This window comes from Muribaculum intestinale, from assembly GCF_002201515.1.
GTDB lineage: Bacteria > Bacteroidota > Bacteroidia > Bacteroidales > Muribaculaceae > Muribaculum > Muribaculum intestinale.
In genome coordinates this window covers 2,188,900-2,246,570 of the sequence record NZ_CP021421.1, presented here as the reverse complement: position 1 = coordinate 2,246,570, position 57,671 = coordinate 2,188,900, and the positions used below count along the sequence as shown (strand labels likewise).

At 50.1% G+C, this 57,671-nt stretch carries 59 protein-coding genes and 1 tRNA gene (2 of these 60 only partly in view); 32 read left to right on the top strand and 28 right to left on the bottom strand.

All coding sequences use genetic code 11. From position 1 onward, the window contains the following. Window positions 1–877, bottom strand: the start of a protein-coding gene (gene tamL / locus ADH68_RS09050; RefSeq protein WP_232321357.1) for a translocation and assembly module lipoprotein TamL. Its footprint begins 1,469 nt before the window's first position; 877 of the gene's 2,346 nt are visible here — the first part of the coding sequence; the start codon lies at window positions 875–877; its stop codon lies off the left edge, out of view. Between the two features lie 174 nt (window positions 878–1,051). Between tamL and ADH68_RS09045 the strand changes: the two genes are divergently transcribed. Both ADH68_RS09045 and ADH68_RS09040 read left to right on the top strand, forming a co-directional pair. After that, window positions 1,052–1,885, top strand: a complete 834-nt coding sequence (locus tag ADH68_RS09045; protein WP_107033561.1) for a potassium channel family protein — start codon at window positions 1,052–1,054, stop codon at window positions 1,883–1,885. A gap of 14 nt (window positions 1,886–1,899) precedes the next feature. Beyond that, window positions 1,900–3,756, top strand: coding sequence for a TrkH family potassium uptake protein (locus ADH68_RS09040; RefSeq protein ID WP_068961092.1), 1,857 nt, complete (start codon window positions 1,900–1,902; stop codon window positions 3,754–3,756). 20 nt (window positions 3,757–3,776) lie between these two features. On the opposite strand, the gene ADH68_RS09035 is transcribed toward ADH68_RS09040, so the two are convergent. Genes ADH68_RS09035 through ADH68_RS09025 form a run of 3 tightly spaced genes read right to left on the bottom strand, consistent with a single transcriptional unit; the run spans window position 3,777 to window position 6,075 of the window. Beyond that, entirely contained in the window at window positions 3,777–4,517 is a 741-nt protein-coding gene (locus ADH68_RS09035; protein WP_068961093.1) for an ABC transporter ATP-binding protein, read from the bottom strand. Window positions 4,518–4,521: 4 nt separating this feature from the next. After that, window positions 4,522–5,523 (bottom strand): FecCD family ABC transporter permease, encoded by a 1,002-nt coding sequence (locus ADH68_RS09030; protein WP_068961094.1) that lies wholly within the window; start codon window positions 5,521–5,523, stop codon window positions 4,522–4,524. 3 nt (window positions 5,524–5,526) lie between these two features. Then, the gene (locus tag ADH68_RS09025; protein WP_255201337.1) at window positions 5,527–6,075 is read right to left on the bottom strand and encodes a DKNYY domain-containing protein; all 549 of its coding nucleotides are present in this window, start codon (window positions 6,073–6,075) and stop codon (window positions 5,527–5,529) included. A gap of 188 nt (window positions 6,076–6,263) precedes the next feature. Between ADH68_RS09025 and ADH68_RS09020 the strand changes: the two genes are divergently transcribed. The 5 genes from ADH68_RS09020 (at window position 6,264) to ADH68_RS09000 (ending at window position 11,735) form a co-directional block, all read left to right on the top strand. Continuing rightward, window positions 6,264–6,569 carry a T9SS type A sorting domain-containing protein gene (locus tag ADH68_RS09020; protein ID WP_068961096.1) on the top strand — a complete coding sequence of 102 codons (306 nt, stop codon included), beginning with the start codon at window positions 6,264–6,266 and terminating at the stop codon, window positions 6,567–6,569. A gap of 337 nt (window positions 6,570–6,906) precedes the next feature. After that, on the top strand, window positions 6,907–8,928 hold the full coding sequence (gene pulA, locus ADH68_RS09015) for a type I pullulanase (RefSeq protein ID WP_068961097.1): 2,022 nt from the start codon (window positions 6,907–6,909) through the stop codon (window positions 8,926–8,928). 100 nt (window positions 8,929–9,028) lie between these two features. Continuing rightward, a complete protein-coding gene (locus ADH68_RS09010) occupies window positions 9,029–10,402 on the top strand; it encodes an MFS transporter (protein WP_068961098.1) in 1,374 nt (457 codons plus the stop codon). A 377-nt stretch (window positions 10,403–10,779) separates the two neighbouring features. Next, complete coding sequence (locus ADH68_RS14260) at window positions 10,780–10,986, top strand: transposase (RefSeq protein WP_084274060.1); 207 nt, start codon at window positions 10,780–10,782, stop codon at window positions 10,984–10,986. Next, window positions 10,956–11,735, top strand: a complete 780-nt coding sequence (locus ADH68_RS09000; protein ID WP_255201338.1) for a transposase — start codon at window positions 10,956–10,958, stop codon at window positions 11,733–11,735. The genes ADH68_RS14260 and ADH68_RS09000 overlap by 31 nt, the downstream gene beginning before the upstream one ends. Here ADH68_RS09000 and ADH68_RS08995 read toward each other — a convergent pair. After that, entirely contained in the window at window positions 11,680–12,618 is a 939-nt protein-coding gene (locus ADH68_RS08995; RefSeq protein ID WP_068961099.1) for a hypothetical protein, read from the bottom strand. The two genes, ADH68_RS09000 and ADH68_RS08995, sit on opposite strands and share 56 nt — an antisense overlap. A gap of 163 nt (window positions 12,619–12,781) precedes the next feature. On the opposite strand from ADH68_RS08995, the gene queC reads away from it, so the two are divergent. Beyond that, window positions 12,782–13,438 (top strand): 7-cyano-7-deazaguanine synthase QueC, encoded by a 657-nt coding sequence (queC, locus tag ADH68_RS08990; protein ID WP_068961100.1) that lies wholly within the window; start codon window positions 12,782–12,784, stop codon window positions 13,436–13,438. 191 nt (window positions 13,439–13,629) lie between these two features. Here the strand turns inward: queC and ADH68_RS08985 are convergent, their stop codons facing one another. The 4 genes from ADH68_RS08985 to ADH68_RS08970 all read right to left on the bottom strand — a co-directional run bounded on the left by ADH68_RS08985 (window position 13,630) and on the right by ADH68_RS08970 (window position 18,520). After that, window positions 13,630–14,598, bottom strand: a complete 969-nt coding sequence (locus ADH68_RS08985; RefSeq protein ID WP_068961101.1) for a YncE family protein — start codon at window positions 14,596–14,598, stop codon at window positions 13,630–13,632. A gap of 63 nt (window positions 14,599–14,661) precedes the next feature. Continuing rightward, window positions 14,662–15,864, bottom strand: coding sequence for a porin (locus ADH68_RS08980; RefSeq protein ID WP_084274062.1), 1,203 nt, complete (start codon window positions 15,862–15,864; stop codon window positions 14,662–14,664). Between the two features lie 192 nt (window positions 15,865–16,056). After that, window positions 16,057–16,920: an HAD-IIA family hydrolase gene (locus tag ADH68_RS08975; RefSeq protein WP_088294859.1), complete on the bottom strand. Its 864-nt coding sequence runs from the start codon at window positions 16,918–16,920 to the stop codon at window positions 16,057–16,059. 346 nt (window positions 16,921–17,266) lie between these two features. Next, window positions 17,267–18,520, bottom strand: coding sequence for a D-alanyl-D-alanine carboxypeptidase/D-alanyl-D-alanine-endopeptidase (locus ADH68_RS08970; protein ID WP_068961104.1), 1,254 nt, complete (start codon window positions 18,518–18,520; stop codon window positions 17,267–17,269). A gap of 136 nt (window positions 18,521–18,656) precedes the next feature. Here ADH68_RS08970 and ADH68_RS08965 point away from each other — a divergent pair, with 136 nt between their 5' ends. The 3 genes from ADH68_RS08965 (at window position 18,657) to fabG (ending at window position 21,124) form a co-directional block, all read left to right on the top strand. Beyond that, the gene (locus tag ADH68_RS08965) at window positions 18,657–19,301 is read left to right on the top strand and encodes a TetR/AcrR family transcriptional regulator (RefSeq protein WP_068961105.1); all 645 of its coding nucleotides are present in this window, start codon (window positions 18,657–18,659) and stop codon (window positions 19,299–19,301) included. Between the two features lie 23 nt (window positions 19,302–19,324). Continuing rightward, on the top strand, window positions 19,325–20,269 hold the full coding sequence (locus tag ADH68_RS08960; protein ID WP_068961106.1) for a 3-oxoacyl-ACP synthase III family protein: 945 nt from the start codon (window positions 19,325–19,327) through the stop codon (window positions 20,267–20,269). A 108-nt stretch (window positions 20,270–20,377) separates the two neighbouring features. Further along, window positions 20,378–21,124, top strand: a complete 747-nt coding sequence (gene fabG, locus ADH68_RS08955) for a 3-oxoacyl-[acyl-carrier-protein] reductase (RefSeq protein WP_068961107.1) — start codon at window positions 20,378–20,380, stop codon at window positions 21,122–21,124. Window positions 21,125–21,225: 101 nt separating this feature from the next. Here fabG and ADH68_RS08950 read toward each other — a convergent pair whose 3' ends face one another. The 11 genes from ADH68_RS08950 to ADH68_RS08900 form a co-directional block, all read right to left on the bottom strand. After that, entirely contained in the window at window positions 21,226–21,564 is a 339-nt protein-coding gene (locus tag ADH68_RS08950) for a hypothetical protein (RefSeq protein ID WP_068961108.1), read from the bottom strand. Between the two features lie 17 nt (window positions 21,565–21,581). Then, window positions 21,582–22,112, bottom strand: a complete 531-nt coding sequence (locus ADH68_RS08945) for an RNA polymerase sigma factor (protein WP_068961109.1) — start codon at window positions 22,110–22,112, stop codon at window positions 21,582–21,584. Beyond that, entirely contained in the window at window positions 22,112–22,876 is a 765-nt protein-coding gene (locus tag ADH68_RS08940; protein ID WP_133165698.1) for a DUF6249 domain-containing protein, read from the bottom strand. The genes ADH68_RS08945 and ADH68_RS08940 overlap by 1 nt, the downstream gene beginning before the upstream one ends. Before the next feature lie 153 nt (window positions 22,877–23,029). Then, a complete protein-coding gene (locus ADH68_RS08935) occupies window positions 23,030–23,890 on the bottom strand; it encodes a Cbp1 family collagen-binding glycoprotein adhesin (protein WP_068961111.1) in 861 nt (286 codons plus the stop codon). An 85-nt stretch (window positions 23,891–23,975) separates the two neighbouring features. Further along, window positions 23,976–24,719, bottom strand: a complete 744-nt coding sequence (gene rsmI, locus ADH68_RS08930) for a 16S rRNA (cytidine(1402)-2'-O)-methyltransferase (protein WP_068961112.1) — start codon at window positions 24,717–24,719, stop codon at window positions 23,976–23,978. After that, window positions 24,716–25,471 (bottom strand): hypothetical protein, encoded by a 756-nt coding sequence (locus tag ADH68_RS08925; RefSeq protein WP_068961113.1) that lies wholly within the window; start codon window positions 25,469–25,471, stop codon window positions 24,716–24,718. The genes rsmI and ADH68_RS08925 overlap by 4 nt, the downstream gene beginning before the upstream one ends. Window positions 25,472–25,664: 193 nt before the next feature. Beyond that, a complete protein-coding gene (locus ADH68_RS08920) occupies window positions 25,665–26,522 on the bottom strand; it encodes an energy transducer TonB (RefSeq protein ID WP_068961114.1) in 858 nt (285 codons plus the stop codon). Between the two features lie 39 nt (window positions 26,523–26,561). Next, the gene (locus tag ADH68_RS08915; RefSeq protein ID WP_088294803.1) at window positions 26,562–27,299 is read right to left on the bottom strand and encodes an ExbD/TolR family protein; all 738 of its coding nucleotides are present in this window, start codon (window positions 27,297–27,299) and stop codon (window positions 26,562–26,564) included. Window positions 27,300–27,304: 5 nt separating this feature from the next. Then, complete coding sequence (locus ADH68_RS08910) at window positions 27,305–28,006, bottom strand: ExbD/TolR family protein (protein WP_068961116.1); 702 nt, start codon at window positions 28,004–28,006, stop codon at window positions 27,305–27,307. Window positions 28,007–28,049: 43 nt separating this feature from the next. Next, a complete protein-coding gene (locus ADH68_RS08905; protein ID WP_084274063.1) occupies window positions 28,050–28,886 on the bottom strand; it encodes a MotA/TolQ/ExbB proton channel family protein in 837 nt (278 codons plus the stop codon). Between the two features lie 427 nt (window positions 28,887–29,313). Beyond that, the gene (locus tag ADH68_RS08900) at window positions 29,314–30,783 is read right to left on the bottom strand and encodes a potassium/proton antiporter (protein ID WP_068961117.1); all 1,470 of its coding nucleotides are present in this window, start codon (window positions 30,781–30,783) and stop codon (window positions 29,314–29,316) included. 205 nt (window positions 30,784–30,988) lie between these two features. Between ADH68_RS08900 and ADH68_RS08895 the strand changes: the two genes are divergently transcribed. From ADH68_RS08895 to ADH68_RS08855, 9 genes are all read left to right on the top strand, one after another. After that, entirely contained in the window at window positions 30,989–32,335 is a 1,347-nt protein-coding gene (locus ADH68_RS08895) for a Na(+)-translocating NADH-quinone reductase subunit A (protein ID WP_068962087.1), read from the top strand. Window positions 32,336–32,343: 8 nt separating this feature from the next. Next, complete coding sequence (locus ADH68_RS08890) at window positions 32,344–33,552, top strand: NADH:ubiquinone reductase (Na(+)-transporting) subunit B (protein ID WP_068961118.1); 1,209 nt, start codon at window positions 32,344–32,346, stop codon at window positions 33,550–33,552. Window positions 33,553–33,557: 5 nt separating this feature from the next. Next, window positions 33,558–34,271 carry an NADH:ubiquinone reductase (Na(+)-transporting) subunit C gene (nqrC, locus tag ADH68_RS08885; protein ID WP_068961119.1) on the top strand — a complete coding sequence of 238 codons (714 nt, stop codon included), beginning with the start codon at window positions 33,558–33,560 and terminating at the stop codon, window positions 34,269–34,271. Window positions 34,272–34,274: 3 nt separating this feature from the next. Then, window positions 34,275–34,898, top strand: coding sequence for an NADH:ubiquinone reductase (Na(+)-transporting) subunit D (locus ADH68_RS08880; RefSeq protein ID WP_068961120.1), 624 nt, complete (start codon window positions 34,275–34,277; stop codon window positions 34,896–34,898). Between the two features lie 31 nt (window positions 34,899–34,929). Continuing rightward, complete coding sequence (gene nqrE, locus ADH68_RS08875; protein ID WP_068961121.1) at window positions 34,930–35,547, top strand: NADH:ubiquinone reductase (Na(+)-transporting) subunit E; 618 nt, start codon at window positions 34,930–34,932, stop codon at window positions 35,545–35,547. 22 nt (window positions 35,548–35,569) lie between these two features. After that, window positions 35,570–36,859 carry an NADH:ubiquinone reductase (Na(+)-transporting) subunit F gene (gene nqrF / locus ADH68_RS08870; protein ID WP_370014859.1) on the top strand — a complete coding sequence of 430 codons (1,290 nt, stop codon included), beginning with the start codon at window positions 35,570–35,572 and terminating at the stop codon, window positions 36,857–36,859. A 224-nt stretch (window positions 36,860–37,083) separates the two neighbouring features. Next, entirely contained in the window at window positions 37,084–37,404 is a 321-nt protein-coding gene (locus tag ADH68_RS08865; RefSeq protein ID WP_068961123.1) for a hypothetical protein, read from the top strand. Beyond that, the gene (locus tag ADH68_RS08860; protein WP_068961124.1) at window positions 37,404–38,153 is read left to right on the top strand and encodes an OmpA family protein; all 750 of its coding nucleotides are present in this window, start codon (window positions 37,404–37,406) and stop codon (window positions 38,151–38,153) included. The genes ADH68_RS08865 and ADH68_RS08860 overlap by 1 nt, the downstream gene beginning before the upstream one ends. 133 nt (window positions 38,154–38,286) lie before the next feature. Continuing rightward, on the top strand, window positions 38,287–39,345 hold the full coding sequence (locus ADH68_RS08855) for a TlpA disulfide reductase family protein (protein ID WP_084274065.1): 1,059 nt from the start codon (window positions 38,287–38,289) through the stop codon (window positions 39,343–39,345). On the opposite strand, the gene ADH68_RS08850 is transcribed toward ADH68_RS08855, so the two are convergent. The 6 genes from ADH68_RS08850 to ADH68_RS08825 form a co-directional block, all read right to left on the bottom strand. Further along, the gene (locus ADH68_RS08850; protein ID WP_157755882.1) at window positions 39,308–39,748 is read right to left on the bottom strand and encodes a VanZ family protein; all 441 of its coding nucleotides are present in this window, start codon (window positions 39,746–39,748) and stop codon (window positions 39,308–39,310) included. The two genes, ADH68_RS08855 and ADH68_RS08850, sit on opposite strands and share 38 nt — an antisense overlap. Next, window positions 39,745–40,293: an NAD(+) diphosphatase gene (locus tag ADH68_RS08845; protein WP_068961127.1), complete on the bottom strand. Its 549-nt coding sequence runs from the start codon at window positions 40,291–40,293 to the stop codon at window positions 39,745–39,747. The genes ADH68_RS08850 and ADH68_RS08845 overlap by 4 nt, the downstream gene beginning before the upstream one ends. A 127-nt stretch (window positions 40,294–40,420) precedes the next feature. Then, window positions 40,421–41,353, bottom strand: a complete 933-nt coding sequence (locus ADH68_RS08840; protein ID WP_068961128.1) for a TIGR01212 family radical SAM protein — start codon at window positions 41,351–41,353, stop codon at window positions 40,421–40,423. An 11-nt stretch (window positions 41,354–41,364) separates the two neighbouring features. Next, window positions 41,365–42,453: a chorismate synthase gene (gene aroC / locus ADH68_RS08835; RefSeq protein WP_198161552.1), complete on the bottom strand. Its 1,089-nt coding sequence runs from the start codon at window positions 42,451–42,453 to the stop codon at window positions 41,365–41,367. Window positions 42,454–42,468: 15 nt separating this feature from the next. After that, complete coding sequence (gene ybaK / locus ADH68_RS08830; protein ID WP_068961130.1) at window positions 42,469–42,969, bottom strand: Cys-tRNA(Pro) deacylase; 501 nt, start codon at window positions 42,967–42,969, stop codon at window positions 42,469–42,471. Between the two features lie 78 nt (window positions 42,970–43,047). Next, window positions 43,048–43,121 (bottom strand) — tRNA-Cys (locus tag ADH68_RS08825). A gap of 264 nt (window positions 43,122–43,385) precedes the next feature. Here ADH68_RS08825 and ADH68_RS08820 point away from each other — a divergent pair. From ADH68_RS08820 to ADH68_RS08805, 4 genes are all read left to right on the top strand, one after another. Next, window positions 43,386–44,168, top strand: a complete 783-nt coding sequence (locus ADH68_RS08820; protein WP_084274066.1) for a DUF3575 domain-containing protein — start codon at window positions 43,386–43,388, stop codon at window positions 44,166–44,168. Continuing rightward, on the top strand, window positions 44,165–45,139 hold the full coding sequence (locus ADH68_RS08815; protein WP_068961132.1) for a DUF5119 domain-containing protein: 975 nt from the start codon (window positions 44,165–44,167) through the stop codon (window positions 45,137–45,139). The genes ADH68_RS08820 and ADH68_RS08815 overlap by 4 nt, the downstream gene beginning before the upstream one ends. Window positions 45,140–45,205: 66 nt before the next feature. Further along, the gene (locus ADH68_RS08810) at window positions 45,206–46,585 is read left to right on the top strand and encodes a fimbrillin family protein (protein ID WP_084274067.1); all 1,380 of its coding nucleotides are present in this window, start codon (window positions 45,206–45,208) and stop codon (window positions 46,583–46,585) included. Between the two features lie 125 nt (window positions 46,586–46,710). After that, a complete protein-coding gene (locus tag ADH68_RS08805; RefSeq protein WP_068961134.1) occupies window positions 46,711–49,956 on the top strand; it encodes a fimbrillin family protein in 3,246 nt (1,081 codons plus the stop codon). A gap of 126 nt (window positions 49,957–50,082) precedes the next feature. On the opposite strand, the gene ADH68_RS08800 is transcribed toward ADH68_RS08805, so the two are convergent. Beyond that, complete coding sequence (locus ADH68_RS08800) at window positions 50,083–50,889, bottom strand: M48 family metallopeptidase (protein ID WP_068961135.1); 807 nt, start codon at window positions 50,887–50,889, stop codon at window positions 50,083–50,085. A gap of 48 nt (window positions 50,890–50,937) precedes the next feature. Between ADH68_RS08800 and ADH68_RS08795 the strand changes: the two genes are divergently transcribed. From ADH68_RS08795 to ADH68_RS08760, 8 genes are all read left to right on the top strand, one after another. Beyond that, complete coding sequence (locus ADH68_RS08795) at window positions 50,938–51,546, top strand: hypothetical protein (RefSeq protein ID WP_068961136.1); 609 nt, start codon at window positions 50,938–50,940, stop codon at window positions 51,544–51,546. A gap of 171 nt (window positions 51,547–51,717) precedes the next feature. Next, window positions 51,718–52,362: a 50S ribosomal protein L25 gene (locus ADH68_RS08790; protein WP_068961137.1), complete on the top strand. Its 645-nt coding sequence runs from the start codon at window positions 51,718–51,720 to the stop codon at window positions 52,360–52,362. Window positions 52,363–52,379: 17 nt separating this feature from the next. Continuing rightward, window positions 52,380–53,003 (top strand): aminoacyl-tRNA hydrolase, encoded by a 624-nt coding sequence (pth, locus tag ADH68_RS08785; protein WP_068961138.1) that lies wholly within the window; start codon window positions 52,380–52,382, stop codon window positions 53,001–53,003. Continuing rightward, window positions 52,996–53,421 carry an RNA-binding S4 domain-containing protein gene (locus ADH68_RS08780; RefSeq protein ID WP_068962088.1) on the top strand — a complete coding sequence of 142 codons (426 nt, stop codon included), beginning with the start codon at window positions 52,996–52,998 and terminating at the stop codon, window positions 53,419–53,421. Before pth ends, ADH68_RS08780 begins: the two co-directional genes overlap by 8 nt. Continuing rightward, complete coding sequence (locus ADH68_RS08775; protein WP_068961139.1) at window positions 53,418–54,074, top strand: SprT family zinc-dependent metalloprotease; 657 nt, start codon at window positions 53,418–53,420, stop codon at window positions 54,072–54,074. Before ADH68_RS08780 ends, ADH68_RS08775 begins: the two co-directional genes overlap by 4 nt. Window positions 54,075–54,236: 162 nt before the next feature. Next, on the top strand, window positions 54,237–54,392 hold the full coding sequence (gene rpmH / locus ADH68_RS08770; protein WP_068961140.1) for a 50S ribosomal protein L34: 156 nt from the start codon (window positions 54,237–54,239) through the stop codon (window positions 54,390–54,392). 188 nt (window positions 54,393–54,580) lie between these two features. Continuing rightward, window positions 54,581–56,062: a proline--tRNA ligase gene (gene proS, locus ADH68_RS08765; protein ID WP_068961141.1), complete on the top strand. Its 1,482-nt coding sequence runs from the start codon at window positions 54,581–54,583 to the stop codon at window positions 56,060–56,062. Between the two features lie 77 nt (window positions 56,063–56,139). Then, window positions 56,140–57,093: a glycosyltransferase family 2 protein gene (locus tag ADH68_RS08760; RefSeq protein ID WP_068961142.1), complete on the top strand. Its 954-nt coding sequence runs from the start codon at window positions 56,140–56,142 to the stop codon at window positions 57,091–57,093. Window positions 57,094–57,172: 79 nt separating this feature from the next. On the opposite strand, the gene ADH68_RS08755 is transcribed toward ADH68_RS08760, so the two are convergent. Then, on the bottom strand, window positions 57,173–57,671 hold the 3' portion of the coding sequence (locus tag ADH68_RS08755) for a bifunctional metallophosphatase/5'-nucleotidase (RefSeq protein WP_068962089.1). 1,232 nt of this gene lie beyond the right edge of the window; the window shows 499 of its 1,731 coding nt (coding positions 1,233–1,731); its start codon lies off the right edge, out of view; the stop codon is at window positions 57,173–57,175.

Sequence of the window (57,671 nt, the reverse complement as noted above, 5' to 3'; positions counted from 1 at the left end):
GGTCAGAGCCATATAGCACTGTGATATCGCGATAGCGCACTGTATCCTGCCCCTTGAAATCATAGTTGCCGTAATCGGTACCCGGATTATAGTCAGTGACAAACACCACCTTGTCGACAAGATATGTAAGATGCCGTCTGTCGGGACTCTGTGCTGACGGTTGCCGCAGATTAAGCGTGAGATTTACATCGCGGGCATCCTCGGCGGTATCGGCTACAAATGTTATATAATCTTTTGAAAAAGCGTAGTAGCCATGGTCACGTAACATGTCGGATATGCCTGAGCGTATCTCTTCAAGACGGTTTCTGTCAAGCAGATCGCCTGGAGTCAGACGATTACGCCGAGGTATTTGGGCCACAAGGGCCGCTATGGCCGAATCGGGTATGTTGTAATCTATAGTGGAGACATAATGTGGAAGCCCGGCTTTTATCATGTATTCCACTTCTACCTTCCGGTTTTTGCCCGTATGCACGGTATCGACTGTAACCTCGGAATCAAGGTATCCTTTGTTGATAAGAGCATGGTGAAGCTGATATACCGAGGCATCGGTAAGTTCTTGGTCATAAATTACAGGCGGACGCCCCAGCTTGCGCACCCAGCGGTTATACCATTTGGTTGTATCGCGTCCCGACATATTGTATGTGGCAAGCTGAAGTTTAAGAAAGCCGAGCACCTTATGGTTAGGTGTCTGGCGAAGATAGTTTACCAGCTGCTCCTCACTTATATCCGCATTATCTGTAACGGTAATATCCACCTTGTCCACAAGGTACTGTCCCTGCGGCACATGGCGTGTCGAACTACAGGCTGCAAACATAACAGCCAGAGCCACGACAGCCAGCAGACTTATTACGGATATGCGACGGCCTGATATGCTCACGCATGCAAAGTTAGCCTATTTGCGGAATTTATGCAAGTTGCACCACACCGGTAAAACCATTGACATGTCCGCGGCGTTATCTAACCATAGCCGTAACCACACATACAGTAGCCTCGGCATAAGTAAGTCGTAAAAATTATTACGTATATGTATTCAACTATTTAATGTTAGGAAATGGCAACCACTGAAACGACTCCGGCAGCTAATGCGACAACCGCACCGGATACATCTAAGGCGCCCGTATCTGGCGGGAAAAGCGGTAAAGACCGTCTATCGCCACACAAGATAAGAATTGTGAAGATATTGCATACACTCGTGCTGATAGCTTCAATTGGCCTTATTGTGCTTATTTCCTGGGACTCTTTCCACAACATCTCTTTCCTTGCGAGCCAGCAGTACATGAATATTCAGTTCTGGATATGCATGTTCTTCATATTTGATATAGTAGTGGAATTTTTCATATATCCACGAAAATGGCATTATGTACTCACTCACATATTCTTCCTGCTGGTAAGCATTCCATACATAAATATAATAGCCTATTATGGCATAGAACTCAATCCGGAGATGCAGTATCTGATACGCTTTGTGCCGATGATACGCGCCGGGTATGTGCTTGCTCTGGTACTCGGCGTTCTGTTCTCCAATAAAATATCCGGGCTTTTTGCCACATACCTCGGACTTTTAATAGCCACAGTGTATTTCGCCAGTCTGATGTTCTTTATAGAGGAACACTATATAAATCCCGGTGTCAGCACATATTGGTCGGCCCTGTGGTGGGCGTTTATGGATGTGACCACCGTAGGTTGCAATATCAACTGCATAACCCCTACCGGAAAAGTGCTCGGCGTAATTCTTGCGGCAGAAGGCCTCATTCTATTCCCTGTATTCACGGTATACATTACAAACTCACTGTCGCAGCGCTCTGTACGCGATGCCGCCGAAGATCGGCGAAAAGCAGCCATAAAAGCCAAGAAAGAAGCGGCCCGACAGGACTCGAAGGCATAATATACGTCAGGACGATGAATATAAAGAGCCGGTTATCAGCCATAGCAAAGCTCACACTGTCACACCGGTGGCAGCGAACTCTGCGCCGCAACCGGCCGGCGGTAGATATCGCCGGCAGTATTCTTGGAGTAGCGACCGTATTGGGCTCAATGGCATGTGTGGCTCTTTTCATTGCCTATCTCGGCTACGACCGTTCTCCTGCAGAAGTGAAGTCAATGATGGTATGGTTCAAGGCCATACAGTGGATATATGTGGTGAGGATACTGTTCAGCCTGATATTCGATTACCGTCGTACCATCACCTACACCAAAGTAATAAAATGGATTGTAGACATAGCGGTACTCGTGACTCTGCTTCCAGCCATATATCCCCGTACCGACGCCCCCTGGCTGCCATGGCTGTCGACAATACTATACAGCCGTAAATTCCTGGTAGCCGTACTCTTGGCCTATGCGCTTACAGATATATGCTATACTACCGTACAGGCTATGGGGAAACACACCAACCCGTCTCTCATACTGTCGGTTAGTTTTCTTGTGTTTATATTCCTTGGCTCATTTCTGCTGATGATGCCAAAGTGTACACTCTACCCTATAAGTTATGCCGACTCTTTATTTGTAGCCACCAGCGCAGTATGTATAACCGGTCTGACCACCATTGATGTGGCCACGACATTCACCCCCCTTGGGCTGCTCGTGCTCGGACTGCTGATACAAATCGGCGGACTTGGAGTAATGACATTCACCAGTTTTTTTGCACTGTTCTTCAGCGGCAATACATCGATTTACAACCAGATGATGATTAAAGACATGATATCATCTCAAAACATCAATTCACTGTTGCCGACACTTTTGTATATCCTGGGCTTCACCATTACAATCGAAGCTATAGGAGCCGCAGGAGTATGGCTGTCGGTACACGGGCTACTTGGCATGAGTCCTGAGGAAGAGGTTGTGTTCTCGCTATTTCATTCACTGTCGGCTTTCTGCAACGCCGGATTCTCAAATCTGCCGGGAGGACTGAGCAATCCGCGTCTCATGAATTCCGACCAGTCGGTATATATAGTAATAAGCCTAATAGTAATAGCCGGAGCCATCGGATTTCCGATACTCGTAAACTTCCGCGACATGACAATAGATATATTGCGCCGGATATGGAACCGAATCAGAGGCAGACGATATAGCCAGCGCAATGTGCACATATGCAATCTCAATACAAAAATCGCACTGTACACCACCACAGTAATATTTGTGGCCGGCATATTGCTATTCTGGTTCTTTGAACGGCACAACACTCTTGAGGGCATGAGCCCGTGGGTACAGTGGGTACAAGCGCTGTTCAACTCAACCACTCCGCGAAGCTCCGGGTTTGTATCGGTAAATCCGGCAATGTTTCTTGATGTCACCCTTGTGATTGTGATATTTCAGATGTGGGTAGGAGGAGCCGCACAATCCACTGCCGGAGGTGTAAAAGTAAATACTCTGGCCGCCATATTGCTCAATCTACGGGCCATAGTGACAGGGCGGACACGCGTGACGGCATTCAACCGTAAAATATCAATCGGGTCGATACGCCGCGCCAATGCAGTGGTAACTCTTTCAATAGTGAGTCTGCTGTTTTATGTAGTCGCCATGCTGGTACTTGAACCGGAACTGCCTCCGAAGGCTGTTATATTCGAGAGTATCTCCGGTCTGTTTACTGTAGGCTCATCACTTGGTATCACCGACAGTCTTCACACCTCATCCAAGATACTGCTCTGCACAGCCATGTTTCTCGGACGTGTAGGCATAATATCCCTGCTTGTTGGCGTGGCCGGTGACCGACGCGATCCTCCGGTAGAATATCCCGAAGAGAATCTGATTATAAACTGACACGGCATATCCGAGTACCGTCATACAGGCATTCCGGCTTTCATCCATTCAGGCAGATGGAATATCCTGTCGATATGGCCTTCGGAAATCATATTCTTTACCGGCAGATTGAATAGCGCCGGAGAGTCGACAAGCATTATGGAGTCGGCCATATGAAGCGCAATATCAAGCTCATGAGTTGAAAAAATCACACACTTGCCTCTGTCATGAGCCAGTGAGGCGAGAAGCGAGCACAGTTCAAACCGATTGGGCAAATCGAGAAATGATGTAGGCTCGTCGAGCAGTATGGCCGGAGTGTCCTGTGCCAATGCCCTTGCAATCATCACACGCTGGCATTCACCGTCACTCATGCGATCCATTCTGCGCAGTGCATATTGCTCCATCCCTACGGCAGACAGAGAATCGGCCACAACCGTACGGTCAGATTCCGACAGACGCCCCGACCATCCGGTATATGGAGCGCGTCCGAATGCCACAACATCGCTACACGTAAGCCCCGCCACCCTCACACGCTCTGTGGTAACAAAAGCTATCATCCGGGCCATGTCGCGCGGCTGCAGTGTGCGCAGGTCATGTCCGTCAATCTCAATCCGTCCATTATATCGTGGATTAAGGCCGCCTATCGCACGCAGAAGAGTCGACTTTCCTGCTCCGTTGCGCCCTATAAGTGCCGTAAGGCATGAGGCAGGAATGCTCGTCGAGACGCCTTCTATCAGCATTCTGTCGCCATATCCTATGGAGAAATCGGTCAGCTTTATCATAATGTCAGGCAGTAACAGGTTTATTTTTGACCACTACCCACACCACTATAGGAATCCCGAAGAGCGCGGTAATGGCATTGACAGGCACGGTGAAAAATTTGGATATTATATCACAGGCAAGCATTACATCGGCTCCTACAAGCATGCAGGCCGGAATCAGTACCCTATGGTCGGCATCTGAAAAAAGCATGCGTGCGACATGCGGAAGTGCCATACCGATAAATCCGATAGGGCCACAGAACGCAGTAACAGTGCCCGCAAGGAGTGTTGTCGACATAAACAACAGAGCGCGGCTCCGCAACGGATTAAGCCCCATAGAGCGTGCGTAATCCTCACCAAGAATTAAGAGATTGAGCGGTTTTACGGCAGCCACAGCAAGCACAAGACCAGCAATAACAGCCGGAACTGCAACAATAAGTTGCGATATAGTCACCTCTCCAAGCGATCCCATAGTCCATATTACAAATGACTTAAGTGCATCCTCATGGCTAAGATACTGCAACACCTGAACTATCGCACTGACCCCCGACGAGAACATAATGCCAAGAATCAGTATTACCATTATATCGGTAATTCTTCGGCCAACAAACGCTATCACAGCAAGCACCGCCGACGCCCCTATCCACGCAGCACCCACAATTCCTATCGAATCAACGTATCCTGACAATCCGGCAAGAGGAGCGCCAAGGATGAACAAAGCCACACCCAGAGATGCACCGGAACTTATGCCAAGCACATAAGGTCCGGCAAGCGGATTACGGAAAAGAGTCTGCATCTCAAGACCGCTCACACTGAGCGCTGCTCCGGCAAGAAGAGCCACGACAGCCTTTACAAGACGTATATTGATTACGATACGTGCCGTCATCTCCGGACAGTCGCCGCCGGCAATGGCGGCGACAACCTGACTTAAAGGTATCGGAATCGCCCCCGTAGCCATGTCAATCACAAAAAGAATGACAGCTGCAATTCCGAGAAGTATAAATATTATCGTCTTACGTGTACGCATCGGCTATTCATTTATCTTATGCCCGAAATAATAGGTATTCCACCTATCTTTGGCATAACCCGCCCCAAGGACTTCAAAATCGGTAGGAGAAGCGTCTTCAATTTTTTTGCCATCGAAATATACATTCCACCTGTCTTTGGCATACCAGTCATGGAGTATTTCAAATGATGCAGACGAGGCATCCTTCATTACCTCTCCGGAATAATATACCCTCCATGAGTCAACTGCATAGCCATATCCAAGTACTCTGAACGACTGCGATGCCGCACCATCAATCCTGTTGCCGCAATAATATACATTCCATGAATCAAGCGCATAACCGTCGGGAAGTGACTTGAATCCGGAAGCCGAAGCATCCTTAACCTCACGGCCGTCAAAATACACCCGACCATTACTTATAATATATTGTGGACAGCAGTCACGCAAAGTCCGGCCTCCATGTCCGTAATGACCCGGAACATGACACTCACTCCGGCTATACGGATGGGGATAATTATCCTTGTCATCCGATTCCCGGCCATATATCGCAAAACAATTGCCCGCGGACAGCATGACAGCAAAAAGAATATTATTGACAATCTTCATATTTCAAAGATATGACCATTTATTGTGTCAAAAAGAGCATTTAACAGAGTTTAACCAATGCGAATTATGATATCCACAATAAAATTACTAATTTCGCATCGAAAAGAGAGGATAAATCTCTCATTTCATAAGATTATCAAACCAACAATTGCCGAATGAAAAAAACATTTATGACATTGATGCTCGTTACTGGACTGGCTTTCGGGTCGGTCACAGCCAATGCGCAGTCCAATGCCGATGAACGCATCTCGGCCATTGACAACACCCCGTCTGTAAGGCCGTCAAGCGGCGGCATTGAGATTACGGTGCAGGGAGAATCCACAAGCACTTTCTACATCTATTCAATAACAGGACAGATGGTAAAATCAGTCGACATATCCGGCAGTACATTCATCGACCTCCCGCGCGGATGCTATATAATCAAATGCGCCAGTTGGTCAAAAAAAGTCGTTGTAAGATAATCGGTACTATTGCAGCATCCAATATTATGTTGGATGACTGTTTTGATTTTGATGACTGGCCCGTATATTATCGATGAATAGACGGGCTATATTATAAAATAACGTTCTCCTCCCCTCTCTTGCATGATACTGTTTTTTCAGCCATCATTGCCCTACTATAATAATATACACCAGATTTTATAAGATAGTTTTTCAACAAGTAAGTAGAGTGATTCCCGAGGGCGATGTCATTTAATCAAGGCATCTACCACGGACACACTATGTTATCTCATACAAGTCTCAGAGGAGCCTTGTACGGCCAACCTACCAACTGAGTTCAATAGTCTTATAGCACAACATGAAAATCCATTTCATCCCTATCTGCATGAGCACTCTCATTGCATCCCTGCCTATGGTCTCGGCCACAGATGCGTTAGCGCAGAATCCCGACGCCATATATTCAACCTACGAGACGTACAACGGCTCTGACCTTGAAATGACACTAAACGCCTCCGGAACACACTTCAGGCTATGGTCGCCGTCGGCACAGGCCGTACGGCTGAAAATATATCCTACCGGGCGCAATTCCGCTTCGGAACAGACCATAGAAATGACCCGGGACAAGAACGGCACATGGACTGCCGGTATTCCACAGAAACTATATGGTAAATTTTATACATTCCAGATACTTCACAATGGCAAATGGCTTGACGAAACACCCGGAGTATGGGCTAAGGCAGTTGGCATAAACGGCAACCGCGGTGCAATTATCGATTTCGACGCCACCAATCCCGAAGGCTGGGACAACGATAAAGGTCCGACGATAAAGAATATCAACGACGCAGTGATATACGAGATGCACCATCGTGATTTTTCCATGCATCCATCATCCGGAATAGCCTCAAAAGGTAAATTTCTGGCATTGACCGAACATGGAACAACAAATCCCAAAGGTGATAAAACCGGCATTGACCATCTGAAAGAACTCGGAGTCACACACGTACACATACTCCCCTCATACGACTATAACAGCGTGGACGAAGCCAATCTGCCCGCCAACACCTACAACTGGGGATACGACCCTCAGAACTATAACGCACCCGAAGGCTCATACTCCACCAATCCGGCAAATCCTTCTACCAGGGTGTCGGAAATGAAAGAGATGGTAAAGGCCCTTCATGATGCCGGTATCGGCGTAGTGATGGATGTGGTATACAACCACACAGCTGAAAACGACGGTTCTAATTTCTCTCTTACAGCGCCCGGATACTACTACCGCCATCGCCCGGACGGAAGCTACAGCGATGCATCGGGATGTGGCAACGAAACTGCATCCGAACGCCAACAAATGCGCAACTTCATTGTCAACTCAGTAAAATATTGGGCCAAGGAATATCATATCGACGGATTCCGCTTCGACCTTATGGCGATACACGACACCACGACAATGAACGAGGTGGCGCGCGAACTTAAAAAAATAAATCCTGACATATTTGTATATGGCGAAGGCTGGACTGCCGGAGACTCACCCCTGCCGGTAGCACAACGGGCGCTTAAAGACAATGTAAGCGCAATGCCACAGATAGCGGTATTCTCCGACGATATACGCGACGCTATCAAAGGCCATTATACCGACGAGACCGACCGAGGCTTCGCCACAGGAAAACCAGGACTTGAGGAAACCGTAAAAATAGGCATCGTAGGAGCGACAGCCCATCCTCAGGTCGATTACTCAAAAGGCAACAATTCAAAGGCGCCGTATGCTCTGTCGCCAACACAGGTAATCAACTACGTATCCTGCCACGATGACCTCACCCTTACCGACAAACTCGCCAAGTCACTTCCTGAAGAGTCTGTAGCCGACCGGCAGCGCGCTGCCAAACTTGCCCAGACAATCGTGTTTACATCCCAGGGGACTCCTTTCATCTTTGCCGGCGAAGAGATATTCCGCGACAAGAAAGGTGTACACAACTCATATAAGTCGCCCGACTCAATCAATGCGATAGACTGGAATCTAAAAAACGAGAACGCCGACCTGTTCGATTACTACGTCGAACTCATAAAACTTCGCAAGACCCATCCGGCATTCCGCATGACTACCTCCGAGGAACTCGCAAAAAATATTGTATTTGATGACACAAAAGGCCAAAACAATCTCATCTCATATTCGATAAAAAACAACGCCAACGGCGACTCATGGAAAGAAATCAAAGTGATATTCAATGGCTCTGACCAGCCTCGCACCGTGAAGATACCCAAAGCCCGATGGATTGTAATCGCCGAAGATGGTACTCTCAAAGCCGAAGGATTAGGCAATAGCAATGGCGGCACCCTTACCGTAGCGCCACGCTCGGCGATGATTCTTGCCCGCGAGAAATAAATTATGTATTTTTGCGGTAGGCCTGTCACAGGTATTTGCGACAGAGGCCCGTCGCAAGACAAGTGTTTCTAAAGATATAGTTAATTTTAAACCCGTCGACATGAAAACTATGGCCAAGCCCGATCTGGGATTTTGGAAACTATGGAATCTGAGCTTTGGATTCTTCGGAGTGCAGATAGCCTATGCGCTACAGAGCGCCAACATCTCCCGCATCTTCCAGACATTGGGAGCCGACCCCCACAATCTGAGTTATTTCTGGATTCTGCCACCGCTTGCAGGGTTAATCATACAGCCCATCATCGGAACTATGAGCGACCGCACATGGAACCGCTTCGGACGCCGCCTCCCCTACCTGCTGTTCGGCTCCATTCTGGCCGTCATCGTAATGTGCCTCCTCCCCAATGCCGGAAGTTTCCACTTTGCGGTAGCCGGAGCGCTCATATTCGGTGCTTTCTCCCTGATGATGCTCGACGTATCAATCAACATATCAATGCAGCCCTTTAAAATGCTTGTCGGCGACATGGTCAATGAAAAGCAGAAAGGCCTCGCATACTCCATCCAGAGCTTCCTGTGCAATGCAGGGTCGGTAGTCGGATTAATATTCCCGTTCATGCTGGCATGGGTAGGAATCAGTAATGACGCTCCGGGCAATCAGGTGCCCGACTCCGTCACTTTCTCATTCTACGGAGGAGCAGCTATCCTCATAGCTTGTGTGGCCTATACATTCTTTAAGGTGAAGGAAATGCCACCCGCTGAATATGCCGCCTACCACGGCATAACCGATGAGCAGGAAGAGGAGAAAGCCAACTGCATACATCTGTTGGTAAAAGCCCCCAAAGTATTCTGGACTGTCGGTCTCGTACAATTCTTCTGCTGGTGTGCGTTCATGTACATGTGGACCTACAATGCCGGCGGAATAGCCGAACAGGCATTCGGATGGAATCCCGACCCTCAGCTTGCCAATGACCCCATCAACAAGGCCCTCTATCAGGAGGCCGGCAACTGGAACGGCATACTTTTCGCAGTCCAGGCTATCGGATCGGTAATATGGGCGGCTGTGCTTCCTCGCTTCAGCAACCGCCGCATGGCCTACTTTGCCTCGCTAATAATCGGAGGAATCGGATTCATATCTACCCTGGCATTCTCCGACAAATGGCTGCTGTTTATCAGCTATTTCCTCGTCGGCACCGCATGGGCCGCAATGCTCGCCATGCCATTCACCATACTCACCAACTCAATCAGCGGAAAGCACATGGGTGCGTACCTCGGGTTGTTCAACGGTACGATAACCATACCTCAGATTGTCGCAGCCGTATTGGGTGGCGTAATTTTCAAGCTATTCGGTGGCCTCCACCAGCTTAATATGATAGTATTTGCAGGCGCACTCCTCATCATAGGCGCATTCTGTGTATTCACTATCAAAGAAACATATGCAGAGAAACACAATATAGCAGCCGACAATGCTGCCGAATAAATCGACACCTCTGTCGACGGATAAAACGACAGAGGTGCCCCGCCTGCTCAAGAGGTGCATCCACTTATTGCGATGCACCTCTTGATTGTTTCATATAAGACCCCGTTCCCCAATATTTGTTAACGCTGGGGTCGCATATCTCTGAGTGATTTTTGTCTTGTGATGAAGGAGCGTAGCCGTAGCTACGTGACTGAAGAACAAGGCAAAAAGCGCCGGAGAGATGCGATGATAAGGTAATTTTATACATCAGCACACAATTAATTCCACCCCAATTCAGTTATGTGATTTTAAGCATTTATAACTTGTTGGATTAGACTGGGATATACTACAGCTTTGACACTTAGACAGCGCAACTTTATTTTAGAAAATTTCCGGAAATTTTCAATACGAAATCAAAGGCTGATATATTTGAGATTATTAATGCCTTGTTTTTCTTGATCAAAACAGGGTGTCAATGGAAACTTCTGCCAAATGATTTTCCAAAATGGCGTACAGTGTATGAATTTTACCGCAAGTGGATTTCTATAGGATTTTTTGACCGTATGACCCAAGAATTGAATGCCATGGCACAAGGGATTCGCTAAGGAAATCGGCTCAACCGACTGTTGCCGTCATAGACAGCCAAAGCATGCGTACCGGACTGGCCAAATCAGTAAAGGGAATAGACGGAGGAAAGAAAATCAAGGGTATAAAAAGACATCTTGCCGTAGATTCAAATGGATTCCCGCTGACTATAGTTATATCACGCGCAAATGTCCACGATAGCAAGGGTGCGATTGGATTGGCAATTGACACGGTCTGCAAATATCCGACGATCAGATTATTAAAGGCAGACAACGGCTATCGCGGACCTTTAGTAAAAAACTTGAAAGAAGGATTGCTTGTGGAATTGGAGTGTGTGAAATCGAATTTCGGCACATCGGAATTCAAGCCGATTAGCGGCAGGTGGGTTGTGGAACGCACCCTCTCGTGGCTTGAATCTTTCAGACGATTAAACAGGAATTACGAACAGTTTCTTCACACCGCCAAAGCGATTGCGATGGCAGCGTGTGCAATGTTTATGTTGCGGTTCGTTCAATTCAGCTTCATCCCGAGTTCATCACAGTCATATTTATTCTCAGCTGTCCGTGGCAGAAATTACCTTCGCCTCGGCCAATCCTCATGCATCTGCGTACGCTTGTTTCGGTCACAATGCAACCGCATTGCTCCCTCACTGCGCGAACACATCTGCACGACGCTTGACCGCCCCAGCGTTAACAAATATTGGGGAACGGGGTCTAAGAGCCTGTATAAAATTTTCTCCATATCTCCAGACGCCAGCTATCTTCCTTGACAGGAATAGCATTTCGCTCGTCGATTTCCTTCACATATTTATTGGGCTTAAGCCCCAATCTCGACATATCATACCCGGAAACAAATCGGTTGAGTTCCGATGCATCCACAAGAAACACTCTCTTCGTACGATAATTAGTGCCTTTACTATTAGACGGAGGCATCAACGGAGGAATAAGCCGCATAGAGTAAGCCACATTACCTTTCATCTTAGTAAACGACCATGGCATTACAGTATCGGTAATCGAATATGCATTATAAAAATGCTCACCCGGAATTGCATATGACACCACCACCCTGTAAAGGGTATCGGAGGTATCATTTTCGACATAACTGCCATTGACCTGCAACCCCTTCCCGGCCCGGTAATCATGTAGGACTATGAAATCTGATTTTCCCGACTCGTCAATCCTAACTACCGTGACATCCGGAACAATCCATTTCAACAAGGATTCAACACCCATATAAAGCAACGGTGAAATATAAACCATCATCATTACAATCTGCACTATATACTTCCTCCTATCTGCCAATACGGGGCTCAGACTGTCAACTACACCATCGCAATTCGTCATGCACGACAATCTATCCATGCGTTTATCTCCGCATATCCACAATGCCGCCGCTGCTATAATAGTCAGAGCCACATTAATCCACCAGCATAATGACCAGTCATAAAGATACATTCCAAACACAAAATATATTATGACACCAAACACCGACATTATAGCCACGCCGACATTACGAGGCTGCTTTGGAGTCCAATATACAGCCGTCTGACTTATCATCCATCGGGAAAATCCGATCTTATACATCAACATGCCATTCAATGCTACAGCTACTGCCGATGCTATAATTCCAAGTACTGATTCGGTAAATAACATAACTTATAAGAGTTTGTGTTGCAGAAAGTGATAATCATCTATGCAATGACATAAACATCACAAATATATATATATTTTTTACAATAGAATAGAGAATGCCACGTTTTAATACTGACAGGCAGTTTAACACGTACTGCATACGTAAAACACCAAGCATCAGAATATGGAAAAAGAATGCATAATAGTATTGTCGGGTGGCATGGACAGCACGACCCTTCTCTACGACTACAAGGATGAAATAGCCATTGCCCTCACCTTTGACTACGGCAGCAATCATAACGCACGTGAAATAGAATGTGCACGCATCCATTGCGAACGTCTTGGCATTGAGCATATCGTAATACCTCTTGACTTCATGCATAAGTATTTCCACTCCTCGCTGCTTGACGGTGCCGATGCAATCCCTGAAGGACATTATGCCGACGACAACATGCGCTCAACAGTAGTGCCGTTCCGCAACGGCATAATGCTTGCCGTCGCTTGCGGTATGGCCGAGAGCCGCGGACTCAAGAAGGTGCTTATCGCCAATCATTCGGGTGACCATGCAGTATATCCCGACTGCAGGGCCGCATTCATAGATGCCATGTCCGAAGCCATGCAGGCCGGTACCTACGACAGAATATCCATACTCGCTCCATACACCGGCAAGGACAAAACATTCATAGCCGCACGCGGAGCAGAACTCGGTGTGGATTTCTCGCTGACATACTCCTGCTACAAGGGACGCGAGCGCCATTGCGGACGATGCGGCACATGTGTGGAGCGGCGTGAGGCATTCCGCATTGCCGGCATTCCCGACCATACTCTCTACGAAGAATAGCCGGAAGAATAACCGGACTACATATACAGCAATGGAACTTATTGGGGAATAAGTTCCATTGCTGTATATGTGAGTTATTATCTAAAGCAAGACCCCGTCGGCATCCGACGGGGTCTGTCATTGATTATAAGAAGCGGTCAGGAATTCTATATCATTTTACCAATATTGCTTACCTAAATTCTTAACAGTCCTTATTTTACCTTTTCGTAGATATAGAGTTCGTGAATTTCGCCTGTATAACCTTCGTTTTCGTACGGACCCTGGCTCATGCCAAGCACAATCTGAGTGCCACGGTTGTTGAGCACAACCAGGTCGTCGTTTACAGGATCAATGGAAAGTCCTTCAATCTCACCGGCACGCTTGAAGTCGCTCATCTCGCGGAAAAGTTCCACACGGCCTTTCTTTGCACCACCTGCAATCTTTCCTTTGCGCATTACAGGTTTGCCTTTCTTGTCGAGCTGTACACTGAAAGGAGTATCTTTCACAACCTCCTCGCCATCAACGAGACCGGTAAATGGCACCTCGGTAATGTCGGCGATATAGATATTGTCGGGAATCTGATACAGCGACTCACCGTCGTCCGAAGTGAAAAGCATCTTTCCGTCGGCGATGAAAATACCCTGACACCAGTAAGGAGTCGGCAAACACTGCATCTTGGTGTAATACTTGCCGGTAGCAAGATCGTAGCAGTATACATAACGGCTGTCGACCCAGTCAGACATCCACACCATGTTTTTATCACGGTCCACTGCAAGACCGGATACCTCTACCTGGCCTGACTCAGGTGTCCAAGGCAGGTCGCGCTTCCACTTAAGAGTTTCTGCGTCATAGATAGAAACAGCGATATTATAGCCGCGGCCATACTCGAATTTCTCGATACCGCAATAGATTTCTCCATTGTGGATATCAATGTCACCGAAGTGGTTGGCGATTTCTGGATGTTGGAAGGGCTGGTCGTTCTTTGCTACAAGATTACCATCCTTGTCATACTTATAGAGAACCTTTGTATCAGATACATAGTAATAAGTACTGTCGATAGCGATACCTTGACGTCCGGCTACAGGGATTACTTTTTTCAGACGGTATTCGCTGCCTACATGCTGTGCGCTTACGGAGATGCCTGCGATGAGCATTGACATCATCAATAAAATCTTTTTCATAAAATTTTAGTTTTCGTAGATTATTTAGATTTACAGTCAGAGTTAATCAGATAGGAAATCATATCAGAACTTGAACAGACCCATCAGCTGAAGCTGGCTTGATGTGCTCTTTCCATTGTTTGAAGCCTCGCGAACATCCTTGCCATACATAGAGAGCATATAGTTGAGCTGAACCTTCAGATTTCCAAACGGTTCCCATGTGCAACCCAAAAGCACTCGGTCATAATTATTGAGAGAGAGCTTGTTAAGGCTGTCATGATACATATCATAGCGCACTACGGGAAGGAACTTACCGAAATGATAGCCGGCAAGAGCGTAGAAACCAGTCTCGTGAGCAAGAGAAATGCCTTCTTTCTTGCCTCTGAGATAGCCATATTCGGCGCGAACGTCAAGACCGGTCGGATTGTTATACCAGAAGCCGCCTACAAAACGGTGCATCGGGCAATACTTGCCGGGGATTTCTTCGCCCTCCTCATTTTCGAGATCCTTATTAGTCTGGTACTCACCATAATTATATGCAGCCTTTACATTGAAATACTTAAGCGGGCGCACTGTGAGAGCTGCGATAATGTCTTTAGACTTGTTGTTGTCATCCTTACAAGGCAGCTGGCCGTTTGTTACAGCGAAATTATATGACAGGTAATTGAATCCCTCGGCGCTGGGCAGAAGGTCACCCATCAACATGATGCCTAAATCTCGTCCGTAATCAACGAAATCATAACCGATTGCATTGCGGCATGCCATACGATAACAGATATTGGAGAAGTCGACAGTCTCGAGAGTTGCAGGAGAAATATCGTAGTTCTCATAGCCTAACGGAGTATAGAACTGACCTACACGTACCTGAAATGCCGGATTAAACTTATATGTGAAGAATGCGTCCATTACCTGGATATTCTTCTGGCCGTTGCCGTTGGTCGAACCGGCAATACCATTGAATGCCTCAATCTGCACACGTACCGAACCGTTTTTGCACACTTGTCCGTCAAGGATAAGACGCAGACGCTTGGCCTGGAATGACGAAGAGCCTGAGCCAAGGCTATTGTAGTTATAACCGGCTTGTAGATAGCCTGATACTTTTACCATTTTTGCAAGTTGAGATTTCCAGTCCTCAGTGGCGCCTGCGGCAGAAGATGCCGGCACTGATGCCGAAGAGGGAGTCTCCATGGGTGCATTGAGTACATCATAAGACGATTCTGTCACATCTGAGGCATACATGGTAGTCGCAGCTGCGCAACATGCCATAATCGCAAAGATTTTTTTCATAACTCAAATTGGTTTTAAGTTGTAACGTTATTGGATTAATATAGAATAAATGATTTATTATCAGAAAATTACAGTAAAGTAATAACAAATACCATCCTTGCAACAGAACAAGGATATGGCACAACTGAATCAAATAAGAATGTACTTGAACTTATGTCAGGGAGTGAGGAAACAGCAGCAACTATATGGCAATCAAGTTCTGGCATCTACGAGAATGCGCCCGAACTCCATCACATTAAGTGCTGTAATAGGAGGTTGAGGATTGGAATTGATAGCAGTGTCAAGTGTGGTTTCTCCGGAAAGGACAAGCACACCTAACGCACCGGCATTTCTAGCCATGGCCACATCGGTATAAATACGGTCGCCACACATGGCAATCTCATCGGCCTCCAAGCCATACCGATGGCGTATACCTGCAAGCATATCCGGATTGGGTTTTCCGATTACGATATCCGGTTCGCGCCCCGTAGCATGCTCGATGCAACGGCAGATGGAGCCACAGTCGACAAGTATTGTAGGCAAATCGGTCGGGCACACACGGTCGGGATTTGTGGCTATATAGGGTATACCCTCCGAGGCAAGCCATGCGGCATGACACAGACGGTCATACTGGAGAGTAGTATCAAACGCCACTACGAGAGCATCCGGGCGGTCAGCAGAGTCAGCTTTCGTCAACTCGAATCCGGCAGCCCCAAACTCAGCGAGCATGCTTGGTGTGCCAAGCGCAAAAATTCGCTTCACCTCAGGCATATTGGACTTGAGATATTCAATAGTAGCCACTGCAGTAGTATACATATTCTCCTCGGAAGCCTCAATACCAAGTTTTTCCAGCTTCTTAAGATAATCCTTGATACTACGGGTGGGATTGTTTGTGAGAAAAGAATACCCTATGCCGTTCTCATCAAGCATTTTTAAGAAATCCTTTGTAAACGGGAATAATTTTGAGCCGAGGTATATTGTGCCATCCATGTCAAGAGCGACATGTTTTATACGTCGGCATGCCTGCATAAGTTCGTCATGCGACATCGGAGTAATGTATTTCTCAAAATTTTTCATAACAATCAGATTTTGATTATTCTGCATACATTATACTTTCGGTACGAAACAAGCCGTTTGCCGGAAAGTATACAGGATTGCTTTGTCAGGATGGTAAAAATAGGGTTGTATAGTGGGTTATCTTCAGAATATATACTCACCGGATATAATCTTATAGAGTCAAATGAGAACATCCGGGTGAAAACCTTGCAAATCAATATCATTGGTATTTTAAGACACGATTGTCAAATGCTTTCGTTGCGAAAGTAATATATTTTTTAAATAAAAACAAATAAAATTAGTGCTTTTTTCACAAAATATTTTACCACGCTCATTAACACCTTTTATGTCAAAATATTACAAAAACCTAACGGGACACTAAGACCCCGTTCAGATAAGTAGATACCGCACTTCTGACTTTTGTCGATGTACATGTAAAGTTATTAACCATTATTACTACAGAATGAGTCGGCCGGCCATCCTTGTCGAGCATATATCCGGCGTAACACAATACACCCGTCATACTCCCTGACTTCAAGGCCATACGCCCCTCCAAGGGCGTGCGTCTTAAAAAATTCCTTACAGTGCCATCTCGGCCGGCAATCGGAAAAAGCTCCGCATAACTACGGCTACGGGCCATAGAGTGAAGTATATCGGAAATCATGCGGGCTGACATCCGGTTGACCGGTGCAAGTCCGGAACCGTCGACAATACGCCCGCGGGAAAGATCGATACCTCGAGCCTTCCAAAGGTCGCGTTGAACGACAATAGCTGAATCGGCACGCACAAGCGCCACTTCCGTATCCCGTACGTCGCATGCAGGCAGCAGAAGTGCACGAAGCATAGCCTCGGCGTAGAGATTATCGCTGCGGTGCATCATCACTTTTAATATATCATCCCTATCCGGCGAAAAATATCGCCAAACTTTTATCGGTGATAAATCTTCCGGCAATACAACCTCAGTGTAATTCATCTCAGCATCCATCGCCATGGCAATTCCTTCCTTAGCCAGACGGTCTGTCACTACATCACACAACACGGCCGCCGGATCAGAATCTGCCATACGCCCCTCCTTGCTGTCAAATGAATTATCGCGATAATTTATTGGATAACATCCTGCTCCATACTCCCATTCGAGGTCCTCAAGAAGCCAGTAAGGGGAAAGTGCATCTTCCGGAATGTCGGAAGGTATAGCAGATACATCACCGTTCATGCATTTTACACCCAATCTGTCCAACTCTGTTGCCACCCATATATCAAATGCTTCCCGCTTGTTGAAAAACCTAGAGCCGAGCGTGGGATCATAACCGCCCACTATGGCCAGATAGCCATTGAGCACACCGTCCGCCGACAATGCTCCATACGCTGCCAGCCTCGTAACAAAGCGAAAATCAACAGGTAGCGACAGCTGGGCTGTAGCAGCGGTAAGGCACTTCTGCACCGACGCAGGCACAAGCAGTCGCTCACTATCATAATCCGCAATCACTTTCCCATCGGAGATACGCACAATACGTATCCCTACAGAAGCCCCCTCGGCAGAGGGGAAATCCAGAGGCTGCGAACCATAAGCCTGCAACACGGCACATACATATATTATAAAAGTCAGAATTATATTCCTCATAATTGTAAAAGCATGTTTAGAGCTTCAAAATTAATTCAAATTACCCGGAATATACCTCAAAAACTCCCGTTCTTTTGCTCTTATTCCGAAGAAAATGATTAATTTCGCACATTAAAAGCAAATTTGTGCAATATAAATGGCCAGCAAGACCCGCGAAAAATTAATTGAAGTAGCCCGCCAGCTCTTTGCCCACAAAGGGATAGAGAATACGACGATGAGCGACATTGCAACCGCCTCGGAAAAGGGACGGCGCACAATTTATACCTACTTCAAAAACAAACGCGAGATCTACAATGCCGTAATAGAAAAAGAGAGCGAACAGGTGGTAGGCCGCCTGCGGGAAATATTCGCAATCGATATGAACCCGCTCGAAAAGCTGATGAGATTTATCGACGTACGCATAGACATCGTCGAAGAAACAATACGCCACGAACGCGAAAGCCCGGTATTGCGCACGCTTATGGTACGCGATGTGCGACGCATGGAGCGTATCCGCAATCTCGCTGTAGAAAAAGAGATTGAAATGCTCCGGCAGATTATGGACGACGGTGTAAACATGGGACTCTTCTCAAGAGAACGAATCAATGATGCTTTCATGGCAATGATAATGATGTTTCAGGGAATCGAGTTGTCTATAATGCGCAATAATTTTGCATTTTACGGAATTGAACGTGATGAAGTGCGTGTTAGGGCAAAGAATTTTATTCTTGCCGCCTTGACACGCGATGACACGCAAGCCACCAATAATCCGCCACTGCAACCAACCGACAATAAACATTAAGAAACAAAGATAAAAATTTCAGTATGTATATCAACGCCACAGGATATTACGTGCCGGAAGCACGTGTCGACAACGACTACTTCCTCAATGTCAACGGTCTCACAAGCGAATGGATCGAGAAACGCACAGGCATCCGCACCCGCTCCAAAGCCGGAGAGGGAGAAGGACACAACTCGATGGGTCTTAATGCGATAGAGGACGCACTGAAATCGCTTCCCTATCCTATAAAAGATATCGATCTCATCGTAAGCGCCTCATATTCACCCTACGACACAGTAGCCACTCTCGCTCATATCGCACAACAGAAATACGATATCGACGGCGCCAAGGCTGTATATTGCAGTGCAGCATGTTCATCGTTTGTCAACGGCCTTGAAATTGTCGACGCCTACTTCAAGTCAGGCAAAGCCCGCAAAGCCCTGCTCATATGCTCGGAGCACAACACATATTATTCTAATGAATCCGACCCCAAGGCAGGCCACCTGTGGGGCGACGCAGCGGTAGCATATTTCCTCTCAGCCGACAAAGTAGCAGAGACCGACCTTAAGATTTCCGACATATTTACCTGCGGTCTCGGAAATGTTGGCAAAGGTCCCGACGGTGTGGTTCTGCGCCCCAAAGAAGGTGGCATAGAAATGCCTGACGGCCGCGATGTATTTGTTAACGCCTGCCAGCAGATGATACGCGCGCTTGATGAAGTGACCAAGCCTATCGGCATCACTCCCGCACAGCTCGACTATATAATAACCCACCAGGCCAACAAACGAATTGTAGCACAAGTGGCACACCAGCTTGACCTTACCGACGACCACTTCCTCAATAATATCGAGGAACTCGGCAACACCGGCTCGGCATCATGTGCTCTTGTCTTTGCCCAGAACCGCGATACATTCCGTAAAGGACAGCGCGTAGGCCTTACCGTATTCGGCGGAGGCTATTCCTGCGGAGCTTTCTTGGTCGAGATATAATAAATTACTAATTTTGCATGTCCCTCTTTCGAAAGGCTCTGCCATGGGCCTGACAGTGCAATACAATTGCATCAACCACAAAACTAATTATATATATTCCTAATAAACATGAAACAGTTAGAAGGCAAGACCGCACTCATAACCGGTGCCGCACGCGGTATCGGCAAAGCTCTCGCACTGCGTTTCGCCGCTGAAGGCGCAAACATCGCATTTACCGACCTCGTAATCGACGAAAACGGCAAGGCCACAGAAAAAGAAATAGAAGCTCTCGGAGTAAAGGTGAAGGGATATGCTTCCAATGCCGCCGACTTCAACCAGACTAAAGAAGTAGTAGCCGAAGTGCACAAGGATTTCGGGTCAATCGATATTCTCGTAAATAACGCCGGCATTACTAAAGACGGCCTGATGATGCGAATGACCGAGGCCCAGTGGGACGCAGTTATCGCTGTAAACCTCAAGAGCGCATTCAACTTCATCAACGCCGTACTTCCCATCATGCTCCGCCAGCGTAGCGGTTCTATCATCAACATGGCATCGGTAGTAGGTGTACACGGCAACGCCGGACAGTCCAACTACGCTGCATCAAAGGCCGGCCTTATCGCTCTGGCTAAATCTATCGCCCAGGAAGTAGGCTCACGCGGCATCCGTGCCAACGCTATTGCTCCCGGATTTATCGAGACTGCCATGACTGCGGCTCTTCCCGATGACGTACGTGCCGAATGGGTTAAGAAAATCCCTCTGCGCCGTGGAGGCCAGGTTGAGGATATTGCAAACGTTGCCGTATTCCTCGCTTCCGACATGTCATCGTATGTTACCGGCCAGGTAATCCAAGTCGACGGCGGCATGAATATGTAATAATACATTCACATATAGCAATCATGCAGACAGCGGGCGGCACAATATGCCGCCCGCTTGTCATATCTACCTATAATAGTACCTATTGCATGATTTGCCTCTTATTCCCTTATCCATGCCACGACTTTAGGAGCCAATATGGCCACCACCGGCAGCAGTGTAAATCCAAGGAGTACAGCCATGTCGCCTATGTCGCCTACTGTCACCGTCCCCTTGCTCATTATGTGTGAAATCCAGCCTATCCAGTATAAGGCAAGCACCAATATGGCGACTCCATACGCTCCCCACTCCATACCATTGAGCATTCGGCGTCGCCGGGGTGGAAGACGGTTCATCACCTTACGCGTAAACCACGCTGTCACCGGAGCATCGGGCAATCCCTTTTGAAATGCGCGACGAAGCGCGTCATCATTGCTGAAAATATCGTTCTGTTGTTTCATAACATTCTTTCTTTAAATTATCTTACCTGAGCCATCTTTACCTTGGCACGCGACAAATGGCTCTTCACAGTACCCTCAGGCATGTCCAATATACGGCTAATCTCCTTGAGAGGTTTATCCTCCAGATAGAACAGGAGCACAGCCGCACGCTCATTTGCAGAAAGCACACTCAGACATCGCTCAACATCCAGACGAGCTTCGGTGGCGCCGGCCGTATCAACACGCTCATCGACCGGAATGCTATCGGGAGGGTCATCGGGGAGTATCTCTCGGTTACGTCTGAGATAACCGTAATACTCGTTCATGGCTATACGAAACAGCCATGTCTTGAAGCGCGCCACTCCCTGCCATGATCTGAGCCCGAGATACGCTTTCAGAAACGTATCCTGGGCAAGATCATCGGTAAGCGAGGCATTGCCCATCGTGAGATTGAGCAAGAAGCGCCGCAAGGGTTGTTGATACTCCTCGACAAGCCGCTCAAATGCGCGCCGGTCATCACCGGCCACGCATCTGGCTACAAGCCGTAATTCTTCCCACTTGGTAAGCATTAGCGTCTGGGCGGTATGGGAGGAAAGTTAGTAGTATCATCATCATTGTCGCGCGCAACAGTGCCACAGTTGCTCTCTACAATGGATGAGGATTTCTGTTTCTGCTCGTTACGGTAGGCGATAAGTTTGCCGGCTCCTATGGCAATCGGCACAATCATAAGCACAGCCCACTCTATCTGTAATCTTACCAAAAAGAAGAGCATCAAAGCACATCCCCACGCCACATACTTGATACCGCTATTCCATTTGGCCCGCGAATCTGTCTGCGGGAACATTCCCTCCGGTATATCTTTCCCTGACGCCACAATCTGAGCGACCGCCTGATAGCGAGCACGCTTTGTACGATATATGAAGTAACATATCAGGAATACCGCAAGTACCGGAGCACCGAAAATCAAGACAGTGCCTACAATTGCCACAGGTGGTACGAATGAAGGTATGTCATTGTCTATATCCGGGCCATAATTGGAATCCGGCAATACGATATTTATTGTAGTGACACCTCCTCCTCTGCGTCCGGAGTCGGCTGTGGTCATCGAGATGGTGCTTGCCACCATCTCGGCGTCGGCTGCCGACGCCAGGGTGTCGTTGATTGTAACCACAACCGTACTGTCGTAGAAGCCGTCGCGCAATCCGTTCACGACATCAGTGATACTCTCTCTGATTTCATCGGCGTGATTACGGGTGTAACCTGTATTGCACGATGTGGTCAGTAGCGACAGAAGAAGTATCGCGATAACAGCTATTCTGTTGTATATTATCATATTCATGTATCGTTTTATTATTTTATCTTTTGATGCGCGACAGTGGAAAAAGGTTGCACACATATCCGCAAAAATACAAAAAACATACCGTATCGCCCTGCAAAAAAGGCGATACGGCATGTTTTATCGTAACTATGTTAACTTGCTATCGAATCAGTCGACCTGAATTACAAGATAGTTGCTTCGGCTCCAGAACTCACGCGCATTAGTGACACGTATAATCTTGATGCCGTCGACATCCTCGATGACATAGCTGTCCTGAGGCATGTTTGTAAGCACCTTGGCCTTTTTGGCATGTGTGTTGATTGTGGTGAGAGTGCGCTTGTCGGCGGTAGTGAAATAGCTCTGCTGGAAATCAGCCTGCATAAGTTTTGTCTTGCGGAGGAAACCGGTCTCGATAATCTTCGCTTCCTTAAGCTCTTTCTTGGTGCCAATAGCATAGAAGCATGTGTTAAGTTCGTTTTCAGCGGCAATAGCCTGCTCCTGAGCAAGAGTGCGTTCTTCAGTCACAGCAGCTACTGTGGTATTAAGCGAGTCGACGCGCGTAGTAAGATCCGCTACCTGAATTTTGGCTGCTGCGAGGTCATTGCGCAGAGTCGAGATAGTGGCCTCCTGATTGGCAATCTCGGCTTTCAGGTTTTCAACAGTGCGCTGCAATGTACCGCTATAGCTCTGACTTTTCTTGAGTTTTTCCTCAAGTTGGGCCAGACGTTCGCGACGTTCCTGAAGGGCCTTCTGTATGGCCGACATATCATTGCGCAACTGTGCCTTGCGCGATGCCGATTCAGCATTAAGATCCGAAGTGTTGGAGAGTATTTTCTCCATGTCCTTAATCTGGTTCATGCCGTCGGTGATATCATTGAGAAGGACAAGGAGACTGTCCTGGTTGGCCAAAGCAACGTGCAACGAATCATTGAGTTCACCATTGAGCGATTCAGCCTGCTTCAGCTTATCGCCGTTGCAGCCCGACAATACCATAAGGGCAGCGGCTGCGATTGATAGAATCTTTTTCATAATCAGATGTTGAGTGAATTGTTAAACGTCAGAGAATGTGTGAGGTAGAGAAGTTGTGCAATTAGGTTGATTGAATAATGAAGATTTATAGATTGTCAGACGATGCTTCGGAGGAATCTCGATATTTGTTTCGGTGCACCTTCTTTGGTGCACTTCCTGCCATTCCTTCAATAATTATAACGATTTCTCCGCGCGGTTGGTTCGCGGAAAAGTATTCGACAAGTTCACAAAGTGTACCGGTATGTGTGGAATCATGCATTTTTGATATTTCACGACACACCGCGGCACGACGCGTAGGGCCACAAGTCTCAGCGAGTTCTTTCAGAGTAGTGCATAGGCGTAACGGCGACTCATATATAACAAACGTACGCGGCTCAACCGACAACTCCTCAAGACGAGTGCGTCGACCTTTTTTCGGTGGCAGAAATCCCTCAAATGTAAACCTGTCGCACGGAAGACCGGAATTCACAAGAGCCGGAATAAGCGCAGTCGGTCCGGGGAGAGTCTCCACATCGATGCCTGCCACCCGGGCCTCTCTTACAAGCATAAAGCCCGGATCGGATATGCCGGGGGTGCCTGCATCGCTTACGAGAGCTATGTTCTCTCCTCCGCTCAGACGCGCCACGACACGCGAAGTAGTATCATGCTCATTATATTTATGGTGGCTCGACGTAGGAGTGGTTATGCCGAAATGCTTCAGCAACACGCCGCTCGTGCGGGTGTCCTCACACAGTATCATATCAACGTTGCGCAACGTTTCCACCGCTCGGGGAGTCATATCACCGAGGTTGCCTACCGGAGTAGGTACAATATAGAGTTTACCGCTCATCGTGTGGCGAAATGCTTTTCTATAATTTCCATGAAATCTTTTACTTCCTGATTATCGGCATCCCACTGAAGGTCGGTCATAAAGTAGTCGACAGCCTCGGAATAGCTCGACATAGCCTCTACAAGATTGAGAGTATCACTCATTTCTATGTCAGAGTTACCGAAAAGTTCGCGACGAAAACGGAAACGGTCGTTAAGCGAGAATGCCTTGCGGAGATTTCTCGACCCCTCGCGGGCAAGTTTCTCATCAAGGCGCAATGGCTCGTCAGCAGTCGCCACCTCTTCTTCAGGAGAATATTCAGCCTCCTCCGACACATCACTGTCAACATCTGTCTGCGATAAAGTATCATCCTCGCTTACCTCTACGGAACAATAATCATCAGAAACAATCTCATCGGCAGAATCAACCGTCTCGACAGTAAGTGGATTTGAACATATTATATCACAGTCTGCATCATAGGGGTCAGGCACGTATCCTGCGGAGACATCAACTGAATCTTCATCCTGCGACACGACCATAGCGGACGAAGACAACACATCAGTGATATCGGTCACAGCACATGTGGCTCCTTTCTTTACGATATTCGACAAATTGACGGCGGCCGCATGGATTTCATCGGCTTTTTCCGAAATCAGATTCCATATGGCTACAGGAGTGGCGTCGCCGCGCTTCCCGGCCGAAAGAAGAAGTCCCTCCAACTCATATCCGAGCGAGAGCATTTTTTCAATACTAATATTCAATACGTTATCCATATCTGGAACAATAAAAGTCATTTTAATGATGACAAAGATAAGAAATTACATATATAATAACGCATAAGTGCATGATATTTAGAGCATGCTTAAAAATAAAAGGTGAAAATGATGGTGACGACAGTATATATACAGAAAGACGTTGCCAATAATGGCAACGTCTTTCTATAAAGTCTGTAGTAATTATACTAGTTTATACTCCCTGGAGCTTGAAGGTGATAGGCAGTGTATACCACACGTTCACCGACTGACCGTTCATCTTGCCGGGGATAAAGTCGGGAAGCGACTTAACCACGCGTACGGCTTCTTTGTCGAGATCGGGGTCCCTGCCACGGGCCACCTTAACTTCGCCGATTTTACCTGTCTTGGTAACGACGAACTGTACTACCACACGGCCCTGGATATTGTTCTCCATAGCCACGGGAGGATACTTGAGGTTCTTCTGGATGTACTTCATGAGCTCGGCCTCGCCACCGGGGAACTGGGGCATCTGCTCTACGGCAGTAAACACCTTGTTCTCTTCAACCGGCTTCTTTTCCTCGACGATAATCTCGTCTTTGTGCTCACGTACTACGTTGCGGTCGTCGGTACCCTTGTCGAAGTCGCTCTGACCGAATGCGGTAGTAGTTTCCTTAAGTTCATCCTGAGTCTTGATTTCGTCCTCAGCATTTACCTTCTCGTCCTCAACGATGGCGAGCTCGGTCACCTTCACAGTGTTAAGGATTTCTTCGGGGAGTGCTTCGGGGATTTCTACCTCTACACGCTGCTGCTCTTCTTCAGGCTGATCCTGCTCTTCATCCACAGTGTTGTCAAGATTTACCAGTGCCTGCTCGGTAAGGTCCTCGGGTTTTTCCTCGGCCTTGGGAAGCACTGTGTTGACAAGAAGTGGAAGTATAAAGGCGATTGCAATTACGATTACAACTACAATCATCGCCTTATTGTGGCGGGCATCAGAGTTCTTACGCATCTCATATGCGCCAAACTGCTGGTTCTTGCCTTCAAAGACTATGTCGCGCCATTCCTTTGATGAAAGATCTACATCTTTTGCCATTGTTCTTGCTGATTTAATAGTTAAACATATAGACCGTCATCATTTCTTCGGATTCTTGGCGATATAGTCGAAGATCATCGCAGAGTCGACACCATTGATGTTGTCGATCTGGTAGCGGGAAATCTGGTTAATCTGCATCTCGTCGAGAGCGCCGATGAGGCTCTCCCAAGAGGCGTTGGGACCGGCCTTGATGATGACTACCGGACGATCCTGAATCAGAGAGTCGTTGCGAATCTCCTTAGCACGGGCCTGATACTCGTCATCGTTAATCTTCTTATCCTTCCAGTCCTTTTTGAGGACAGCGATTTTCTCAAGTACAGTCTTGTTCTTGTCGTGAAGGATTTTGCGGATACCCTGCTCCTGACCATTTACATTGCCTACAAATTTCTCAGCCTTGAGAATAGAATTGTCAAGAAGACCATCCTTATTCTCGTCGGCGATATCGGGCTTGCCGAAGTAGTAGTAGATGACGTGGGCGGGTTTGCCGGTTTCGGGGTCAGTTTTCACGTTTCCGTCAGCGTCGCGCTCGGTATCGAGAATGAGCGTTACGGCCTGGGACTCCTTTGCTTTGTTCTGCTGTTCCTGCTCAACCTTTTCGTTGGAGGGGAGCGAGATATTCAGAGTCTGCGACTTAATCATCGTAGTACAAAGCATGAAGAACGTGATCAGAAGCATGTTCATATCCACCATGGGCGTAAAGTCCACGTGAATCGACATCTTCTTTTGGGCGCCTTTTTTCTTTTTGCCGCCCTTATCGGATTGTTCTATTTGTGCCATGATGTTTAGTCGTTCTCAGTTTTTAATGCAGTCAGGAGGCTGAACTTATTCATCTTGAGGGTCTGGAGGTTGTCAAGGACAGTGTGGACAATATCGTAGGGAGTGTCCGCGTCGGCCTTCACAGCGATACCTTCACCGCTCTTGATGGTCTTCTCCATGTTATCGTTCGAGTTATAGATGGCGCGCATCCATATCTGGAACTCATTGGGGTTAGCGAGATCCTGATTACCGTCGACAGGAATACCGATTTTCCATTCGGGGCGTTTGCCCTGCATGATTTCATCCTGATGTACCTGCGACTCGTCGAGGAATGCCGGGAGCTGGGCGATGGGCATGCCGAACATGTTCATTTTGGCGAACTTGTTGACCTGCTCCTGCGTGAGCTGTACCTTTTTGCTATGGGTCTTGTTGTACTCGGTTACGGCATTCTGGAGGATATCGGCTCTAACCTTCTCTGAAGAGTAGGTTGAGTCGGCGTCGCCCAGCACTCCAAGGAATATCTCACCCTTGGGTGACACCAGTACGGTAGTCACATTATTGATGGGCACCTTCAGTTCCGACACAGAGGCCGGAGTAATAACCGTAACAGGTTCCTTCTGAAGGAAGGTCGAGGTCAACATGAAGAAAGTAAGCAAAAGAACAGTCACGTCACTCATCGCGGTCATGTCGATGAGGGTGCTCTTTCTTTTAATTTTTACTTTTCCCATTGTACTTCGTTTACTGTATTATAATGTAGGAAAGACAATGGAATTAGTGAGTAGCGGCGAAAGTGGATACGATAGAGAAACCGATTTCGTCGATAGCGTAGGTGAGGTTGTCGATCTTGTTGGTGTAGAAGTTGTAAGAGATTACAGCGAATGCACCGGTTGCGATACCGAAAGCGGTGTTAATAAGAGCCTCAGAAATACCGGTCGAAAGTTCGGTAGAGTCAGGAGCACCGGATGCGGCAAGAGCCTGGAACGACTTGATCATACCCATTACAGTACCGAGAAGACCAACGAGAGTACCAAGAGTGGTAAGGGTAGCAACGATGGGGAGGTTCTGCTGGAGGGCAGGCATTTCGAGAGCTGTTGCTTCCTCAACTTCCTTCTGGAGGTTGGCAATCTTCTGCTCCTTGGTAAGAACGGTGTTCTTGTCCATCTCCTCGTAGCGTACGAGAGCGGCGCTTACTACAGCGGCTACAGAACCCTTCTGGTTGGCGCAAAGTTTCTGAGCACCGGCGATGTCACCTTTCTTGAGGCAAGCCTTAACACCGGCAACAAACTTGGTGATAGAGCCTTTACCCTTAGCTGAAGAGAGGGCAATCCAACGCTCTACAGAGAGAACGATTACAGTAAGGAAGAGGGTCTGAAGGATAGGCACGATGAAACCGCCTTTGTATACTGTACCCCAAAGGTCCTGAGGATGACCGGCTTCGTCAAAGTGGCTGGCGTGACCGAACCAGAAGATAAAGAGGCAGATTGCCACGATAAAGCAGGCAACAATCACGAGGAAAGCGTTCTTGATACCGCGAACGTTAGAACCGCTGTCGTGGAGATTCTGAGTTTTGGCAGGGGCTGCACCTGCATTAGGCTTTTGAGCTTCCATAATTTTTGTAAGAAAGTTTTTTTGTGATTAGTTAAACTATTATAGGTTATTGTTGGTTATTTATTTTGGTTAGTAATAGTGGTTTAAGCCACCTTAACTGTTTCATCAAGAGGGGCAACCTTGAAACATTGGCGCCACACAGGCCTGTACTACACTCACGGTTTAGCCAAGGTCGAGATGGACAGAAACACAGCTTACACTGTCAACGTTCCTCCGGTATAGACTCTTCAAATATCACTTCCGGCGTCATTCCCAAAGGGGTGCAACCGGATTAGGATATGCAAATTTATCATTAGTTTTCTTATCCCGCAAATTTTATCTGTCTATTTTTTAATCCTAAAAGCCTTTTGGGCCATTCTTAGCATTAATATATGTTTCATAGCATATTTTTAGGAAACAAATATAATAAATGCTTCCGTTCATTTGTTTATATACATTTATCATTGCTCACCAGTAGCAACACATCGCCCATATAAAGACGCGTGTCACCCTTCGGCACGATGTACCTGTCGTCGCGACGCACCATTACAGCCAGGGTATCTGACGGAAGTCCGATTTCTTTCAACGTACTGCCGTCGGCAAGCATATCCGACGTAATCTCAAGCTCACTTGTTGTCGCCGCGATATCGTCGGAAATATCAATCCCTTGAAATGCACTCTCCTTTACCGGCTCGCTGAGCCCGAGCCAGCGAGCCATTGAATTGACGGTGGTACCCTGAAGAAGCAACGACAGAATAGTTATGAAAAACACAATATTGAATATGAATGATGACTCCTCCACTCCCGGAGACACAACGGCATATGTGGCAAATATAATAGGTACAGCTCCGCGCAATCCCACCCATGATATATACACACGACCTTTGAATGTATATTGGCGGAAAGGGAGCAGCGACAGAAACACAGCGACCGGACGTGCCACAAGCATTATGAAAATACCGAGAGCAATACCGGGAACTACGACATGGAGCAATTCGTGGGGATTGACGAGCAGACCAAGAGTGAGAAACATGATAATCTGCACAAGCCATGTAAATCCTCCGAAAAATGTCACAATCGTACGCCTTACCGCCAGACGTTTGTTACCAACCACCAGACCGGCAATATACACTGCCAGATAACTGTTTCCTCCGATAATTTCAGTGAGAGTAAAAGTAAAGAATACACATGATATCACCATTACCGGATAAAGAAACTCATTGTCCACACGCAGCCGGTTGACAATCCATACCGTTGCATAACCCAGACAAAGGCCTCCTGCAGCTCCAAACAACAGCTGGACTGCCAGTGTCGCCGACGAGCCAAGCAACAGTTGTGCTCCTGTATCGTGGTGACCGTTGCCCTCTATTATACCTATAAGAATAATAACAAGAAGATAGGCCATAGGGTCGTTGGAGCCACTTTCGAGCTCCAGTGTGGGACGCAACTTCTGCTTCAGGCCGAGTTTTGCCGAGTCGAATATAGAGAACACCGACGCAGAATCGGTCGATGACATGATTGCAGCTATCAGCATCGATTCGGCCCACCCGAACGAGTATTCCGGAACAAGCCAGTGGAACACATAATATATAAATGTACCTGTAAGTCCGGTAGTAAGAAGCACCCCTACAGTAGCCAAAGTAATGCCGGGGAACAATACCGGCCGAATATCCGAGAACCGAGTCTCAAGTCCACCGGTAAAAAGTATGATTGATAAGGCAATCATACCAACAAACTGAGCCGATGCCGCCGAATCGAAATGCAATCCGAAGCCATCCACCCCGGCCACCATCCCAACGCCGAGAAACAGCAACAGGGCAGGCATGCCGAAACGGCTTCCGGCCTTTCCCACAAACACACTCATCATCAGCATCACGGCTACCACGAGCATTATATTGCTGCTTGTAATCTCAATCATATCTGCAAAGTTAAACAAATATTGGCATGCCCCAATAACACATGCACTATCATGCTGACACCGTCTCTGACGAAAATATCAAAAATAGCATTTTCAATAACGGAGCACATTGCAATAGAATGGATAAAATTTTACGATATATTAAGGGAAGTCGCAATAAATTAACTACCTTTGCACAAAATTTCCCGTCAACATAATTATGGTTATGGCAATATCTATCAACTTAAGGAAAGGACTCGACATAAATATACGTGGTGCAGCCACAGTGTCGCAGCCCCTTACCCGTATGCCTGCCAGATGCGCTGTCATTCCCGACGACTATCCCGGCATCACGCCGAAAGTCGATGTAAAAGAAGGCGACCACGTACTCGCAGGCACTCCATTGATTCACGACAAGCAATTCCCCGACATCCGAATTGTTTCGCCGGTAGCCGGAACCGTCGAGGCCGTTGTGCGCGGCGAACGCCGCAAGCTCGAGCGTATCGTAATCGTGCCCGATTCGAAAAATCCCGAAGAGGCCGCCGCATTACCGTCAGCTCCATCCGACCGCACTACGGCGCAACGTCTGTTGCTCGACTCCGGCCTATGGGCACAGATGCGCCAGCGTCCCTACGGTATTGTGCCACCTCCTGGCACTGCTCCGCGCGACATCTTTGTCACGACATTCGACTCAGCACCGCTCGCTCCCGACTGGAGCGCATTCGCAGCCGACAAGATAGCGGAACTCAACGCAGGCGTTTCACTTTTAAGACACCTTACCGATGGCGACGTCTATGTCGGAGTGCGGCCCGGAAGCCCCCTTGCAGCAATCGAGGGCGCGAAAATCGTGACTGTAAACGGTCCACACCCGGCAGGCAACGCTGGCATACAGATAGCCAATGTAAAACCGGTCAACAAAGGTGACATAGTCTGGACACTCGACCTACCTACCCTATTGCGTATAGGCATGCTCGTGAGCCATGGAAAACTCTGCTCCGATGTAGTGGTGCCACTTACCGGTTGTGAAGTGACCGAACCCAAATACGTGCTCACTAAAATCGGTGCCGATATGGCCACACTGGTGAAAGGGGAGATTAACGATGACACAATCCACCATCGTGTCATATCCGGCAACGTGCTTACCGGAATACCGGTATCGTCTGCCGATGGATTCCTGCACTACCCCTACACCCAGGTGACTGTTATTGCCGAAGGCGACGATGTGGCCGACTTCCTCGGCTGGGCATCGCTGTCGCCACAGAAAATGAGTGTAAGCCGGTCATTCCCCGGTCATTTCCTGAAGAAAGCATTCTGTCCCGACGCACGCATTCTCGGCGGTCGACGCGCGATGATAATGTCGGGCGTATACGACAAGGTGCTCCCTATGGACATAATGCCGGAATATCTCATAAAAGCCTGTATCGCGCGCGACCTCGACCGCATGGAGCAACTCGGCATATATGAGATTGTACCCGAGGATATAGCCCTGTGCGAGTACGTCGACCCCTCGAAACTTGAGCTACAGAAGATACTATCTGACGCGCTCGAATATATGTTTAAGGAACTCAATTGATTACAACAGTGAAAGCACTTAGAAAATATCTCGATCGTATCAAGCCTCAATTCCAGCCCGGAGGCCGTTTTCACGCCTTTGAGTCGGTATTCGACGGCTTTGAGACGTTCCTGTTCACCCCCGCCACCACCTCGCGCTCAGGCTGCAATATCCACGACAGCCTCGATTCGAAGCGAGTGATGATTATTGTGGTGCTCGCGCTCATGCCATGTCTGCTATTCGGCATGTTCAACATCGGCTACCAGCACTGGGTCGCAATAGGCGACATGAGCTTCCCGTTCTGGGAAATGTTTGCCTATGGATTTCTCGCCCTGCTACCAAAACTGGTAGTATCCTACGCCGTAGGTCTCGGCATCGAATTTGCCGTAGCTCAATGGCGCAAAGAAGAGATTCAGGAAGGATTTCTCGTATCCGGAATATTGATTCCGCTCATATGCCCTATTGAAACTCCGCTGTGGATGATGGCCGTAGCTACAGCATTCTCCGTAATATTCGTGAAAGAGATATTCGGAGGCACCGGCTACAATATATTCAATGTCGCCCTCGTGACACGCGCATTCCTCTTCTTCGCATATCCATCAAAGATGAGCGGCGACGGGGTGTTTGTATCTACAGGCAGCATCTGCGGCCTTGGTCAGGGCACTGTTGTCGACGGATTCTCCGGCGCCACACCCCTCGGACAGGTCGCTACCAATGTAGGCGACAAAATCATACTCACCGACATCACTGGCCGGGCCTTGAGCTACTGGGACATGTTCCTTGGGCTCATACCCGGATCCGTTGGCGAGACATCAACACTGTGCATACTCATCGGAGCCGCCATATTGCTTGCAACCGGCATCGCAAGCTGGCGGATAATCCTGTCGGTATTCGCCGGAGGATTCCTGATGGGATTTATCGCCAACTGCTTCCCGACTGAGCTTTATCCCGCATCAATGCTCTCTCCGCTCGAACAGATTACTCTCGGTGGATTTGCATTCGCCGCTGTATTCATGGCCACAGACCCTGTGACCGCGGCGCGAACCAACACGGGCAAATACATCTACGGATTTCTCGTAGGAGTAATCGCGGTGATTATACGCACATACAACAACGGCTACCCCGAAGGCGCCATGTTGGCCGTGCTCCTGATGAACGCGCTCGCTCCGCTTATCGACTACTGCGTAGTAGAGGGCAATATACGCCGTCGAATGCGTCGTCTTAACTCTAAAGCGTGAATGGTATGAACAAGCAAAGCAACGTATACACCATTATCTATATAATAGTGATGGTAGTAGTAGTGGGTGCGGCTCTCGCATTCACCTCCCTTGGGCTCAAGTCCCGACAGCAGGAGAATATCAATGCCGACAAAATGAAGCAGATTCTCGCATCGGTACACATAACCCCGGCAAAAGATTCGGTTACAACCGATTTCGACCGATACATCACCCGCTCGTTTATCGTCAACTCGCTCGGCGATGAACTTCCCGGCAATGCATTCGACGTAAACACTGCAGAAGAAGCAAAAAAGCCGGTAGCCGAACGCCAGCTACCCGTATATGAGTGCACAGTAGCTCCCGGCGATGTAAAATACATCGTCCCGGTAAACGGCGCCGGACTGTGGGGGCCGATTTGGGGCTACGTGTCAATAAATGCCGACGGGTCCACCGTATATGGAGCATACTTCGCCCACCAGGGTGAGACTCCCGGCCTCGGCGCAGAAATCGAAAAGCCGGCCTTCTCCGGCCAGTTTGAAGGCAAACACATGTTCAAGAACGGACAGTTTATGCCTGTCGCCGTTGTAAAAGCCGGACAGGCTCCGGCCAACGGAGAAGACTACGTCGACGGAATATCCGGAGGCACAATCACTTCAAAGGGCGTAGGCTCGATGATCGACAACTGTATCGGAGCCTACTCCAAGTTTCTTGAAAACCTTACAGAAAACCCAACACGGTAAGTCATGGCCACAGAAAACAAAAACCTGAGCGCACTGCTCAATCCGCTGTCGAAAGACAATCCCGTGATTGTCCAGATTCTGGGTATATGCTCATGTCTGGCTGTCACCGCAAAGCTCGAGCCCGCATGTGTCATGGGTATTTCCGTGATTGCCGTGCTCGCATTTGCCAACGTTATCATATCTCTGATACGCAACACCATCCCGACCAATATCCGCATTATCGTCCAGCTCGTAGTGGTGGCGGGGCTTGTGGTAATAGTCAACCAGCTCCTTATAGCATACCAATACGATGTCAGCAAACAGCTGTCGGTATTCGTAAGCCTTATCGTTACCAACTGTATCCTTATGGGACGCCTTGAGGCATTCGCCATGGGCAACAAACCCTGGCCTTCGTTTCTCGACGGTATCGGCAACGGCGCAGGATATGCCATAATATTGATTATTGTGGCTTTCTTCCGCGAACTGCTCGGCAGTGGTACGCTCTGGGGCGTACAGGTAATACCTCAGAGCTGGTATGAACTTGGATATGCCAACAACGGACTCATGATTCTCCCACCGATGGCGCTTATTGTCACAGGATGTATCATCTGGGTACACCGTTCAGTCAACAAAGACCTTCAGGAATAAACCAACCACACATATCTAAAAGTAGTATCACATGGAAAATTTCAACATTTTCATACGGTCGATTTTTGTCGACAACATGATTTTTGCCTACTTCCTCGGTATGTGCTCGTTTCTGGCCGTATCAAAGAAGGTAAAGACTGCCCTCGGACTCGGAGCCGCCGTGACATTCATGCTCGTGGTGTCGCTACCGATCAACTATCTGCTCGAAAACTACGTATTACGTGCAGGAGCCCTCAGCTGGCTCGGTGCCGAATTCGCCGATGTCGACCTCAGCTTCCTGTCGCTGATTATGTTCATCGCCGTGATAGCGTCGCTGACCCAGCTCGTCGAAATGGCTGTAGAGAAATTCAGCCCCTCTCTCTACGCTTCGCTCGGAATATTCCTGCCGCTCATCGCCGTAAACTGCGCCATACTCGGAGGCTCGCTGTTCATGCAGCAGCGCGACTTCCCCAACGTGTGGACCGCAACATGTGCCGGAGCCGGATGGGGTCTCGGATGGCTTCTCGCAATCGTGGCTATTGCCGCTATACGCGAACGCCTGGAGGAATACAGCAACATCCCCCGTCCTCTCAGAGGCGTAGGCATCACATTTATAATCACCGGCCTTATGGGCATTGCGTTCATGAGCTTCCTCGGCATTAAACTTTGATGAATCAATGAATACACTATCACTGACCATCCTTGCCTCAACCGGTTCGCTCACTGTGATAGCCGGAGTGGCAATATTCCTGATAATCACCTTGCTCCTGGTGGCTATGCTTCTCGTAGCCAAGAAATTCCTCGTAAAGACCGGACAGGTGCGTATCAATATCAACAACGATAAAGACGTGTTTGCACAGTCAGGCAAGACCCTTTTGTCGACCCTTGCCGACCAGAATGTATTTCTCTCGTCGGCATGCGGCGGAAAGGGCAGCTGCGGACAGTGTAAGGTACAGGTATTCGAAGGCGGAGGCAACATACTTCCCACCGAGACCGTGCACTTCACTCGCAAAGAGATGAAAGACAACTGGCGCCTCGGCTGCCAGGTAAAGGTAAAGGACGACATGAAGATTGGCGTACCGGCCTCTGTGCTCGACGTCAAAGAATGGGAATGCGAGGTCATCTCCAACAAAAACGTCGCCACCTTCATCAAGGAATTCATCGTGGCTCTTCCTCCCGGCGAGCATATGAACTTCCTGCCCGGCTCATACGCACAAATCAAGATTCCCACATATGAGATGGACTACGACAAAGACATCGACAAGTCGCTCATTGGCGAGGAATACCTCCCCGCATGGGAGAAATTCGGTCTGTTTGGTCTGAAATGCCGCAATACGTCGGCTACAGTCCGTGCCTACTCAATGGCCAACTATCCCGAAGAGGGCGACCGCATAATGCTGACCGTGCGCATCGCGACACCCCCGTTCAAGCCGAAACCCGAGGTAGGATTCCAAGACGTGATGCCGGGTATCGCATCAAGCTACATATTCACCCTCAAGCCCGGTGATAAGGTAGTGATGAGCGGCCCCTACGGCGACTTCCACCCCATATTCGACTCCAAAAACGAGATGATGTGGGTAGGCGGAGGTGCAGGTATGGCCCCGTTGCGTGCACAGATTATGTACCTGACACGTACACTCAACACCACCGACCGCGTAATGAACTACTTCTATGGCGCCCGCGCGCTCAATGAAGTGTTCTACCTCGAAGACTTCCTCCAACTTGAAAAAGACTTCCCCAACTTCAAGTTCCACCTCGCCCTTGACCGTCCCGACCCTGCGGCCGATGCAGCAGGTGTGAAGTACACTCCCGGATTCGTACATCAGGTCATCTACGAGACATATCTCAAGAACCATCCGGCCCCGGAGGACATCGAATACTACATGTGCGGTCCCGGCCCCATGAGCAAGGCTGTCGAGAAAATGCTCTGGGACCTTGGCGTTCCATCCGAAAATCTCATGTACGACAACTTCGGCGGATAATAATCGCGCATGAATATAATTTCCTACAGCGGCGTCATCATATGGCGCCGCTGCTTTTTTTCTGATTAGAAAATAAGGAAGAGCACTCAACCAAAAGTATCCGCCCGGTGATGAAATGCACACCTAAATTTCCTATAATTCTTGTGAAATAATGTAACTACAGCTCTACATTTCATCACTTTTCATTAACTTAGCGGAGATGTAAACCCTCAAAGCCAATAAAAATGTCTGATAACAACATGTTTGACGAAAACGACGCCATAAAATTCATCCGGGCCTACATGCCCGAGAATATCGCCGCAAAATACAGCGACGACGAGATACTTAACATAATCGACATGATATGGGACTTTTATGAGGACAACGGATTTCTTGAAATCCCCGCCGACGACTCTGCAGATGCCGAGCCCGAACTCCCCCAGATAATGGCCTATGTCAGCAAGATGCTTGCCAAAGACAAACTTGCCGTTGTCGACACCGCCGACGTTCACTATATCGTCGAGGGTGAACTCGCTTATGAAAAATCGCTTGATGTCGACGCCTGATGTTCCGCATTGCAACACTCATATTATCCATCACGCTGTTGCTTGCGGGAAGCGGCCAGTCGTTGCATGCCGAGAACATCTTCCAGAAAATAGCGCGTATCGGCGCAAGTCCGGCCAAACTGAAAGCCGACAGCATCAGTGCCGCCAATGAATCAGGCAAAAAAGCGAAGAAACATAAAAAAAATAAAGCTGACATCACCACCGATCCGTTTGAACTGTCGCTCGACGAGAATCTTGTCGTCCCCCCGGTCAACGATAAACTCAAGCCGGTAATTGTAGGCTATATGAACGAGGTGGCAAAAAAGCTGGCACAGCGTAAAGTAGCACGTATCGAGACAATGCGTTCGGGCGAGGTAATCGTGGCAACAATCAATACCAACCTCCTCTTCGCCCCCAACGACACCGTGCTCCGCTCTACCGCACAGGAGATTCTATCACCCTATCGTTCGCTATTGAGCCGCGGCATGTACAAATTCATTCTCACATGCCATACCGACGACACAGGGTCAGTACCATATACCGACCGACTGAGCGAAGCTCGCGTAAATGCTGTTGACGCATGGCTCTCGCGAAATATACCGGCCGATGTCGTGCTTGTGCCGTATGCTCTCGGTGCCTCGGAGCCTCTTTATCCCAACGACTCCCAGTCGCATCGCGCCGCCAACCGGCGTATCGAGATTTTCATAGTCCCCACCGAGACTCTGGTCGATTTTGCAAAATCAGGAAAACTCAACAGCGATTTCCACTGATTCAGCGCTCACCGTCGGCCGCAACTCACTTTATCCCATCGCAGACACTACAGTGACACTCCACACAGATGGCTGACAGGCATCTCCACACCACCTGCATATATTGATAATATTTCTTGAAGCCAATCACATAATGAAATCCACCATTTCCACTGCCGCTGTCATAGCTCTTGCGCTCTCTGCGGCATGTTCTACCTCCCATGCATCGACGCCCGGGTTTACCATTACAACCCCCGTTCCGGCCGAAAGCAAAAACAAGATGGCATATCTTATAAATCGCGAGACCGGAGATAAAGTCGACAGCATGCTTATTACAGGCAATGAATTAAAGTTCTATGGCACAGTGGCCGACCCATACTATGCCCGCATACTCATAGGCGACAAAAGAGGCCCGTCGTTCATCGTCGAGCCGGGCGAAATCACTATCGCCCAGGACGGAAAATGCACCTCCACTGCCCTCAACAAAGAGATGAACGCCTTTACCGAACGCTACATAGCCGTGGCTCGCTCGCTCGATTCGCTCCCTTCCGACTCTCTGAAACAGGCTGCCGTCGACCGGTTCAACGCCACAGCCGACAGCACTATGAAAGCCCATCTCTCCGATCCCCTCGGGCGCATAATATTCATAGACAAAGCCTCGGAGTGCCGCTCCACATCCGCCCTCGAGGACTTGCTTAAGACATATCCGCAGTTCCGCACCCTGAAGAGCATAACCGACCTGGCCACAAGCCTCCACAACGCCGAGGCCACCGCTCCCGGAAAGAAGTTCACCGACTTCACCGTAAGCTACAACGGCACCGACCAAAAGCTGAGTGATTATGCAGGAAAAGGCAAATGGCTGCTCGTCGACTTCTGGGCAAGCTGGTGCGGACCATGCCGCCGCGCAATGCCGTTGCTCAAAGAGTTATACGGCCAGTATAAGGACAAGGGCCTTGAAGTACTTGGTGTAGCCGTGTGGGACGAACCCGCCGACTCCGAACGCGCGGCCCGACAGATGCAACTCCCCTGGCCTCAGATTATCAACGCTCAGAAAATACCTACCGATCTCTACGGCATATACGGCATACCACATCTGATGCTTATCGCCCCCGACGGCACTATCGCCACACGCGGCATCGAAGGCGACGAAATGCGCAAAGCCATAGCCGACGCATTCACTCCTGCTGCTCCCGAAACAGCCACCGAACAGTAACGCTCCAGGCCGACAGGCATATAATCCAGCCTATGACGGCACCGGCGGCATCAGCCATAAAATCGGCCCAGTCCTCGCCGCGTCCCATGGCCATAGCTCCCTGAAGAAGCTCGATGGCACCTCCGAAAAGCACCACTATTATCATATACACAGTAAGCAACCCCTTAGGCGCGCGCACCGAATCATCCAATCGGTGCGCCGCCTTTTTTCTAAGCGCATCGATAGCCATACACAGCATCATCCCCATCATCATTATAGCGTGTACCACCTTGTCGGCGCCCTCGAAAAGCGACACATGATTGCCGTTCAGAGGGTCGGGCAACAGAGTCAGATAAAGTATTATAAGGCAGCACACTATGCTGAGCGTCCAGGCCGGAAGTCCGCGTACAAGAAGCCTGATCATACACTGTCCTCCCATTTTACCGCTACACCCGGAACTCCGCGACGCAGACGCTCACAGAATATCGACGTCAGCGCATTGCTCGTACTGCCATTGCCGGCCGGATGCACCATCGTCAGCGCCTTTTCAGCAGGCTGCCACTCGGCCGAGTCAACCTCTACCGACAGTTTCAGATCCTGACCGGCCGACGCACGCGCCAGAAATCCTATCATAAGCAGACCCTTGCGCGCAAACCACCAAGTGCCGGCAAGTTCCAGAGCCTCGATATCCAGTCCGGTCTCCTCCTTAATCTCACGGCGCGCGGCCTCCTCGGCTGTCTCGCCGGGAGCCATATAGCCCGACACAAGATTGCAGTACCGTGTGCTGATATATGCCTGACGCTGCAACAGCACCTCATCGCGCTCATTGGCAACAAGCGCTATCACACATGTCGAAAACATGTCAAACCAGGGCTTACCGCACTTATCGCACCAAGGCACCATACCCTCGTCGCCAAGCTCTCTTTCACCGAGCTTGCTCCCACAATCAGGACAATACGTAAATCTCATTTCGCGTATATTTTCTCAAAAACAAATAGTCAGGACACACCGCGCGGCGCGACACTGTTAAAAAGAATACTATCAAATAATTCCGAACAGTATACTAATAACGCACAAATCCACTATTTTAGTTTACTCAATGCCGGTACTTACACATCATTCCCTGGCGTATCCCACTCTCGGCGAGACGCCTGTCGAGTCTATGTACAAACTCATAGTTTTTCAGGCCCCAGCGCGGACTTATAAGCATATCACCCGGCGACTGGCTTGTAAACCGCTCGATGGCAATCGACGGATGCAGCCGCCCTACAGCCTCGCAGCAGAAATCGAGATACCCCTCGACAGTCCATTGCTCCACACTCTCCTCACCCGCGGCCACAGCACGTGCAAGCGGAGTATCAGCCACAATCTGCAGCTGATGCAACTTTACCGTATCTGGTAGCAACAGATTTACCGCATCGACGGTCTGCAGCATCATTTCAGGAGTCTCCCCGGGCAGACCCATTATCAGGTGAAGTCCCGTACACAACCCTGCCCCACAGGCAATCTCCACCGCTTCCACCGTATCGGCCCACCTGTGACACCGGTTCACGCGGCGCAAAGTTGCATCATGTGCGCTCTCGGCGCCAAACTCCATCATCACAAACTTGCCGGCATCGCGGATATCCCCCAGAAAGCTCGCTACCCTGCGGTCGAAACAGTCGGGACGTGTGCCAACCACCATACCATCTATGCCATCTACGCCAAGAGCCTCCAGACAAGCGCTCCTGAAACTGTCAAATCCGCCATGAGTCGACGTATACGACTGAAAATAGGCAAGATACCGCATCTGCGGATACTTGCGCCCGAAAAAACGCATCCCCTTCTCAAGCTGCACGGCCACACTGTCGCTCGCCAGGCAATAGCCCGGTGTAAACGCCATATTGTTGCAGTACGTGCAGCCGCCGCGCCCTATCGTGCCGTCGCGGTTGGGACAACTGCGCCCCGTATTTACCGACAGTTTCTGCATCTTCGTGTCAAACCGGTCGCCGAGAAAGTCGGCATAGTCGCGATAACGCTTGTCAGCCATAACCGAATGATTCAGATTATACGCGCGCTACGGTTGAGCAGAGCGGCATCGAGCAGGGTCATGGCGGCCATCGCCTCCACCACAGGCACCGCACGAGGCAGCACACACGGGTCGTGGCGACCACGAGCATGGAGCGTAGTATCGGCTCCGCTGTCGTCGACAGTAGCCACCTCTCTGAGCAGCGTTGCCACCGGCTTGAAGGCCACTCGCATCACTATATCCTCGCCGTTGGATATACCGCCCTGTATCCCGCCCGAATGGTTGCTGATGAAACGTGGAGCCTCACCCGCCCCACGGCTCTCCATCACATCGATCATCTCCGAGCCGCGCCGACAACATCCGTCAAACCCCATTCCGTATTCAAACCCCTTGGCGGCATTGATGCTGAGCATCGCCGCGCCGAGCATGGCGTGGAGCTTACCGGCAACGGGCTCGCCAAGTCCCGCCGGCACACCGCGCACTACAGCGGTGACCACTCCGCCGATAGTGTCGCCGGCCCCCTTCACATCGAGTATCAGGCTACGCATCGCATCGGCGGCGGCACGGTCGGGACAGCGCACGTCGTTGGAGTCAATCAGCGATGGTGCATACCAGATTCCGTCGCCGCGCATGCATATGTCGCCCACACGCGACGTATAGACCGAGATGCACATATCCGGATAAAGCGCACGCAGAGCCTGCATGGCCACGGCGCCACCCACCACACGCGCTATCGTCTCACGTGCCGACGAGCGCCCTCCTCCGCGGTGGTCGCGCACACCATACTTGCCCGCATAGGTATAGTCGGCGTGCGACGGACGGAACACATGCCGCATGTTGTCGTAGTCGCGCGAATGCTGGTCGGAGTTGCGCACGATAAATCCTATCGGAGTGCCCGTAGTCACACCGTCCATAACTCCACTCAGCAGCTCTACCCGGTCGGACTCGGAGCGTGCCGTGGTTATTGCCGACTGACCCGGCCGGCGGCGGTCGAGCTGATGCTGTATCGACTCCAGATCGAGTTTTACTCCGGCTGGCATGCCGTCAATTACCCCACCGATTGCCGCGCCATGCGACTCTCCGAAGGTTGTCACGCGATAAAGTGTGCCAAATGTGTTCATACTCATTCTATTATGTCAGGACTGTAAGGTTGCTATGTCGGCCACCGTGCCGCCGGTATAGGCGATAAGGTCGGCGGGAGCTATGCAAAACTGCAATCCTCTCACGCCAGCGCTTACATATACTCGGTCAAAATTATTAATCGTGCTGTGGAAAAAGGTCGGAAAAGGCTTCTTCATGCCTATCGGAGAGCATCCACCACGTATATAACCCGTTAGCGGAAGCAGCTCCTTCATCGGTATAAGATCGGCTTTCTTCGCTCCGGCCACACGGGCCGCAGCCTTGAGGTCGACCTCCATATTGCCGGGAATCACACACACGAAATGACCGCTGCGCTCGCCGTTGAGCACAAGGGTCTTGAACACACAATTGATATCCTCGCCAAGTTCCTCGGCCACATGGTCGGCGGCAAGATTGCTCTCATCCACCTCGTAGGGGACAAGCCTGTAATCTATCCCGGCCTTGTCGAGAAGACGGGCCGCATTGGTCTTGGCCGGACCCTTTTCGTTCTTTCCCATAAGACAAGTGTATTAATAGTAATATAACAAAAAATGAGAGTGTGCGTCGGTCGACGGATACTCTCATTCCTGTTATTTTGGAGGTCCCAAGCAGATTCGAACTGCTGTACACGGTTTTGCAGACCGTTGCCTAACCACTCGGCCATGGAACCATCGGGTTGTTTCGTTTAACGAGTGCAAAGGTAAACCCAATTTATGGAATATGCAAATTTTCATCGACTTATTTTTCACAGCAAACAACACGACCGCTCTAACTGACTAAATAACATGATATTACCCAATAATAACATTTTTTATCAAAATTCACTTGTGTTAAAAATGTTAATGTTTATATTTTAAAAACAAAAATTATATAAATTTGCCGCAATTTTAATAAAGAGTATTGAAAGTACATTAAATCTGTAGATGTTTTTGTGATGAAACATCGTGTTGATATATTTAGGCTTATTTTACTTTTACTCTATGCATGCCTGACCTCAGTGTCGCATTGCGCGCATGCCTCCGGTGTCCCTGAAGTTCGGGGAGACACTGTCTTCGTACACTATCAGACCACCGCCGATAGCCCCAGAATTCATACATACATAATAGGGGGGGTGAATTCATTCACCCGGAATCAAACGCAACCATGTGATTGTGAAAACTTTATAAACAACCTTCCCACCACTGCCATATATACCAACATGCTCTACGACGCACTGTTGGTACCCAATATCGGTATAAAATTCGCCATCGCCGACCGACTGACGGTAGGAGCCGACTGGATGTATGCTTGGTGGAACGACAGCCGCCACCACTACTACCGCATCTATGGAGGCGACTTCGATGTGAAATGGCGCATAGGCGCGCTTCGCCCCAACGACCCATTTGCCGGACATCACATCGGCCTTTACGCATCGCTCACATATTTCGACCTGCAGCGGGGAATAGACTACAAAGGCGTGATGTCGGCCAAATACAACTACGCCGCCGGAATATCCTACACCTACTCCCTGCCCATAGCGCGCCACTTCAACATCGACTTCTCTATAGGCCTTGGCTACATGTGGGGCAAAATAAAGCGCCACACCCCGATCGACGACCACGACGTGTGGCTCTCCACAGAGCGCCGATCATGGCTCGGCCCCACACGCGCCGGCATATCGCTCGTATGGGTATTCGGCAAGGACATATATAATATAAAGAAAGGAGGCAGCCGATGATACGCCGAGCCACTGCTATCCTGATTGCGCGCATCGCGCTGATTGCCGTAGTAATGGGCGTCACATGTGGCTGCGAGGAGCGCCCGCTGTGCTACGACCACTCCCACAAATCGCCCGTATACATCGAGTTTGACTGGTCGCTCGCTCCCGAGGCCGAACCAAGCACGATGGTGGTATGGTTCTTCCCCGTCGACGGCTCCACCGGCCACCGCTACGAAATCATCGGCGACGGGCGCTCGTCAAGAGCCGGATTCAACACATCGCTCAATGTACCAGAAGGCACATACCGTATGGTATGCCACAACGGAAACACCGACAACAACATCGAGCGCGGACTCACCCTCTCCGACTACGAAATCACCACATATGAGGACAACGTGCTGTCGGGCCTCAGCAACCGTGCCGACAACGCACCGCGTCCCGACGACACCGAGTCGCAGCCCGTACGCGCACAGGCAAGCACCCTCTACGCCCACACCCACGAGCAGACAATCACCATCATGGCCAACGCCACAAAGCCCTACTACGTATGCTTCACACCACGCGAGGTGACCTACAAATGCCACGTAAGAATCACAGGTGTAGAAAATCTACAGCCCGGACTCGAAGCAAGCGCCATCATCACAGGCGCCGCCGAGTGCTGGAACGCCGAGTCGCAAGGCCCGGGAGGCATGCAGGTGACTGTACCCTTCCCGCTGTCGCACTGCGGCTCCGACTGCCTGCAGGGCAACGTGATATTATTCGGCTACCGCGAGCCGCTCGTGTTCCATCATCGCCTGCGCGTATACACCTCACATAAATATTACTACGACTTCGATATCACCGACCAGATTCACAATGCCCCCGACCCCTACGATATCGAAGTGAAGGTGAGCGGCATAAAGCTCCCCGACAATCCCGCAGGAGGCACCGGCATGTCGCCCGGCGTAAGCGCTTGGGAAGACGCAGAGGAAGAGGAAATACCGATGTAACAATCACTACAAACAATCATAATCATCAATATAATATTAATCGAAAAACCAACTAATCAAGTCGTTATGAATCTGAAATTAGTCCCATTTGCAGCAATGGCCGCTATCATGGCCACTTCTTGCTCCAAGGAGGAAGTAATGGACATCAACTATGACCCCGATGGCAAGGCCATCACATTCACTGCAGGTGTAGGCCACTCCCGCGCTGTCGAAACCACAATCAACAACCTCGGCGACTTTGCCGTATATTCTAAAGTCGTTCATCCAGAAGGTGTTCTTTATGACTCTTTCCTTATTGGTGCCGACGGTGAAAATGGAGCTGAGATAGCACATAAGAATACATCTTCCTCAAATTCATGGGAACTTGACCGAAAAGTATACCTACCATTAAGCGGTGCAGATGTTGTATTTTGGGCATACACCGACAATACACCTGTGACAGGAGATGTAAAGACACCTCTTTCATCCGGAAAAGTAACATTCGACAATAACAAAGGTCCACAGATAAACGGATACAAAATCAACAAATGCGACCTTACTGCTACAGATCGCACCATATGGGCTGATGGTAATTCTCAGAAAGACCTTGTATGCGCCTTTGCACAGACTACAAAAAAAAATGTAATCGACCTGAATTTCAACCACGTTCTTTCTCAGATATCCATTAATGCCATCCAAAAAGACAAAGCAGGCAATGACTCCCGCATCGTAAAAGTAAAAGGTGCATGGATTGTAAATGCCAATGGCACAGGTAATCTATCTGCCGGATATGCCTATGATAAAGACACAAACACAGCCAAAGAAAACAATGAGTGGACACTTTCCGGCACTGAGTCCTTTGGCTCCTATTTCTCCAGTGCCATAGAATTAAGTTCCGACAATGCATCCGATTTGCTCAGCAGTTCACTTATGCTTATGCCGCAACAACTTAACGAATGGAATGGAAAGGATATTACCACAAACAATGCCTATATACTTCTTCTATGCCGCGTAGAACTAAAGCACCCTGGCGCTACCCATGATGGAGCAGATCTATCAGACATAGGCGTTGATGGCACAAACCACTATCATCAGCAATTCCCTGTATCAACAGATGGGAAATATCATGCAGAGGAGTATGGATTCTCATGCGTTCCATTAAAATCCACATGGTCAATGGGCAAAAAATATAGCTATAATCTTGATATCTGTGGAGCCAGCTCAGGAGCCGGTGTTTATCCTCCCAATATCCCGACAACCACAGATGCGGTAAAAGCCTATATAAATAAACTCATTCCCAGTTCAGAAACCGAGGGCGACAATACTAAAATCAAAGTAGTAACCAATAGACCTGATGGAAAGAAGGTCGGTGATCCAGTACTTGAAGAGCCTATCAAGTTCAACGTCACTGTTTCTGACTGGGCGAATGCCGGCAGCGAATGGACAGACGGCAACGTCAACCTCTAATCACACGATTTCACTTGCAACCATCATTATAAAGAGGGGAGGCATCTCATTATGCCTCCCCCTTTCAAATCACTCTGCCGCATAGCGGCACTGCTATCCCTCCACACAACCCAAATCATTACACAATGAACCGCATATATAAAGGAATCATCATGCTGTCGGCTGTCGCAATATCCGCAGCCACCACCGGCTGCTCCGACGATTTCGAAAACGACCTGCGCACATCGGGCAACGTGATTTTCAATATCGACGCGCCCACACAATGGACCGGCGGCAACGATGACACCGATAACTCTGCCTCGCGCTGCATATCGATTGAAGCCACCGACACCTCCGACGGCGACACCCCTTTATATCTGCACACATTCGAAGCCGACAACCAAGCCACAGTCCCCGCCGCTCAGTCGAGAGGCGCGCTCGCCAAGTCGGTGTCATCATTCTCCCTAAGCGCCATATGCTACCCCGGAGAATACCCCTCCGACGAAGCCGACATAACATGGACTCCCGACTTCGCCTACAACCTCACCTACACCGTCAACGGCTCCACAGCCGCCGGCACCACCCTGCAATGGCCCGCAGGCGGCAAAGTCCGCTTCTTCGCCTTTGCCCCTATCGCCGACAATTCACATTCTGACGCAGCCGGTGTATTCACCCTCTCACCCTCCACACAGCCCGGCTCACCGAAGATAACATATACCGTACCCACCGACGTCAAAAAGCAGACCGACATAATGGCCGCATGCACCGACGCCACATCTCCCGACGTGACGCTCAACTTCCGCCACGCCCTCACCGCCGTAAAGATTGTGGCCGCATCCGACATGCTCCCCGGCAAAATCACCGACGTGGAAATAAGCGGAGTGTACGGCTCCGGAACATTCACCCCCACTCCCGCAGGAGGAACGTGGGTGCCTGCCGCCGCCAAGGCCACCTACAAGGTGACACGCGACCTCACCCTGTCGCCCGAAGAGAGCAACTCGGGCTATAAGCCAGCAGGCGACACCGGCAACAAAAAGGGCGAGATAATCGGCGACATACCCGACAAGACCGAAGTCACCGGCGAGACCGGCGACCTCACCATGCTGCTCATACCCCAGACCCTGCCCGAGGGAGCACGACTGACCATAAAATTCACCGACGACCTTACAGGCACCGCCCGCACTCTCTCGGCCTCCTTGGCCGGAAAGACATGGCCCGCAGGCAAGATTGTCACCTACTCGCTGTCGCCGTCGAGCATCCACATCACCCCGACTGTGCTATTCAGCAAAGACCCCGCCACCGATGTGCTCCCCTACTCAGGCGCATGGCACGACTCTGAAATCAAGGCATATGTGGCTGTGACACAGAACGGAGTCAATGGCATACAGTATATCGAGCTGCCGCGTCCCGACATCGAATACTCTCTCGACGGAGGCACATCGTGGGAATCAACCCCGGCAGTCTACGACCCCGACCCCGCATCCGACGCCACAGCTTCGGCCTCGGAAACCGCACAGCGCATGGTGGAATGGCACGAATCGCCCGACGGATTTACCCTCTACAAGGGCACATTCGCCCTGGCCCCGCAGTCCGACTTCACCACCCTGAGCGGCACACTGACCAAGAGAGCCACATGCAAGGGCACCCGCGAGAATCCCCACAATCTGCTCGACGATACCAAGGGGGAGACCGCCAACTGCTACCTCGTGGACCAACCCGGCTACTACTGCTTCCCGATAGTCTACGGCAACGCCTACAACAACCCCGCGGCCTACACCGTCAACCAAAACACCACATCCCCGGGTATGACCTATTTTGTCGACTACAAATGCCGCCAGATATCATCGCATGCACCCGCAGAGTCCGATATAAAGGATGCAGTGCTTGCCTGGCAGGACGCGCCCGACCTCATCGACGAAGTAGAGATACTCGACAAAAATCAACCAATAGCCGGACTGAAATGGATACGATTCCGCGTGCGCAAACACTCAATCACCCAGGGCAACGCGTTGCTCGTGGCACGCGATCCTGCAGGCGAGATAGTGTGGAGCTGGCACATATGGGTCACACAGCACCGCGACGAATGGATGGTACAGGGCAAAGCGGCGTGCCACAAACTGGAATCGCGAACCGGAAGCAGCACATCCTCTACCCCAACCGGCAATACATATTATCTGACCGCCTGCAATCTCGGGTACTGCGACCCACACAACGGCAACGACTCTCGCAAGATAAGAATACGCTTCAGGCTCGACTGCAGCAAAATCACAGGTAGCAGCACGCCCGTGGCATGCAACTCATTTTATATCTACAAGGATGGCAAAGCCTCCGGCAAGAAAATCGACTGCACCACAACGCCATTCACACAGGCCGAGTTCAAAGGATCGCTCGGCGGCGACAACACCTACTACCAGTGGGGCCGCAAAGACCCGATGCTCGGCGGCATATACAACGACAAGACCGACATATACAATATCGATACCAGTAGCCCGAACTACACAGAGATGAGCATGGAGAACAAGCCGACATTCAACGCCTACAACAAGGATGGGGTGTCGTACGACTTCTCTCGCAACAAACCCGGCACAAGCATATCGGACCTTGGAGAAGAAAGAGGCGTCACCATCGACTATACAATAAAGTATCCCTACCGCTTCGTGATGAGCAAATATGATGACAAAATCAAAGACAGCAACGGAAAAAATTTCAGCAGATACAGAAACCATTGGCACACCTTATACAAAGTGGATAAGGATGTCAACATACCCTCGTATATATCAGGCAATAATGGTGACATGTTCCAGATGTGGAATCCGGCTGCAACAGATAAAAAAGCAAACGAACAGACTGTTACCAAATCAATCTACGACCCCTGTCCTGCGGGCTACCATGTGCCTCAGGCCAATGTGTTCTCGGCTCTTGCAGCGTCGGCCGACAAAGCCTCAGAAAATAAAGCATATCAACTGGCTGACTACAAGACCTCGGCAAAATTCAGCGACCATGCCTGGACGGTAACATATCCGGGAGGGTCAATCCGCTTCCCGGCCACCGGCATGCGCAACATGAGCCTGCGGTATACAGTATTCGGCACAATGACAAAATACACAGCCTCACGAGCCGATGATTTCACCGACAAGTATTCTCTGAAAGATCAGACATATCCTGCATTTCGTATGATTACGTATGTGAGTACATCCTCATTAAACGGCGAACAGACTATGGTATATCTTATTGACAACCGATTTGAATACTACTACAACGGCGCGTTACAGACCACTTGTCAAAGTCATTACAAGGCAGAAGACATCAACAGGAACACGCTGGTTCCGGCTACCGCATGTACCACTTCAAACAACAGCTACGGCCTTACCGTGCGTCCTGTCCACGACTGACGTCCACTCTGCCCCTCTGCTAAGGCACAATCCCCTACGATAAGTCCCAATCGACCATAATAATAGGGCCACCCGACCGGGTGGCCCTATTATTATGGTATCTGTCTGTCGCAACAGCCGATGCGATTACTTACTCTTCTCGGCGGCGGGACGCTGGAAGCCGTCGGCCTGACAACGCTTTGTCATCTTGTCAATACGGGCCTGAGTCTCGGGGTGCGAAGAGAACATCTTAGACACATACGACGACTTGCCGCCATTCTCACCCTCCATCTTGAGGAACTTCTCGAAAGCCATCACCATGCCCCAGGGATTCTTGCCCTTCGACACGAGAAAATCATAGCCGCAGTTGTCGGCCTCATTCTCCTGCTTCTGCGAGAACTTGGCGTTGATAAGTCCCGAGCCGAGAGTGCCGAGCTGCGATTCGGTAAGAGCGGCAGCCTTGCCGCCTGTCGAGGCGATACCGTCCTTCAGTGCGTCGGTAAGCAGCTGAGTGCGGAAAGCGTTCTTCGAGTGATGCTTCATCACATGACCGATTTCATGACCGATGATGCCGAGCAGTTCGTCGTCGCTCATAATGTCCATCAGCGATGAGAACACACGCACACTGCCGTCGGGGCATGCGAAAGCGTTCACGTCGATTACATCGTATACCTTGAAATTCAATGGTATACCGTCGGCTTCAGTGATACCCTCGGTAAGTTTCTTCAGGCGGATGGTGTATGGATTGTCGTCGGGAGTGACGGGATTGTTCTTGTCCATCCAGTCGACCGATTCCTTTACATACTCAGCCATCTGGGCATCGGTAAGTGTAGCGGCCTGTACGGCTTTGGTAGCACCGCCGATAGCCTTTTTAAGATTGAACTGAGCCGACGCGGGCACTGCTGCAGCCACGCACATGAACGATAATAAAAATTTAATTGCCGTTTTTTTCATCTCAAAAAAGTTTTAAATTTGTGAACAAAGATATAAATAACTACTGTCATGTGCAAAACGAAAATGCGTTCTTTCGGACGCTATATTTTAATCGGTCTGATAATACTGCTGACGATGGCTGCCTACGGGGCCTCGATGGGGATATACGGCGAGACTGTGGTCAACGCCTGGGTGCCATTCGGTGGCGCTCTGATAATAGCCCTGCTGTCGGGAAGCCGCATGTGGAGGCTCTGGAACCGGCTCTCGCAGAGCGACTCGATGTGGTTTAACCTCGCATGCCACACCGTAACGGCCACAGGGGTGGTGATGGCCGCATTCTATGTATGCAACTACGCTTTCGCCGACAGTACCACTCTCCACAAGGAGACTGTGGTGGTGGAGCGACGCTACTCCGAGACGCGCCACCGCACGAAGCGCATATCGCGCCGTGTGTATGGCCGTGGAGAGCCCTACAAGGTATACTACATCGATGTGCGGTTTGTCGGCTCAGGCAAGACCAAAGCCATATCGCTGAAAAACGACCTCTTTCGCCGCATACACACCGGCGACACACTCAGCCTTGACACCGAGGCCGGGCTGCTGGGATTTCCGGTGATAATACGCCACGGAGCGCCGATGGACATCCCTCAGTCGAGCTATCGGATACCGCGCCGATAGCCTCACAGACAATCCATTAGACAATCGCCATGCGGAATTATACAGAATTTCGCGTCTGCATTTTGATAATTCGCCCGAAATCACTACCTTTGCACCGCTTTTTAGCATCCCCGTGTGATGGGAAATTAGAAAGCTCTAATTTTGAGTAACACAATTTTTTATTCCAACAAAATGAAGACTTACAATCTTGCGGCACAGCCCCGTACCGACCTCGGCAAGAAGGCTGCCAAGACCCTCCGCGCCGAGGGCCTCATCCCCGCTGTCCTCAATGGCGGCGAAATCGTTACCCTCCCCTACACCACAGCTCTCAAGCCCGGTGAAAAGCTCGTGGAGATCGGCAACGGCAAAGGCATCATCACTACCGATATCGTAGTAAATAACGACGACGTGCGCAAGCTCCTCTATACTCCCGACGTATTCGCTATTGAGCTCGAAGTAAACGGTGAGAAGCGCAATGCAGTGCTCCGCGAAGTACAGTTCCACCCCGTAAAGGACACCGTGCTCCACATCGACCTCCTCGAGGTTAACGAAAACAAGCCTGTGGTAGTTGAAGTACCCGTGAAGCTCGAAGGCCACGCCGAAGGTGTGAAAGCCGGTGGTAAGCTCCAGCTCTCTATGAAGAAGCTCAAAGTAAAGGCTCCCTACACCCAGATACCCGAACGCGTGGTAATCAACATCGACAACCTCGGCCTCGGCAAGACCCTCCAGGTAGGCGAACTCCACTTCGAAGGCCTCGAGCTCGTCAACGCCAAGAACGCCGTTGTCTGCGCCGTACAGCTCACACGTGCCGCACGTGGTGCCGCTGCCAAGGCATAATCATCCGGTTACTGCCAATGAAATACCTGATTGTAGGGCTGGGCAACATCGGCGACGAATACCGTGGAACCCGCCACAACATAGGATTTATGATATTGGATGCCTTTGCCGAGGCATCCAATATTTCTTTTACCACCGACCGCTATGGCGACGTGGCCCACATGCGTCTGAAAAACAAACTGCTGACGCTCGTGAAGCCGTCGACCTACATGAACCTCTCGGGCAATGCCGTGCGCTACTGGAAGGAGAAGGAAGGTATCGACAACAACCACATACTCGTGCTCGTCGACGACATAGCCCTCCCCTTCGGAGCTATACGCCTTAAGCCGTCGGGCTCCGATGCGGGCCACAACGGCCTGAAGAACATCGCCCAGATGCTTGGGTCGGCCGCCTACCCGCGTCTGCGCTTCGGCATAGGCAACGACTTTCCCCGCGGATGCCAGATAGACTACGTGCTCGGCCGCTTCACCCCCGCACAGCGCGAGGAGTTGCCACAGCGCATCGAGATAGCGTGCGATGCCATCAAGGCGTTCTGTCTGAGCGGCATACAGTTTGCCATGTGCAACTTCAACAATAACGGCCCGGCCCCGGCCAAGGGGACGGCCACCTCAAAAAACACTGACAACAATGCCACTGACTGAAGAACGGATTGACAAATGGATGTGGGCGACCCGAATATTCAAGACCCGCACCATCGCCACCGATGCCTGCAAGAAGGGCCGGGTGCTGATGGGTGGAGTTGCCGTAAAACCGTCGAGGACAGTGAAGGAGGGCGACGTGATAAGCGTGCGAAAGCCGCCCGTCACCTACTCTTTCCGAGTGAAAGCACTCACCGCCAACCGACTCGGCGCCCGGCTCGTGCCCGACTATCTTGAAAACATCACCCCTCAGTCGGAACTCGACCTGCTCGAGGTAGTGAAGATAAGCGGATTCATCGACCGCCGCAAGGGCCTCGGTCGACCTACCAAACGCGAAGGCCGCGAGCTGTCGCGATTCAAAGAGGAAGCCATGGACGACGGCTGGGACTTTGATTTTGACTTCGATTCCGACGACGAATGACCGTCACTCTGCCGATACTGTGCGACCGGTTCAACAGGTTTAATGAGCGGATATTCGGGGGCCGACTGCCGCGCATACCGCTGCGCGTAAGTTCCGCCGCCACACGTGCAGGGAGCTTCTCCCACCGCACGTCGCGTAGCCGATCAGGCATAGTCCACACGCGCTCGATAAGCATAAGCAGTGCCTTCGACCTTGAGCCCGATGCCCTCGACGATGTGATAATCCATGAGATGATTCACTACTGGATTGACCTCTACGGACCGCGTGAGACTCCCCACGGCCCGGCGTTTCGCGCCATGATGGATGAAATCAACCGCACACACGGACGCAATATCTCCATCCGGCTTTCGGCCACGCCCGAAGCAAGCCGAAAGCCCCGTTTCGTCGGAGTGATGGAGCTACCCGACGGACGTACAGGCATAGTCGTGCCGGTACGTTCGCGCCTTGCCGCCATGTACCGCGACATTCCGCGGCTCTTCGGCGCGGTCAACTGCCGGTGGTACGTATCATCTGACGGATATTTCTCACGTTTCCCCTCCGCACTTAAGCCCAAGCTATACATTACCGACCCAGGATGCCTTAAGGCGGCACTCGCCGGAGCACGCGGATTTACCATCTCCTCCGACAGGCTGATTATGTCGTCATCATCCTGATTGACAGCAGACATCACGCCCGCAAAATTTTTCGCGCACGGAATTTAACGCAACATTTGCAAAATATAAATGTTTTGCGTAATTTTGCACGCGATTTACCACAGCCCGCATTATGCGCATGCCGTGACACCTTGATTAATAACAACAAAACATTATACTGCAATGAAGAGAACATTCCAGCCCTCCAACCGCAAGAGAGTAAACAAGCACGGTTTCCGTGAACGTATGTCCACTCCCAACGGTCGCAAGGTCCTCGCACGTCGTCGTGCCAAGGGTCGCGTCCACCTCACCGTAAGCGATACCATCGCCCGCAAATAATATCCCTCTCTTACATAAGTAAACTCATCAAAGCACGGCAATTAACCGATTGCCGTGCTTTATGTATATGTACACGTGATGAACGTCACGATAAGTTGCTCGGTAAGTCTGTCTGTTACCACATTTTTTCGTAAATTTGCAGGTGTCAACACATCTATAAGAAAAGAACAAAAAATCATATACCTGCAATGGCAAAAGAACTGAAAAACCTCACCAAGCGCAGTGAGGACTACTCAAAATGGTACAACGAACTGGTGGTCAAGGCCGATTTGGCCGAACAGAGCGCAGTGCGCGGCTGCATGGTAATCAAACCCTACGGCTACGCCATCTGGGAAAAGATGCAGCGCTATCTCGACGACATGTTCAAGGCCACCGACGTGCGCAACGCATACTTCCCCCTGCTTATCCCCAAATCGTTCCTCTCCCGTGAGGCCGAACATGTCGAGGGATTTGCCAAGGAATGTGCCGTAGTGACACACCACCGTCTCATGAACGCACCCGACGGCTCGGGAGTAGTGGTCGACCCCGAGGCACGCCTCGAAGAGGAGTTAATCATCCGCCCCACTTCCGAGACAATCATCTGGAACACCTACCGCAACTGGATCAATTCATACCGCGACCTTCCTATCCTCTGCAACCAGTGGTGCAACGTATTGCGCTGGGAGATGCGTACACGCATGTTCCTCCGCACCGCTGAATTCCTCTGGCAGGAGGGCCACACAGCCCACGCCACTTCCGAAGAGGCCGAGGCTCGCGCTATCCAGATGCTCGACGTATACGCTGATTTCGCCGAGAAGTATCTTGCCGTGCCTGTGGTAAAAGGCGTGAAGAGCGCCAACGAACGCTTTGCCGGCGCCATCAACACCTACACCATCGAGGCCATGATGCAGGACGGAAAGGCTCTCCAGTCGGGCACCTCCCACTTCCTCGGCCAAAACTTCGCCAAGGCGTTCGACGTGACCTTCGTCAACAAGGAGAACAAGCCCGAATACGTATGGGCCACATCATGGGGAGTATCTACCCGCCTTATGGGCGCACTCATCATGACCCACTCCGACGACAACGGCCTTGTGCTCCCTCCCCACATCGCCCCCATCCAGGTAGTGATAATCCCCATCTACAAGAACGCCGACCAGCTCGCCGCCATCTCGGCACATGTCGACCCCATCATCAACCGTCTGCGCGAGCTCGGCATCAGTGTCAAGTATGACGACGCCGAAAACCGCCGTCCGGGATTCAAGTTTGCCGACTACGAGCTAAAGGGTATCCCCGTACGTCTCGCCATCGGCGCACGCGACATCGAGGAAGGCACTGTCGAGATAATGCGCCGCGACACACTCGAGAAGCACTCCGCACCCCTCGAAGGCATCGCCGAATATGTTGCCACACTTCTTGAAGAGATTCAGCAGGGTATCTACAACAAGGCACTCCGCCTCCGCGAGAGCATGACACGCCCCGTCGACACCTGGGAGGAATTCAAGACCGAAATCGAGAAGGGCGGATTCCTGCTCGCACACTGGGACGGAACAACCGAGACTGAAGAGAAAATCAAGGAAGAGACAAAGGCCACCATACGCTGTATCCCCTTCGACGGCGACACCACTCCCGGCACTTGTATCTACACCGGCAAGCCTTCGGCACGCCGTGTGATTTTCGCCCGCAACTATTGATTTTTACCGACATACAATGCTTATGTAGAGGGATGCATCCCTCTACATAAGCATTCCACTTTCTAAATATCCGAGCCATGTCATCTCCACTGCCGCGTATCGCAATCGTAATCCCATGCTACAACGAGGAAGAAGCGCTCCCGATTACATCGGCACGCATACTCTCTCTGCTCGACCGCATGGCCGCCGACGGTCTTGTGGCCCTCGACAGCTTCATAATGTGCAGCAACGACGGAAGCCGCGACGGCACATGGCAGGTAATCGAACAGCTTCACTCCGACGACACGCGCATCAAAGGCATATCGCTCGCCCACAACCGCGGGCACCAGTACGCCCTGCTTGCCGGACTGATGGCAGTACGCGATATGTGCGATGCAGCCATATCGATTGACGCCGACCTGCAGGACGACCCGGAAGCAATAGTACGCATGGTAGAGGAGTTTCGTCTCGGCAAAGAGATTGTGTACGGAGTGCGCTCAAGCCGTGCCACAGACACATGGTTCAAGCGTTCGACCGCACACGCTTTCTATTCACTGCAGCACCATATGGGCCTCGACACCGTCTACGACCATGCCGATTACCGTCTGCTGAGCGCCAGGGCTCTCGACCTGCTGTCGGAATATGGCGAAAGCAACCTGTTTCTGCGAGGCATAATACCACAGCTCGGCCTTGACACGGCGATTGTGACCTACGAGCGCCACGAACGTGTGGCCGGCGAGTCGAAATATCCGCTCGCCAAGATGCTCAGCTTCTCAGTCGACGGCATCACGTCGTTCTCATCCAAGCCGATACGCATTATTTTTGTCGTAGGCCTCATACTGCTGATTATCGACATCGCGGTAGCAATCTGGGTATTCGCAAGCTACTTCTCCCACAGCACAATCTCGGGCTGGACGTCGCTGATTATCTCCATATGGTTTCTCGGCTCCCTTACATTAATGGCCATCGGCATAGTAGGTGAGTATGTAGGCAAAATATATACCGAAGTAAAGCATCGTCCGCGCTACGCCATCCGCGACCGCTTGCTCTAACCTCCATATAGCACCGAGTCATACTCGACAAAATAACAACGCCGCACACCGAAAAAACCGGTAGTGCGGCGTTTTGCTGTTACTTGCCGAACATGATGGCTCTGTCGCGCTTGGCTGCCTGGCGTGCCAGCTTTTCAGGCACGAACTTCCATTGGTTGAGCGGACGAGGATTTACTTTGCCGTGTTCACGGATATATTCGGTGAGATAGTGGCGGAGATCGCGGTCGGTAGCACTGATGATACGCGACGGCAACTCGGAGTGCGGGATGCCGGCACCCTTGGTCAGCAGTTCGCCGCCCCCGTTGCCCCTATAGGAGTTTAGAGCCACTTTATAATGCTGTGCAAGGTCAAACGGACGCCCGTCGGCCATACGGAGTATGGTAATCTTCTCGCCTTCGGGTCGGGTAACATCGACCTCGTATATTATGCCCGCGGCAGAGTCGAAATTGTAGCTTGCGTTTTTCAGTTTGGAGTGGGTCTGGTCGCCACTGCGCGTACCGTCGCTGAACAGCATCATGTGGTCATCGGCCGATTTCATCTGCTGTGTCCACAATCCGTATGAGCGTTCCAGATAATTC

Bases quoted from the DNA above. Each gene is read 5' to 3' on its own strand.
- ADH68_RS09045 (WP_107033561.1), top strand. From the start codon at position 1,052: ATGGCAACCACTGAAACGACTCCGGCAGCTAATGCGACAACCGCACCG.
- ADH68_RS09040 (WP_068961092.1), top strand. From the start codon at position 1,900: ATGAATATAAAGAGCCGGTTATCAGCCATAGCAAAGCTCACACTGTCA.
- ADH68_RS09035 (WP_068961093.1), bottom strand. From the start codon at position 4,517: ATGATAAAGCTGACCGATTTCTCCATAGGATATGGCGACAGAATGCTG.
- ADH68_RS09030 (WP_068961094.1), bottom strand. From the start codon at position 5,523: ATGCGTACACGTAAGACGATAATATTTATACTTCTCGGAATTGCAGCT.
- ADH68_RS09025 (WP_255201337.1), bottom strand. From the start codon at position 6,075: ATGCTGTCCGCGGGCAATTGTTTTGCGATATATGGCCGGGAATCGGAT.
- ADH68_RS09020 (WP_068961096.1), top strand. From the start codon at position 6,264: ATGAAAAAAACATTTATGACATTGATGCTCGTTACTGGACTGGCTTTC.
- pulA (WP_068961097.1), top strand. From the start codon at position 6,907: ATGAAAATCCATTTCATCCCTATCTGCATGAGCACTCTCATTGCATCC.
- ADH68_RS09010 (WP_068961098.1), top strand. From the start codon at position 9,029: ATGAAAACTATGGCCAAGCCCGATCTGGGATTTTGGAAACTATGGAAT.
- ADH68_RS08995 (WP_068961099.1), bottom strand. From the start codon at position 12,618: ATGTTATTTACCGAATCAGTACTTGGAATTATAGCATCGGCAGTAGCT.
- queC (WP_068961100.1), top strand. From the start codon at position 12,782: ATGGAAAAAGAATGCATAATAGTATTGTCGGGTGGCATGGACAGCACG.
- ADH68_RS08985 (WP_068961101.1), bottom strand. From the start codon at position 14,598: ATGAAAAAGATTTTATTGATGATGTCAATGCTCATCGCAGGCATCTCC.
- ADH68_RS08980 (WP_084274062.1), bottom strand. From the start codon at position 15,864: ATGAAAAAAATCTTTGCGATTATGGCATGTTGCGCAGCTGCGACTACC.
- ADH68_RS08975 (WP_088294859.1), bottom strand. From the start codon at position 16,920: ATGAAAAATTTTGAGAAATACATTACTCCGATGTCGCATGACGAACTT.
- ADH68_RS08970 (WP_068961104.1), bottom strand. From the start codon at position 18,520: ATGAGGAATATAATTCTGACTTTTATAATATATGTATGTGCCGTGTTG.
- ADH68_RS08965 (WP_068961105.1), top strand. From the start codon at position 18,657: ATGGCCAGCAAGACCCGCGAAAAATTAATTGAAGTAGCCCGCCAGCTC.
- ADH68_RS08960 (WP_068961106.1), top strand. From the start codon at position 19,325: ATGTATATCAACGCCACAGGATATTACGTGCCGGAAGCACGTGTCGAC.
- fabG (WP_068961107.1), top strand. From the start codon at position 20,378: ATGAAACAGTTAGAAGGCAAGACCGCACTCATAACCGGTGCCGCACGC.
- ADH68_RS08950 (WP_068961108.1), bottom strand. From the start codon at position 21,564: ATGAAACAACAGAACGATATTTTCAGCAATGATGACGCGCTTCGTCGC.
- ADH68_RS08945 (WP_068961109.1), bottom strand. From the start codon at position 22,112: ATGCTTACCAAGTGGGAAGAATTACGGCTTGTAGCCAGATGCGTGGCC.
- ADH68_RS08940 (WP_133165698.1), bottom strand. From the start codon at position 22,876: ATGATAATATACAACAGAATAGCTGTTATCGCGATACTTCTTCTGTCG.
- ADH68_RS08935 (WP_068961111.1), bottom strand. From the start codon at position 23,890: ATGAAAAAGATTCTATCAATCGCAGCCGCTGCCCTTATGGTATTGTCG.
- rsmI (WP_068961112.1), bottom strand. From the start codon at position 24,719: ATGAGCGGTAAACTCTATATTGTACCTACTCCGGTAGGCAACCTCGGT.
- ADH68_RS08925 (WP_068961113.1), bottom strand. From the start codon at position 25,471: ATGGATAACGTATTGAATATTAGTATTGAAAAAATGCTCTCGCTCGGA.
- ADH68_RS08920 (WP_068961114.1), bottom strand. From the start codon at position 26,522: ATGGCAAAAGATGTAGATCTTTCATCAAAGGAATGGCGCGACATAGTC.
- ADH68_RS08915 (WP_088294803.1), bottom strand. From the start codon at position 27,299: ATGGCACAAATAGAACAATCCGATAAGGGCGGCAAAAAGAAAAAAGGC.
- ADH68_RS08910 (WP_068961116.1), bottom strand. From the start codon at position 28,006: ATGGGAAAAGTAAAAATTAAAAGAAAGAGCACCCTCATCGACATGACC.
- ADH68_RS08905 (WP_084274063.1), bottom strand. From the start codon at position 28,886: ATGGAAGCTCAAAAGCCTAATGCAGGTGCAGCCCCTGCCAAAACTCAG.
- ADH68_RS08900 (WP_068961117.1), bottom strand. From the start codon at position 30,783: ATGATTGAGATTACAAGCAGCAATATAATGCTCGTGGTAGCCGTGATG.
- ADH68_RS08895 (WP_068962087.1), top strand. From the start codon at position 30,989: ATGGCAATATCTATCAACTTAAGGAAAGGACTCGACATAAATATACGT.
- nqrC (WP_068961119.1), top strand. From the start codon at position 33,558: ATGAACAAGCAAAGCAACGTATACACCATTATCTATATAATAGTGATG.
- ADH68_RS08880 (WP_068961120.1), top strand. From the start codon at position 34,275: ATGGCCACAGAAAACAAAAACCTGAGCGCACTGCTCAATCCGCTGTCG.
- nqrE (WP_068961121.1), top strand. From the start codon at position 34,930: ATGGAAAATTTCAACATTTTCATACGGTCGATTTTTGTCGACAACATG.
- ADH68_RS08865 (WP_068961123.1), top strand. From the start codon at position 37,084: ATGTCTGATAACAACATGTTTGACGAAAACGACGCCATAAAATTCATC.
- ADH68_RS08860 (WP_068961124.1), top strand. From the start codon at position 37,404: ATGTTCCGCATTGCAACACTCATATTATCCATCACGCTGTTGCTTGCG.
- ADH68_RS08855 (WP_084274065.1), top strand. From the start codon at position 38,287: ATGAAATCCACCATTTCCACTGCCGCTGTCATAGCTCTTGCGCTCTCT.
- ADH68_RS08850 (WP_157755882.1), bottom strand. From the start codon at position 39,748: ATGATCAGGCTTCTTGTACGCGGACTTCCGGCCTGGACGCTCAGCATA.
- ADH68_RS08845 (WP_068961127.1), bottom strand. From the start codon at position 40,293: ATGAGATTTACGTATTGTCCTGATTGTGGGAGCAAGCTCGGTGAAAGA.
- ADH68_RS08840 (WP_068961128.1), bottom strand. From the start codon at position 41,353: ATGGCTGACAAGCGTTATCGCGACTATGCCGACTTTCTCGGCGACCGG.
- aroC (WP_198161552.1), bottom strand. From the start codon at position 42,453: ATGAACACATTTGGCACACTTTATCGCGTGACAACCTTCGGAGAGTCG.
- ybaK (WP_068961130.1), bottom strand. From the start codon at position 42,969: ATGGGAAAGAACGAAAAGGGTCCGGCCAAGACCAATGCGGCCCGTCTT.
- ADH68_RS08820 (WP_084274066.1), top strand. From the start codon at position 43,386: ATGAAACATCGTGTTGATATATTTAGGCTTATTTTACTTTTACTCTAT.
- ADH68_RS08815 (WP_068961132.1), top strand. From the start codon at position 44,165: ATGATACGCCGAGCCACTGCTATCCTGATTGCGCGCATCGCGCTGATT.
- ADH68_RS08810 (WP_084274067.1), top strand. From the start codon at position 45,206: ATGAATCTGAAATTAGTCCCATTTGCAGCAATGGCCGCTATCATGGCC.
- ADH68_RS08805 (WP_068961134.1), top strand. From the start codon at position 46,711: ATGAACCGCATATATAAAGGAATCATCATGCTGTCGGCTGTCGCAATA.
- ADH68_RS08800 (WP_068961135.1), bottom strand. From the start codon at position 50,889: ATGAAAAAAACGGCAATTAAATTTTTATTATCGTTCATGTGCGTGGCT.
- ADH68_RS08795 (WP_068961136.1), top strand. From the start codon at position 50,938: ATGTGCAAAACGAAAATGCGTTCTTTCGGACGCTATATTTTAATCGGT.
- ADH68_RS08790 (WP_068961137.1), top strand. From the start codon at position 51,718: ATGAAGACTTACAATCTTGCGGCACAGCCCCGTACCGACCTCGGCAAG.
- pth (WP_068961138.1), top strand. From the start codon at position 52,380: ATGAAATACCTGATTGTAGGGCTGGGCAACATCGGCGACGAATACCGT.
- ADH68_RS08775 (WP_068961139.1), top strand. From the start codon at position 53,418: ATGACCGTCACTCTGCCGATACTGTGCGACCGGTTCAACAGGTTTAAT.
- rpmH (WP_068961140.1), top strand. From the start codon at position 54,237: ATGAAGAGAACATTCCAGCCCTCCAACCGCAAGAGAGTAAACAAGCAC.
- proS (WP_068961141.1), top strand. From the start codon at position 54,581: ATGGCAAAAGAACTGAAAAACCTCACCAAGCGCAGTGAGGACTACTCA.
- ADH68_RS08760 (WP_068961142.1), top strand. From the start codon at position 56,140: ATGTCATCTCCACTGCCGCGTATCGCAATCGTAATCCCATGCTACAAC.